Origin of the sequence: Modestobacter versicolor (assembly GCF_014195485.1) — a bacterium.
GTDB lineage: Bacteria > Actinomycetota > Actinomycetes > Mycobacteriales > Geodermatophilaceae > Modestobacter > Modestobacter versicolor.
Genome location: NZ_JACIBU010000001.1, coordinates 2,141,688 through 2,197,011 on the forward strand (window position 1 = coordinate 2,141,688; position 55,324 = coordinate 2,197,011).

General features: G+C 75.6%; 62 protein-coding genes (2 of these 62 only partly in view). 27 read left to right on the forward strand and 35 right to left on the reverse strand.

Annotated features, from left to right (window positions below; all coding sequences use genetic code 11):
* Together FHX36_RS10450 and sigE are read right to left on the reverse strand one after the other, a co-directional pair.
* Positions 1-13, reverse strand: the beginning of a protein-coding gene (locus tag FHX36_RS10450; RefSeq protein WP_110551674.1) for an anti-sigma factor family protein. Its footprint begins 584 nt before the window's first position; the window shows 13 of its 597 coding nt (coding positions 1-13); its start codon is at positions 11-13; the stop codon falls past the left edge of the window.
* Positions 10-615 carry an RNA polymerase sigma factor SigE gene (sigE, locus tag FHX36_RS10455; RefSeq protein ID WP_220035885.1) on the reverse strand — a complete coding sequence of 202 codons (606 nt, stop codon included), beginning with the start codon at positions 613-615 and terminating at the stop codon, positions 10-12. Before sigE ends, FHX36_RS10450 begins: the two co-directional genes overlap by 4 nt.
* 223 nt (positions 616-838) lie before the next feature.
* Between sigE and FHX36_RS10460 the strand changes: the two genes are divergently transcribed.
* Positions 839-1,516, forward strand: coding sequence for an O-methyltransferase (locus FHX36_RS10460; protein WP_110551676.1), 678 nt, complete (start codon positions 839-841; stop codon positions 1,514-1,516).
* Positions 1,517-1,521: 5 nt separating this feature from the next.
* On the forward strand, positions 1,522-1,959 hold the full coding sequence (locus tag FHX36_RS10465; protein WP_181428716.1) for a cupin domain-containing protein: 438 nt from the start codon (positions 1,522-1,524) through the stop codon (positions 1,957-1,959).
* Position 1,960: 1 nt separating this feature from the next.
* Here the strand turns inward: FHX36_RS10465 and FHX36_RS10470 are convergent, their stop codons facing one another.
* On the reverse strand, positions 1,961-2,461 hold the full coding sequence (locus tag FHX36_RS10470; protein ID WP_110551677.1) for a 2'-5' RNA ligase family protein: 501 nt from the start codon (positions 2,459-2,461) through the stop codon (positions 1,961-1,963).
* Between the two features lie 6 nt (positions 2,462-2,467).
* Positions 2,468-3,688: a glucose-1-phosphate adenylyltransferase gene (gene glgC, locus FHX36_RS10475; RefSeq protein WP_110551678.1), complete on the reverse strand. Its 1,221-nt coding sequence runs from the start codon at positions 3,686-3,688 to the stop codon at positions 2,468-2,470.
* 70 nt (positions 3,689-3,758) lie between these two features.
* Between glgC and glgA the strand changes: the two genes are divergently transcribed.
* Complete coding sequence (gene glgA, locus FHX36_RS10480; protein WP_110551679.1) at positions 3,759-4,931, forward strand: glycogen synthase; 1,173 nt, start codon at positions 3,759-3,761, stop codon at positions 4,929-4,931.
* Between the two features lie 6 nt (positions 4,932-4,937).
* Here glgA and FHX36_RS10485 read toward each other — a convergent pair whose 3' ends face one another.
* The 7 genes from FHX36_RS10485 to FHX36_RS10515 all read right to left on the reverse strand — a co-directional run bounded on the left by FHX36_RS10485 (position 4,938) and on the right by FHX36_RS10515 (position 9,592).
* Entirely contained in the window at positions 4,938-5,948 is a 1,011-nt protein-coding gene (locus FHX36_RS10485) for a GGDEF domain-containing protein (protein ID WP_110551680.1), read from the reverse strand.
* A gap of 200 nt (positions 5,949-6,148) precedes the next feature.
* The gene (locus FHX36_RS10490; protein ID WP_110551681.1) at positions 6,149-7,336 is read right to left on the reverse strand and encodes a zinc-dependent alcohol dehydrogenase; all 1,188 of its coding nucleotides are present in this window, start codon (positions 7,334-7,336) and stop codon (positions 6,149-6,151) included.
* 111 nt (positions 7,337-7,447) lie between these two features.
* Positions 7,448-8,038, reverse strand: a complete 591-nt coding sequence (locus FHX36_RS10495; protein WP_183513714.1) for a nitrile hydratase subunit alpha — start codon at positions 8,036-8,038, stop codon at positions 7,448-7,450.
* Entirely contained in the window at positions 8,035-8,325 is a 291-nt protein-coding gene (locus tag FHX36_RS10500; protein ID WP_183513715.1) for an SH3-like domain-containing protein, read from the reverse strand. Before FHX36_RS10500 ends, FHX36_RS10495 begins: the two co-directional genes overlap by 4 nt.
* Positions 8,309-8,605, reverse strand: coding sequence for an SH3-like domain-containing protein (locus FHX36_RS10505; protein ID WP_110553556.1), 297 nt, complete (start codon positions 8,603-8,605; stop codon positions 8,309-8,311). Before FHX36_RS10505 ends, FHX36_RS10500 begins: the two co-directional genes overlap by 17 nt.
* The gene (locus tag FHX36_RS10510) at positions 8,602-9,144 is read right to left on the reverse strand and encodes an NUDIX domain-containing protein (RefSeq protein ID WP_110553558.1); all 543 of its coding nucleotides are present in this window, start codon (positions 9,142-9,144) and stop codon (positions 8,602-8,604) included. Before FHX36_RS10510 ends, FHX36_RS10505 begins: the two co-directional genes overlap by 4 nt.
* A gap of 28 nt (positions 9,145-9,172) precedes the next feature.
* Entirely contained in the window at positions 9,173-9,592 is a 420-nt protein-coding gene (locus FHX36_RS10515) for a DUF350 domain-containing protein (protein WP_110553560.1), read from the reverse strand.
* A gap of 227 nt (positions 9,593-9,819) precedes the next feature.
* Here FHX36_RS10515 and FHX36_RS10520 point away from each other — a divergent pair, with 227 nt between their 5' ends.
* From FHX36_RS10520 to FHX36_RS10530, 3 genes are all read left to right on the forward strand, one after another.
* Entirely contained in the window at positions 9,820-10,932 is a 1,113-nt protein-coding gene (locus tag FHX36_RS10520) for a spore photoproduct lyase family protein (protein ID WP_110553561.1), read from the forward strand.
* Between the two features lie 108 nt (positions 10,933-11,040).
* Entirely contained in the window at positions 11,041-12,702 is a 1,662-nt protein-coding gene (locus FHX36_RS10525) for a SpoIIE family protein phosphatase (RefSeq protein WP_110553563.1), read from the forward strand.
* Entirely contained in the window at positions 12,696-13,727 is a 1,032-nt protein-coding gene (locus FHX36_RS10530) for an MsnO8 family LLM class oxidoreductase (RefSeq protein ID WP_258372959.1), read from the forward strand. Before FHX36_RS10525 ends, FHX36_RS10530 begins: the two co-directional genes overlap by 7 nt.
* Here FHX36_RS10530 and FHX36_RS10535 read toward each other — a convergent pair.
* Positions 13,676-14,647, reverse strand: a complete 972-nt coding sequence (locus FHX36_RS10535; RefSeq protein ID WP_183513716.1) for a phosphatase domain-containing protein — start codon at positions 14,645-14,647, stop codon at positions 13,676-13,678. The genes FHX36_RS10530 and FHX36_RS10535 overlap by 52 nt on opposite strands.
* Positions 14,648-14,762: 115 nt before the next feature.
* Here FHX36_RS10535 and FHX36_RS10540 point away from each other — a divergent pair, with 115 nt between their 5' ends.
* From FHX36_RS10540 to FHX36_RS10560, 5 genes are all read left to right on the forward strand, one after another.
* The gene (locus FHX36_RS10540; protein WP_110554364.1) at positions 14,763-15,677 is read left to right on the forward strand and encodes an ABC transporter ATP-binding protein; all 915 of its coding nucleotides are present in this window, start codon (positions 14,763-14,765) and stop codon (positions 15,675-15,677) included.
* Entirely contained in the window at positions 15,674-16,699 is a 1,026-nt protein-coding gene (locus tag FHX36_RS10545) for an ABC transporter permease subunit (protein ID WP_110554363.1), read from the forward strand. The genes FHX36_RS10540 and FHX36_RS10545 overlap by 4 nt, the downstream gene beginning before the upstream one ends.
* A gap of 101 nt (positions 16,700-16,800) precedes the next feature.
* Positions 16,801-18,294: a phytoene desaturase family protein gene (locus tag FHX36_RS10550; RefSeq protein ID WP_183513717.1), complete on the forward strand. Its 1,494-nt coding sequence runs from the start codon at positions 16,801-16,803 to the stop codon at positions 18,292-18,294.
* Between the two features lie 74 nt (positions 18,295-18,368).
* Entirely contained in the window at positions 18,369-20,495 is a 2,127-nt protein-coding gene (locus FHX36_RS10555; protein WP_110552645.1) for a glycoside hydrolase family 3 protein, read from the forward strand.
* Positions 20,492-21,118 (forward strand): TetR/AcrR family transcriptional regulator, encoded by a 627-nt coding sequence (locus FHX36_RS10560; protein WP_110552646.1) that lies wholly within the window; start codon positions 20,492-20,494, stop codon positions 21,116-21,118. The genes FHX36_RS10555 and FHX36_RS10560 overlap by 4 nt, the downstream gene beginning before the upstream one ends.
* Here the strand turns inward: FHX36_RS10560 and FHX36_RS23920 are convergent.
* Positions 21,018-21,848, reverse strand: a complete 831-nt coding sequence (locus tag FHX36_RS23920; RefSeq protein WP_146251621.1) for a CPBP family intramembrane glutamic endopeptidase — start codon at positions 21,846-21,848, stop codon at positions 21,018-21,020. The genes FHX36_RS10560 and FHX36_RS23920 overlap by 101 nt on opposite strands.
* Before the next feature lie 68 nt (positions 21,849-21,916).
* Between FHX36_RS23920 and FHX36_RS10570 the strand changes: the two genes are divergently transcribed.
* Positions 21,917-22,417, forward strand: a complete 501-nt coding sequence (locus FHX36_RS10570) for a DinB family protein (protein ID WP_110552648.1) — start codon at positions 21,917-21,919, stop codon at positions 22,415-22,417.
* A gap of 130 nt (positions 22,418-22,547) precedes the next feature.
* On the opposite strand, the gene FHX36_RS10575 is transcribed toward FHX36_RS10570, so the two are convergent.
* On the reverse strand, positions 22,548-23,369 hold the full coding sequence (locus tag FHX36_RS10575) for an ABC-2 transporter permease (RefSeq protein WP_110552649.1): 822 nt from the start codon (positions 23,367-23,369) through the stop codon (positions 22,548-22,550).
* Positions 23,366-24,295, reverse strand: coding sequence for an ABC transporter ATP-binding protein (locus FHX36_RS10580; protein WP_110552652.1), 930 nt, complete (start codon positions 24,293-24,295; stop codon positions 23,366-23,368). Before FHX36_RS10580 ends, FHX36_RS10575 begins: the two co-directional genes overlap by 4 nt.
* Positions 24,296-24,494: 199 nt before the next feature.
* Between FHX36_RS10580 and FHX36_RS10585 the strand changes: the two genes are divergently transcribed.
* From FHX36_RS10585 to FHX36_RS10595, 3 genes are all read left to right on the forward strand, one after another.
* A complete protein-coding gene (locus FHX36_RS10585; protein ID WP_110552653.1) occupies positions 24,495-24,944 on the forward strand; it encodes a helix-turn-helix transcriptional regulator in 450 nt (149 codons plus the stop codon).
* A 5-nt stretch (positions 24,945-24,949) separates the two neighbouring features.
* The gene (locus FHX36_RS10590; RefSeq protein WP_181428802.1) at positions 24,950-25,360 is read left to right on the forward strand and encodes a VOC family protein; all 411 of its coding nucleotides are present in this window, start codon (positions 24,950-24,952) and stop codon (positions 25,358-25,360) included.
* Between the two features lie 67 nt (positions 25,361-25,427).
* Entirely contained in the window at positions 25,428-27,821 is a 2,394-nt protein-coding gene (locus FHX36_RS10595) for an ATP-binding cassette domain-containing protein (RefSeq protein ID WP_110552651.1), read from the forward strand.
* A gap of 58 nt (positions 27,822-27,879) precedes the next feature.
* Here the strand turns inward: FHX36_RS10595 and FHX36_RS10600 are convergent, their stop codons facing one another.
* The 5 genes from FHX36_RS10600 to FHX36_RS10620 form a co-directional block, all read right to left on the reverse strand.
* Entirely contained in the window at positions 27,880-29,340 is a 1,461-nt protein-coding gene (locus tag FHX36_RS10600; RefSeq protein WP_183513718.1) for a hypothetical protein, read from the reverse strand.
* A 74-nt stretch (positions 29,341-29,414) separates the two neighbouring features.
* Positions 29,415-29,570 (reverse strand): antitoxin, encoded by a 156-nt coding sequence (locus FHX36_RS10605; RefSeq protein ID WP_221202850.1) that lies wholly within the window; start codon positions 29,568-29,570, stop codon positions 29,415-29,417.
* 89 nt (positions 29,571-29,659) lie between these two features.
* On the reverse strand, positions 29,660-31,141 hold the full coding sequence (locus FHX36_RS10610) for a leucyl aminopeptidase family protein (protein ID WP_343056592.1): 1,482 nt from the start codon (positions 31,139-31,141) through the stop codon (positions 29,660-29,662).
* Between the two features lie 140 nt (positions 31,142-31,281).
* Positions 31,282-31,449: a DUF3117 domain-containing protein gene (locus FHX36_RS10615; RefSeq protein WP_081807929.1), complete on the reverse strand. Its 168-nt coding sequence runs from the start codon at positions 31,447-31,449 to the stop codon at positions 31,282-31,284.
* A 115-nt stretch (positions 31,450-31,564) separates the two neighbouring features.
* On the reverse strand, positions 31,565-32,140 hold the full coding sequence (locus FHX36_RS10620; protein ID WP_110554098.1) for a DNA-3-methyladenine glycosylase I: 576 nt from the start codon (positions 32,138-32,140) through the stop codon (positions 31,565-31,567).
* 26 nt (positions 32,141-32,166) lie between these two features.
* Between FHX36_RS10620 and FHX36_RS10625 the strand changes: the two genes are divergently transcribed.
* Entirely contained in the window at positions 32,167-33,225 is a 1,059-nt protein-coding gene (locus FHX36_RS10625) for an NAD-dependent epimerase/dehydratase family protein (RefSeq protein ID WP_110554097.1), read from the forward strand.
* A gap of 75 nt (positions 33,226-33,300) precedes the next feature.
* On the opposite strand, the gene FHX36_RS10630 is transcribed toward FHX36_RS10625, so the two are convergent.
* On the reverse strand, positions 33,301-34,209 hold the full coding sequence (locus tag FHX36_RS10630) for a DMT family transporter (RefSeq protein WP_110554096.1): 909 nt from the start codon (positions 34,207-34,209) through the stop codon (positions 33,301-33,303).
* A gap of 86 nt (positions 34,210-34,295) precedes the next feature.
* Complete coding sequence (locus FHX36_RS10635) at positions 34,296-35,663, reverse strand: hypothetical protein (RefSeq protein ID WP_183513719.1); 1,368 nt, start codon at positions 35,661-35,663, stop codon at positions 34,296-34,298.
* 156 nt (positions 35,664-35,819) lie between these two features.
* On the opposite strand from FHX36_RS10635, the gene FHX36_RS10640 reads away from it, so the two are divergent.
* The 5 genes from FHX36_RS10640 to FHX36_RS10660 all read left to right on the forward strand — a co-directional run bounded on the left by FHX36_RS10640 (position 35,820) and on the right by FHX36_RS10660 (position 40,103).
* Positions 35,820-36,770 (forward strand): DUF808 domain-containing protein, encoded by a 951-nt coding sequence (locus tag FHX36_RS10640; protein WP_110553696.1) that lies wholly within the window; start codon positions 35,820-35,822, stop codon positions 36,768-36,770.
* A gap of 156 nt (positions 36,771-36,926) precedes the next feature.
* Complete coding sequence (locus FHX36_RS10645) at positions 36,927-37,580, forward strand: glycosyltransferase family 2 protein (RefSeq protein WP_343056593.1); 654 nt, start codon at positions 36,927-36,929, stop codon at positions 37,578-37,580.
* 53 nt (positions 37,581-37,633) lie between these two features.
* Positions 37,634-38,311, forward strand: a complete 678-nt coding sequence (locus tag FHX36_RS10650) for a TIGR04282 family arsenosugar biosynthesis glycosyltransferase (RefSeq protein ID WP_110553693.1) — start codon at positions 37,634-37,636, stop codon at positions 38,309-38,311.
* Complete coding sequence (locus FHX36_RS10655) at positions 38,308-39,570, forward strand: molybdopterin-dependent oxidoreductase (RefSeq protein ID WP_258372983.1); 1,263 nt, start codon at positions 38,308-38,310, stop codon at positions 39,568-39,570. The genes FHX36_RS10650 and FHX36_RS10655 overlap by 4 nt, the downstream gene beginning before the upstream one ends.
* Positions 39,567-40,103, forward strand: a complete 537-nt coding sequence (locus FHX36_RS10660; protein WP_110553691.1) for a hypothetical protein — start codon at positions 39,567-39,569, stop codon at positions 40,101-40,103. The genes FHX36_RS10655 and FHX36_RS10660 overlap by 4 nt, the downstream gene beginning before the upstream one ends.
* Here the strand turns inward: FHX36_RS10660 and FHX36_RS10665 are convergent.
* Both FHX36_RS10665 and FHX36_RS10670 read right to left on the reverse strand, forming a co-directional pair.
* The gene (locus FHX36_RS10665; RefSeq protein ID WP_183513721.1) at positions 40,100-41,410 is read right to left on the reverse strand and encodes a hypothetical protein; all 1,311 of its coding nucleotides are present in this window, start codon (positions 41,408-41,410) and stop codon (positions 40,100-40,102) included. The genes FHX36_RS10660 and FHX36_RS10665 overlap by 4 nt on opposite strands.
* The gene (locus FHX36_RS10670) at positions 41,407-42,111 is read right to left on the reverse strand and encodes an ABC transporter ATP-binding protein (RefSeq protein ID WP_110554404.1); all 705 of its coding nucleotides are present in this window, start codon (positions 42,109-42,111) and stop codon (positions 41,407-41,409) included. The genes FHX36_RS10665 and FHX36_RS10670 overlap by 4 nt, the downstream gene beginning before the upstream one ends.
* Positions 42,112-42,238: 127 nt before the next feature.
* Between FHX36_RS10670 and FHX36_RS10675 the strand changes: the two genes are divergently transcribed.
* Together FHX36_RS10675 and FHX36_RS10680 are read left to right on the forward strand one after the other, a co-directional pair.
* Complete coding sequence (locus FHX36_RS10675) at positions 42,239-42,691, forward strand: DUF2243 domain-containing protein (RefSeq protein WP_110554403.1); 453 nt, start codon at positions 42,239-42,241, stop codon at positions 42,689-42,691.
* Complete coding sequence (locus tag FHX36_RS10680; RefSeq protein ID WP_183513723.1) at positions 42,688-43,410, forward strand: cytochrome c oxidase assembly protein; 723 nt, start codon at positions 42,688-42,690, stop codon at positions 43,408-43,410. Before FHX36_RS10675 ends, FHX36_RS10680 begins: the two co-directional genes overlap by 4 nt.
* 69 nt (positions 43,411-43,479) lie before the next feature.
* Here FHX36_RS10680 and FHX36_RS10685 read toward each other — a convergent pair whose 3' ends face one another.
* The 4 genes from FHX36_RS10685 to dapE form a co-directional block, all read right to left on the reverse strand.
* The gene (locus FHX36_RS10685; RefSeq protein WP_110553672.1) at positions 43,480-43,953 is read right to left on the reverse strand and encodes an SRPBCC family protein; all 474 of its coding nucleotides are present in this window, start codon (positions 43,951-43,953) and stop codon (positions 43,480-43,482) included.
* Entirely contained in the window at positions 43,946-44,350 is a 405-nt protein-coding gene (locus tag FHX36_RS10690) for a DivIVA domain-containing protein (RefSeq protein ID WP_110553671.1), read from the reverse strand. Before FHX36_RS10690 ends, FHX36_RS10685 begins: the two co-directional genes overlap by 8 nt.
* 2 nt (positions 44,351-44,352) lie before the next feature.
* Complete coding sequence (locus FHX36_RS10695; protein ID WP_110553669.1) at positions 44,353-45,177, reverse strand: LOG family protein; 825 nt, start codon at positions 45,175-45,177, stop codon at positions 44,353-44,355.
* A gap of 82 nt (positions 45,178-45,259) precedes the next feature.
* Positions 45,260-46,381: a succinyl-diaminopimelate desuccinylase gene (dapE, locus tag FHX36_RS10700; protein ID WP_110553667.1), complete on the reverse strand. Its 1,122-nt coding sequence runs from the start codon at positions 46,379-46,381 to the stop codon at positions 45,260-45,262.
* A 51-nt stretch (positions 46,382-46,432) separates the two neighbouring features.
* Here dapE and dapD point away from each other — a divergent pair, with 51 nt between their 5' ends.
* Positions 46,433-47,419, forward strand: coding sequence for a 2,3,4,5-tetrahydropyridine-2,6-dicarboxylate N-succinyltransferase (dapD, locus tag FHX36_RS10705; RefSeq protein WP_110553674.1), 987 nt, complete (start codon positions 46,433-46,435; stop codon positions 47,417-47,419).
* A gap of 33 nt (positions 47,420-47,452) precedes the next feature.
* On the opposite strand, the gene FHX36_RS10710 is transcribed toward dapD, so the two are convergent.
* The gene (locus FHX36_RS10710) at positions 47,453-48,583 is read right to left on the reverse strand and encodes an alpha/beta hydrolase (RefSeq protein ID WP_110553666.1); all 1,131 of its coding nucleotides are present in this window, start codon (positions 48,581-48,583) and stop codon (positions 47,453-47,455) included.
* Between the two features lie 120 nt (positions 48,584-48,703).
* On the opposite strand from FHX36_RS10710, the gene FHX36_RS10715 reads away from it, so the two are divergent.
* Positions 48,704-49,582, forward strand: coding sequence for a hypothetical protein (locus tag FHX36_RS10715; protein ID WP_183513724.1), 879 nt, complete (start codon positions 48,704-48,706; stop codon positions 49,580-49,582).
* Positions 49,583-49,586: 4 nt separating this feature from the next.
* Here FHX36_RS10715 and FHX36_RS10720 read toward each other — a convergent pair whose 3' ends face one another.
* Together FHX36_RS10720 and FHX36_RS10725 are read right to left on the reverse strand one after the other, a co-directional pair.
* Positions 49,587-50,051, reverse strand: coding sequence for an anthrone oxygenase family protein (locus FHX36_RS10720; protein ID WP_220036081.1), 465 nt, complete (start codon positions 50,049-50,051; stop codon positions 49,587-49,589).
* Complete coding sequence (locus FHX36_RS10725; protein ID WP_181428937.1) at positions 50,048-50,878, reverse strand: NmrA family NAD(P)-binding protein; 831 nt, start codon at positions 50,876-50,878, stop codon at positions 50,048-50,050. The genes FHX36_RS10720 and FHX36_RS10725 overlap by 4 nt, the downstream gene beginning before the upstream one ends.
* Before the next feature lie 81 nt (positions 50,879-50,959).
* Between FHX36_RS10725 and FHX36_RS10730 the strand changes: the two genes are divergently transcribed.
* Positions 50,960-51,889, forward strand: coding sequence for an AraC family transcriptional regulator (locus FHX36_RS10730; protein ID WP_110554082.1), 930 nt, complete (start codon positions 50,960-50,962; stop codon positions 51,887-51,889).
* On the opposite strand, the gene dapC is transcribed toward FHX36_RS10730, so the two are convergent.
* On the reverse strand, positions 51,879-52,979 hold the full coding sequence (dapC, locus tag FHX36_RS10735; protein ID WP_221203534.1) for a succinyldiaminopimelate transaminase: 1,101 nt from the start codon (positions 52,977-52,979) through the stop codon (positions 51,879-51,881). The two genes, FHX36_RS10730 and dapC, sit on opposite strands and share 11 nt — an antisense overlap.
* Positions 52,976-53,302 carry a ferredoxin gene (gene fdxA / locus FHX36_RS22435; RefSeq protein ID WP_091988389.1) on the reverse strand — a complete coding sequence of 109 codons (327 nt, stop codon included), beginning with the start codon at positions 53,300-53,302 and terminating at the stop codon, positions 52,976-52,978. The genes dapC and fdxA overlap by 4 nt, the downstream gene beginning before the upstream one ends.
* A gap of 159 nt (positions 53,303-53,461) precedes the next feature.
* On the opposite strand from fdxA, the gene FHX36_RS10740 reads away from it, so the two are divergent.
* Positions 53,462-54,214 (forward strand): GNAT family N-acetyltransferase, encoded by a 753-nt coding sequence (locus FHX36_RS10740; protein ID WP_110551047.1) that lies wholly within the window; start codon positions 53,462-53,464, stop codon positions 54,212-54,214.
* Here the strand turns inward: FHX36_RS10740 and FHX36_RS10745 are convergent.
* Both FHX36_RS10745 and mshB read right to left on the reverse strand, forming a co-directional pair.
* On the reverse strand, positions 54,171-54,587 hold the full coding sequence (locus FHX36_RS10745; RefSeq protein WP_110551046.1) for a hypothetical protein: 417 nt from the start codon (positions 54,585-54,587) through the stop codon (positions 54,171-54,173). The two genes, FHX36_RS10740 and FHX36_RS10745, sit on opposite strands and share 44 nt — an antisense overlap.
* Positions 54,584-55,324: the 3' portion of an N-acetyl-1-D-myo-inositol-2-amino-2-deoxy-alpha-D-glucopyranoside deacetylase gene (gene mshB / locus FHX36_RS10750; protein ID WP_110551045.1), read on the reverse strand. 156 nt of this gene lie beyond the right edge of the window; 741 of the gene's 897 nt are visible here — the last part of the coding sequence; its start codon lies beyond the right edge, outside the window; it ends in the stop codon at positions 54,584-54,586. Before mshB ends, FHX36_RS10745 begins: the two co-directional genes overlap by 4 nt.

Genomic DNA, 55,324 nt, shown 5'->3' on the forward strand with positions numbered 1-55,324 from the left:
GCGGGGTGTTCACCGTGCCCCCTCCGCCATCGGCACCCGGCCGGGGGCCAGGTGGGCCAGCGCCTCGCGGAGCTGGACGCGGCCGCGGTGGATCCGGCTGCGGACGGTGCCCAGCTTGATCCCCAGCGTCGCGGAGATCTCCTCGTAGGTGAGGCCCTCGATGTCGCACAGGACGACGGCCACCCGGAACTCCGGGGACAGCGCGTCCAGCGCGGCCTGGACCTGCGGGTCGAGGTGGGTGTCGGCGTAGACCTGCTCCGGCGACGGCGACGTGCCGGGCAGCCGCTCGGTGTCCTCGGGCAGCGCGTCGAAGCGGATCCGCTGCCGGCGCCGGACCATGTCCAGGAACAGGTTCGTGGTGATCCGGTGCAGCCAGCCCTCGAAGGTGCCGGGCGAGAAGTCCGCGAGCGACCGGAAGACCCGGACGAACGTCTCCTGGGTGAGGTCCTCGGCGTCCTGCTGGTTGCCGGAGAGGCGGTAGGCGAGCCGGTAGACCCGGGCGGAGTGGTCGCGGACGACCTGCTCCCAGGTCGGCGCGACCCAGCCCTCGGCCGCGTCGGCGGCCGGCTCGGGCTGCGCCGGGCCTGCAGGCCCGGTCGCGCTGGGTGCGCTCACGACCTCAGGATCGCAGACGGCCGTCGGCGGCACCTCCCCAGCGGGGGTGGTCCGCTCCGGGGAGCGCTGGCTGGTGGCACGCGGTAGACGCACGTCCGGTCCAACGGGCGGGGGCGGAGGTGGTGTTCCCGCTGACCCCGGACCCACAGGGAGTTCCCAGGCAGCGGGGCCGGCGCCCGACCCGCTGGGGCACCCACCGGCCCGGCGCCACTACCCTCGCCCGGTGACCAGCGCTGCCGGACCGCCTCCGCCCGGAGGGTCCCCGACCGGCGCCGCCGCGTACGCCGACAGCTTCGCCAGCGAGAGCCCCGCCCAGCTCGCGGCGCGCAACCGCGCCCTCACGTCGGCCACCGCGTTCGGCACGCCGCTCCCCGTCGAGCCCGCCGTCGGCGCGACGCTGGCCGTGCTCGCGGCCAGCTCCGACGCCCGTTCGGTGGTGTCGATCGGCAGCGGCGGCGGCGTCGCCGGCCTGTGGCTGCTGCAGGGCATGCGCCCCGACGGCGTCCTCACCGCGCTGGACGGCGACCCGGCCGAGCTGCGGGCCGCCCGGCGCGCGTTCACCGAGGCCGGGATGCCCTCCGGCCGGACCCGGCTGATCTTCGGCACCCCCGGCGAGGTGCTGCCCCGGCTCTCCCCCGGCGCCTACGACCTGGTGTTCTGCGACGGCCCGCCGGTGGAGTACTCCGGGCAGCTGCCCGGCCTGCTCGGGCTGATCCGGCACGGCGGGTCGCTGGTCTGCCACGGGCTGCTGGCCGACGGGAAGATCGCCGACCGCTCCGCCCGCGACCCGCAGAGCGTCGCCTGGCGGGAGATCGCCCGGACCCTCCGCGAGGACGAGACGCTCGCCTGCGCGGTGCTGCCGATCGGCACCGGCCTGCTGGTCGCGACCAAGCACTCCTGACGTCGGTGGCGCGCCCGGTGGTGGTCCGCGCGGCGGACGGCGAGCTCATCGACGCCGCGGGGGTCGCCCACCTGTTCAAGCTCACCGGTGGCCGGCTGGGCCTGGAGCGCTTCGAGGTCCCGCCGCTCACCGTCGGCGCCGGCCCGCACGTGCACGGCTCGCACGACGAGTACTTCTACGTCCTCGCCGGGGCCCTGACGCTGACCACCGACGACGGCGAGGTGACCCTCGGCGCCGGCGACCTGGCCGCGGCTCCCCGCGGCTCGCTGCACGGCTACCGGAACGCCTCGGCCGACACCACCGCGACGGCGCTGTGCCTGTACACGCCGCCCGGCTACGAGCAGTACTTCCGCGACGTGCACGCGGCGGCCGCCGAGGGGGCCGAGGTGACCCCGGAGCTGCTGGCCGAGCTGCGCAGCCGGTACGACACCGAGAGCCGCTGACTCAGCGGAAGGCGAACTCCGCCTCGAGGTCCCACGGCCCGCCACGGTAGTGCCACAGGCCCAGCCCGCGGCCGGTCACCGTCTCCGGCACGAAGGCGGCAGCGAGGTCGGCGTGCAGCGCCCGGGCGACGTCCGGCTCGACCTTGTTCTGCACGGTGACGTGCGGCCGCGACCACTGCCGGTCCTGCCGGGTCAGCCACGGGTCGAAGGACGCGGCCAGCGACCGGCGCAGCGCCGTCAGCTCGGGGGCGTCCAGGTCCAGCGCCACGCCGCGGCCGAGGGAGCGCACCCCGGTCACCGCGACGTCGAACGGGGACCGGTCGGCGACGCCCGCCAGCTCCTCGCGGACCACGGCCAGCTGCTCACCGGGCAGGGCGTGGAACAGCGTCACGTGCGCCTGCAGGTGGTTGCGCTCCACCGGGAAGTGCGCGGCCCGCAGCCGGTCGAACCGCTGCTGGGCGGCGTCGTCCAGCAGCAGGGTCACGATCAGCGGATCGGGCACCGGCCGCTACACGATGGCGCGGGCGCCCTTGCCGAGCACGGTCACCCCGCCGGCGCTGACGTGGTAGCGCTCCCGGTCCCGGTCCAGGTCGACGCCGATGTGCGCGCCCGGCGGGACGACGACGTTCTTGTCCAGGATCGCCCGGCGCACGATCGCGCCCTCGCCGATGTGCACGCCGTCCATCAGGACGCTGCCCTCGACCCGGGAACCGCGCTCCAGGCGCACGTTGGGCGAGACGACCGAGCCGTGCACCGAGCCACCGTCGATGATCACCCCGGCGCTCACCATCGACTCCTCCGCGCGGCCACCGAGGACGAACTTCGCCGGCGGCAGCATCGGCGGGAGGGTGTAGATCGGCCAGCGCTCGTTGTAGAGGTTGAACACCGGTGAGACCGACACCAGGTCCATGTGCGAGTCGTAGTAGGCGTCGAGGGTCCCGACGTCGCGCCAGTAGCCGTGGTCGCGCTCGCTCTCGCCGGGCACGTTGTTGCTGCTGAAGTCGTAGACGTAGGCGTCGCCGGCCTCGGCCATCATCGGCATGATCGAGCCGCCCATGTCGTGCACCGAGCTCTCGTCGGCGGCGTCGACCCGGAGCGCCTCGAGCAGCGCGTCGGTGGTGAAGACGTAGTTGCCCATCGAGGCGAACGTCTCGTCCGGGTTGTCCGGCAGGCCGGGCGGGTCGGACGGCTTCTCCAGGAACTGGACGACCTTGCCGTCGGCGTCGGAGTCGATGACGCCGAAGGCGGTCGCCTCCTTGCGCGGCACCCGCAGGCCGGCGACGGTGACGCCGGCGCCGGTGGCCAGGTGCTGGTCGATCATCTGCGCCGGGTCCATCCGGTACACGTGGTCGGCACCGAAGACGACGACGATCTCCGGGCGGTCGTCGTAGATCAGGTTCAGGCTCTGGTAGATCGCGTCGGCGCTGCCGGTGTACCAGCGCGGGCCGAGCCGCTGCTGCGCCGGCACGGGCGTGATGTAGCTGCCCAGCAGGGTCGACATCCGCCAGACCGTGGTGATGTGCCGGTCCAGCGAGTGGCTCTTGTACTGGGTGAGCACGGCGATCCGGCGGATGTCGGCGTTCACCAGGTTGGAGAGCACGAAGTCGATGAGCCGGTAGTTGCCGCCGAAGGGCACCGCGGGCTTGGCCCGGTCCTGGGTCAGGGGGGCGAGGCGCTTCCCCTCACCACCTGCCAGCACGATGCCGAGAACTCGAGGACCGCCACGCATGGACGCAACGTAACGGGTGCCGTGCACCTTCGCCCCATCTGTCCCGCCGTTCACCACCTAGGGTGATCCCGTGCGCGTGGGGATCGTGACCAGGGAGTGGCCGCCGGACGTCTACGGAGGGGCCGGTGTGCACGTCGAGCACCTGGTCGCCGCGATGCGCGGCCTGGACGGCGGACCGGAGATCGACGTGCACGCCTTCGGCGGCCCGCGCGAGGACGCCACCGGGTACGGCGTGCCCCCGGGCCTGCAGTCCGCCAACGGCGCGCTGCAGGCGGTCGGCGTCGACGTCGAGATCGCCGCGGCGCTCGGCGGCGTCGACCTGGTCCACTCCCACACCTGGTACGCCAACCACGCCGGCCACCTGGCCAAGCTGGTGCACGGCGCCGCGCACGTGGTGACGGCGCACTCCCTCGAGCCGCGCCGGCCGTGGAAGGCCGACCAGCTCGGCGGCGGCTACCGGCTCTCCTCGTGGGTGGAGCTCACCGCGTACCAGGACGCCGACGCGGTGATCGCGGTCAGCCGCGGGATGCGCGCCGACGTGCTCGACGTCTACCCCGACCTGGACCCGGCGAAGGTGTTCGTGGTCGGCAACGGCGTGGACGCCAAGGCCTACCGCCCGGTCGACGCCCCCGACGTCGTCCGCGACCTGGGCGTGGACCCCGACCGGCCCTACGCCCTGTTCGTCGGCCGGATCACCCGGCAGAAGGGGCTCATGCACCTGCTGGCCGCCGCCGAGCAGCTGCCGGCCGAGGCCGGGCTGGTGCTGTGCGCCGGCGCCGCGGACACCCCCGCCGAGCGGAAGCAGGTGGCCGACGCCGTCGCCGAGCTGCAGACCCGCCGCACCGGCGTGGTCTGGATCGAGCAGATGCTGCCCCGCGAGCAGCTGGTGCCGCTGATCACCGGCGCGACGGTGTTCGTCGTGCCGTCGGTCTACGAGCCGCTGGGCATCGTCAACCTCGAGGCGGCCGCGTGCGGGACGGCGGTGGTGGCCAGCGCCGTCGGCGGCATCCCGGAGGTCGTGGACGACGGCCGCACCGGGCTGCTGGTGCCCTACGACGCCGACCGGCCGGCCGAGTTCGCCGCGGGCCTGGCGGCACGGATGAGCGAGCTGCTCGCCGACCCCGCGCGGGCAGCCGCGATGGGTGCCGCCGGGCGCGAGCGGGTGCTCGCGGAGTTCGGCTGGCCGGCGATCGCCCAGCAGACCGTGCAGACCTACGAGACGGTGCTCGCCGCCCGCAGCTGACCGGGGTCAGGCCCGGCGGGTCCGGGGCGCTGCGGGCAGGTCCTCGTGCAGGACGCAGCGGCCGCGGCCGTCGGCCTTGGCGCGGTAGAGCGCGGCGTCCGCGCGCCGCATGAGCTGCGAGGCGTCCTCGCCCGGCAGGTGCTGGGCCACCCCGGCGGACAGCGGCACCTGCAGGCAGGCCAGCCGCAGCCGCTCCACCACGCGCAGCGCCGCCGGGCCCGGGCTCGACGGCAGCAGCAGGGCGAACTCGTCGCCGCCGTGCCGGGCGAGCAGCGCGCCGCGCGGCGCCCGCGGCGTCCACTCCCGGGCGACCGTGCGGAGCAGCTCGTCGCCGGCCGCGTGCCCGTCCTGGTCGTTCGTGGACTTGAAGTGGTCGACGTCGACCAGGGCGACCGAGAACGGGGTGCCGGTGCGCGCCGCCGTCCGCATCGCCTCGCCGAGCGCGTCGTCGAAGCCGCGGCGGTTGGCCAGGCCGGTGAGCCCGTCCAGGCTGGCGCTCGAGGCCCGCTGCACGAGCGTGGCCACGACCAGCCCGATGGTGGCGGTCACGACGGCCAGCGCGACCACCGGCCCGGCCGGCACCGAGCGCCAGGACAGCACGGCGGTGCACGCGGCGATGGCGGTGACCAGGTAGGCCAGCGCGAGCGGCGGTGCGAAGAGGAAGAAGGCGGCGACGGCCACGAAGGAGTAGATGCCGGCCATCGCCATGGCCGCGGTGACGCCGGGCGCGGCGGCCACCACCCAGGTGATCAGCGCCGTGCCGACCACCACGAGCGCGTGCAGCGCCGGCCGGGGCAGCCGGTGGCCCCAGCGGACGATGCCCGCACCGGTGAGCACCGCCAGCGGGCCGACCAGGGTGAGCACGAGGGAGGACCGGGGCGCCGCGGACGGCAGGACGACGACGGCCACGACCGCCAGCCCGCCGAGCAGGTAGAGCGCTCCGATGACCGGCCCGATGACCCGGGCGGTGGCGACCTCGGGGGCGCTGCGCCGCCACCACGCCGGATCCGGGGTCACCGTCCTCGCTTCCTGCCTGACCGCCAGCCGGCGGGGTGCGGCGGTCCCGGCTCTCCCGGACGACCAGCCTCGTTGTGCGCAATCTAGCGACCGGCCTGCAGACGTCCGGGTTCCGGCACCGACCCGTTCCCCCTGGCGGGTCAGCCGGCCCGGCCGCGGCCGACGGGTGGCCGACTCTGGTGCCGGCCGCCCGCCCGCTGTCACAGCTCCGGCTTGAGCTGCACCTTCACGTAGCCGTCGGACTTCTCCTGGAACGCCTTGTAGGCCGCCGGCGCCTCGGACAGCGGCAGCCGGTGGGTGGCGAACGTGTCCACGCCCAGCGGGTCGGCGTCGGTGAGCAGCGGCATGATCTCCGGGATCCAGCGCTTGATGTTCGCCTGCCCCATCCGCAGCTGGAGCTGCTTGTCGAACAGGGTGACCATCGGCATCGGGTCGGCCGCACCGCCGTAGACGCCGGAGATGGAGATGGTGCCGCCGCGTCGGACGATGTCGATGGCGGAGTACAGCGCGTTGAGCCGGTCGACCCCTGCCTCCTTCATCACCGGGGCGGCGATCGCCCGCGGCAGCAGCCCGGCGGCCTTCTGCACGAACCCGGTCGCCGGCGAGCCGTGGGCCTCCATGCCGACGGCGTCGAGCACCGAGTCCGGCCCGCGCCCGTCGGTCATGTCCCGGATGGCGTCCCCGAGGTCGTCCTCGTGGTCGCGCAGGTCGACGACCTCGACGCCGCGGGCCGCGACCCGGGCCAGCCGCTCGGGCACCAGGTCCACCCCGATCACCCGGTACCCCTTGTGCTGGGCGATCCGGCAGGCGAAGTCGCCGATCGGGCCCAGCCCCAGCACGACGAGCGTGCCGCCGTCGGGGACGCCGGCGTACTCCACGCCCTGCCACGCGGTGGGGAGGATGTCCGAGAGGTAGGCGAAGCGGTCGTCCGACGGCCCGTCGGGCAGTTTGACGTGGGTGAACTGCGCCTGCGGCACCCGCAGGTACTCCGCCTGCCCGCCGGGGACCTCGCCGTAGAGCTTGGAGAAGCCGAACAGCGCCGCACCCGTCCCCTGCTCGCGCACCTGGGTCGTCTCGCACTGCGTGTACAGGTGCTGACGGCACATCCAGCAGTGCCCGCAGGAGATCTGGAACGGGATGGAGACCCGGTCGCCGACCCGCAGGTCACCGACCTCGGAGCCCACCTCGACGACCTGGCCCATCGCCTCGTGACCGAGCACGTCGCCCACGCCCATGAACGGCGCCAGCGGGTCGTAGAGGTGCAGGTCCGAGCCGCAGATGTTCGTCGTCGTCACCCGGATGACCGCGTCCGTGGGCTCCTGGACGAACGGGTCGTCCACGGTGTCCACCCGGACGTCCTGCTTGCCGTGCCAGGTCACTGCCTTCATGGGGCTCCACTCGTCGGGACGACGCCCGAACGTGCCGCCCTCCCTGCCGTGCCCACTCCTGACCGGAACGAACGGCGGCTTCCACGGGGTGGGAGCGGCACGGCGCCCTGGTCAGACGGCGGCGGTGCCGATCAGCCCCTTGCGGGTCACGAGCGCGGCGAGGTCGTCCTCCGCCAGTTCCGCGGTGCCGGCCGGCCGGCGGGGCAGCACCATGTACCGCGACTCCGCGCTGGCGTCCCACACCGCGACGGCGGTGCCCGCCGGCAGCTCGAGCCCGAACTCGGCCAGCACCCCGCGCGGATCGCGGACCACCCGCGAGCGGTAGGCCTCGCTCTTGTACCAACCCGGCGAGGGTCCCAGCAGCGCGATCGGGTAGCAGGAGCACAGCGTGCAGACGACGACGTTGTGCTCCCGCTCGGTGTTGGCCACCACCTTGAGCCGCTGCTCCTGCAGGCCGCCGGCCATCGAGAGCCCGACCTCGCGGACGGCGCTGTTCGCGTCGGTCAGCAGCCGCTCGGCGAAGCCGGGGTCGACCCACGCCCGGGCCACGATCCGGGCGCCGTTGGCGGGGGTGCCGCCGGCGAGGAACTCGTCGATGCGGGTGTCGACCTCCCCGGCGTCCAGCAGGCCGCGGGACTCCAGCAGCGCCTCGACGTGCCGGACCTGCGCTGCGATGGTCGAACTGGCGTGGTCGTCGCTCACCGGGGCTCCTCGGCAGGGGTCAGGTAGTCGTCCCACAGCTCGACGGTGACCGTGTGGTCGCCGGCGCCGAACAGGTCGGCGGCGGCGAACCGCACGTGCCAGACCGGCTGCGCGTCGCCGGCCACACCGCGGGCGCGGTCGTCGGCCAGCGGGTGCCGCCCGGCGCGCTCGACCACGACGCCGACCGCCCCGCGGGCGTAGCGCGGCAGCCGGGTGTGCCCGGCGGGGTCGGTGGCCCGGGTGCGCACCCGGTCGCCCGGGGCGAACCGGTCAGTGCCCGTGCTCATCGCCGGCCAGCTCCTCCGGCGTCGCCACGCCCTTCTCCGCCAGCAGCGTGGTGATCGCGGCGAACCACCGCTCGTAGTAGGAGGCGGCCAGGTACTGCTGCACCGGCAGTCGCTCCTGGGCGTCGCGGAACTCGTCGAGGTCGTAGACGCCCCGCTTGATGAGCGCGCCGTTGAGAGCGAAGACGTGCGCCTCCCAGTCGGCGTGGAACGGCGGCTCGTCGGGCTCCTCGACGACCGGCGGGAACCCGGCCATGCCACCCACGTCGTTGATCCGGCTCATCGTCCCGCCCCCGTCGCCTCGGTGACCAGCAGCAGCGCGTAGGCCGCGACCGTCGTGGCGTCGTCCACCGCCCCGCTGCGGACCAGCTCGGCGAGCTCGGCCCTCGGCACCAGCCGGTGCACCATGTCGGCCTCGGTCGGCTCCCGGTCGGTCGGGCCGGCGGTGAGCTCCTCGGCGAGGAAGACGTCGAAGCCCTGGCTGGAGAAGCCGTTGGCGGTCGACAGGTGCCCCAGCCGGGTCAGCCGGCCGGCGCGCAGGCCGGTCTCCTCGCGCAGCTCGGCCCGGGCCAGGTCGGCCAGCGGGCCGCTGCGCCCGGCGGGCCAGCCGCCCATCGGGAACTCCAGCGTGCGGCGGCCCACCGGGTAGCGGTGCTGCTCGACCATCCAGAAGCCGTCGCCGTCCCGGGGCACCACGACGGCGAAGTCGGGCTTGTCGACCACCGCGTAGACACCGGACCGGCCGTCGGCCAGCTCGACCTCGTCCTCGCGGAGGGTCAGCCAGGCGTTGGAGTAGACGGTCCGGCTGGAGAGCTGGCGCACCCCTGGAGCATGCCCCACGGGCCGGGGGTCAGGGCCAGATGGAGGCGATGATGATCGCCGAGACCGCCAGCGTCGACGCCGCGCTCACCAGGCTGGCGGGGTGGAACGGCACCTGCACCAGCATGTGGCCGAGCTTGCCCGGGGTGAGCACGTCGAGCACCAGGAACGCGACCACCTGCAGCGCGATCCCGACGAGGCCGAAGACGACGGTGTCGGCCAGAGCGTCGCCGAACCCGCTCGTGCCGTTGGTCCAGATGGTGGTGAAGGCGATCGCGCCCTGGCCGAGGAAGACCGCCGCGAGGGCGATGCCGGCGTTGACCGACCGCTCCTCGTAGATGTGCTTGGCCAGGTGGCCGGGGGTGAGCAGGTCGAGGACGACGGCGCCCACGATCAGGAGCAGGATGCCGATGCCGGTGTAGGCGACGGCGTATCCGATGCTGGCCAGCACAGAGGACCTCCGGGGTCGGGACGGCGGAGCGCGCCCCGGGAGCCTAGGGGCAGCACCCGCCCGACGTCTCAGCCCTGCCCCGGCGACGCGCCCCCGACCTGTGGCGGGAGCCGCTCGACCCCCGGTCCGGACAGCTCCGGGAGCACCTGCCGGCGCCCGGTCGCACGAGGGGCGAGCGCCACGCCCCGCACCGGAACACCGCCGCGCCCTCCCGCGCTGCACCTGCCGTGACCGACGCACTCACCCTCTTCGACGACGTCGTCCCGGCCGAGGTCCCCGTCGACAGCCGGCTGCTGCAGGTGCGCACCGTCTACGCCGAGCCCGCGGCGGCCGCCTCACCGCGCGGTCGGCAGGTGCTGGCCCGCTTCCCCGGCGCCGAGCTGGTCGAGGTGCCCTCGCACTGGCAGATCCCCGACCTGCACGGCAACGAGGGCAACGTCGAGCGCTGGGTGCGGGTCAAGACCGAGACGCTGGTGCTCGGGGTGAAGAAGTCGGTGTCGGTGCGGCCCAACGGGCGCTCGGCGGACTTCATCGCACCGTCCACCGCGAACGGCTGCGCGATGGCCTGCGCCTACTGCTACGTGCCCCGGCGCAAGGGCTACGCCAACCCGATCACCGTCTTCACCAACATCGAGCAGATCACCGGGGCCGTGCGCCGCCACGTGGCCCGCCAGGGCGTCAAGCCCGAGCCGAACGAGTGCGACCCGGCCAGCTGGGTCTACGACCTCGGCGAGAACAGCGACTGCTCGGTCGACGCGCTGGTCAGCGACAACATCGCCGACCTCGTCGCCACCTTCCGCGAGCTGCCGACCGCCAAGGCGTCCTTCGCCACCAAGTTCGTCAACCGCCAGCTGCTCGACCTCGACCCGCAGGGCCGCACCCGGGTGCGCTTCTCGCTGATGCCCGACGCCGACGCCAAGCTGCTCGACGTGCGCACCAGCCGGGTCGACGAGCGGATCGCCGCGGTCGACGACTTCGTCGCGGCCGGCTACGAGGTGCACCTCAACTTCTCCCCGGTGGTGCTGCGCGACGGCTGGGAGGCCGACTGGACGGCGCTGCTCCAGCAGCTGGACGACGAGCTGTCCGACGCCGCGAAGGCCCAGGCGGCCACCGAGGTGATCATGCTGACCCACAACGAGCAGCTGCACGAGGTCAACCTGGGCTGGCACCCGCAGGCCGAGGAGCTGCTGTGGCGGCCGGAGCTGCAGCAGCCGAAGGTCAGCCAGAACGGCATGCGCAACGTGCGCTACCGCAACGACGTCAAGCGGGCCGGGGTCGACCGGCTGCAGCAGCTGATCGGGCAGCACGCCCCGTGGCTGCGGGTCCGGTACGCGTTTTGATCCAGAACCAGAACCGAACGGTCTCGCATCCCACGGCCGGCGGTCGGGTGTGGGATCGTGGCCAGCCAGAGGCCGGCCGGACCTGCCTCGTTCCCGTGGGGAGGGGCAGTGCGGTCTGAGTGGAGCGCCGTCCTGGCCGCCCCCGCGCTGCTGGAGGCGCTGCCGGACACCGTCGTGGTCGCCGACCGCGAGGGTCGCGTCGCGTACGTGAACCCCGCGGTCACGACCCTGCTGGGCCACCGACCGGCGGACCTGCTCGGTCGGCCGCTGACGGTGCTGATGCCGGAGCGTCTCCAGCGCGGCCACGGGGCCGGTTTCGCCCGGTACCGGGAGACCGGTCGCGGCGAGCTGGTCGGGGCCACCACGCGGGTGCCGGCCCAGCACGCCGACGGGCACGAGGTGCCGATCGACCTGACGCTGGCCCGGCTGGCCCCGGACGGCCAGGACGCGGACGGCGCCCTGGTCGTGGCCGTCCTGCGCGACGCCAGCGCGACGATCCTGCTCGAGCGGCAGTTCCAGGTGAGCCGCTACCTGGCCGCCATCCAGCGGGTCACCGCGGCGCTGACCGAGGCGCCCGACGCCGACGCCGCCTTCCAGCAGCTGCTGCCGACGCTGTGCACCGAGCTCGACTGGGACGCAGCGACGATCTGGCAGCCCGACGAGCTCGCGGGCCGTCTCCGGTACGCCGGGGTCTGGACCGCACCCGGGGCCGAGGTGCAGGCGCTGCACGCCGAGGCGCTGCTGCTCTCGTTCCGCCGCGGCGAGGGGCTCCCCGGGACGACGTGGCAGCGGCGCGAGCCGGTCGTCTTCGAGGACCTGTGGTCCGAACCGCGCTTCCTGCGCCGGGCGAGCGCACGGGCCGACGGCGTGCGCACCGGCCTGGCCTTCCCGGTGCTCCACGGGGACGCCCTGCTCGGCGTCTGCGAGCTGTTCTCCCGGGCACTGCGACCCGTGCCCGAGGAGCTGCTCGACGTGCTGGCGACGGCCGGCCGGCAGATCGGGCAGTTCCTGAGCCGCCTGCGTGCGGAGTCGCAGGTCCGCTCGCTCGCCGACACCCTGCAGCGCAGCCTGCTGCCACCCACCCTCCCGGCGGTGCCGGGCGTGCAGCTGGCGGCCCGTTACGTGCCCGGCGGCCAGGGGCTGCTGGTCGGCGGCGACACCTACGACGTGCTGCCGCTGCCTGACGGCCGGTGGCTGGTCCTCATCGCCGACGTCTGCGGCAAGGGCGCCGAGGCGGCGGGCACGGCGGCCCTCGCGCGGCACACGGCCCGGGCCGCCGCGACCACCGGGTCGGGCCCGGCCGACGTGCTCGGGGCGGTGAACTCGGCGCTGATCCGGGAGGCCGTCCGGGGCCCGCTCCGGTTCGTCACGGCCTGCTGCCTGCTGCTCCGCCCGCACGAGGGAGGCGTCTCCGCTCGGCTGAGCATCGCCGGCCACCCCCGCCCGGTGCTGCGTTCGGCCAGCGGGCCGTGCACCGAGGTCGGCACCCCGGGACGCCCGCTCGGGGTGGCCGCCGAGACGCAGTACGCCGAGAGCGACCTCGAGCTGCCCGCTGGCAGCACCCTCGTGCTCTACACCGACGGCGTGACCGAGGCCCGGGATGCCGACGGCGCGCAGTTCGACGAGGCCGGCCTGCTCGCCGTGCTGGCGGGCGGTCCGGGGCACTCGGCGGAGGAGACGGTGGAGGCGGTGCAGGCCGCCGTCGACCGGCACCGGCAGCGCTCCCCCCACGAGCGGGACGACCTTGCCGTGCTCGCCCTCCGGTGCTGACCCCTCGCCTCTCGCTGCTCGACCGGGCGCGCACCCGCTCCGGCGAGCCCGACCCCGACGCCCTGGCCGGCACCGTCGAGCGCGCGGTCGCCGCCGAGCGGCTGGGCTACGCGCGCTTCTGGGTGGCCGAGCACCACGGCGTGCCCGGCATCGCCGGGTCCGCGCCCGCGGTGCTGCTGGCCGCGGTCGCCGGCCGGACGACGACCGTCCGGCTCGGCTCGGCCGGCGTGATGCTCCCGCACCACCAGCCGCTGGTGGTCGCCGAGCAGTTCGCGACGGTGTCGGCGTTCGCCCCGGGCCGGGTCGATCTCGGGCTGGGCCGCTCCCCCGGCTTCACCCCGCCGGTGCGCCGGGCCCTCCGGGAGACCGAGCGGGACTTCGCCGCCGACCTGGCCGAGCTGCGCGCCTACCTCACCGGGACGGCGGAGGTCACCCTGCACCCGCAGCCCGCCGGCCCGGTGCCGATGCACGTGCTGGCCACCGGCTCGGGGCTGGCGGTCGCCGCGGAGCTGGGCCTCCCGGTCATCGTCGGCGGCCCGCTGCTCGGCGTGGCCGGCGACCCCGAGCCCGGGCTGGCCGCGCTGGCCGGCTACCGGCGGGCGTTCCGGCCCTCCGCGCAGCAGCCCGAGCCCCGGGTGTCGGTCAGCCTGGACGTCCTGGTGGCCGACACCGCCGCCGAGGCCGCCGAGCTGCTGCTGCCCGAGGCGTGGGCGATGGCCCGGGCGCGCACCGAGGGCGCCTTCCCCGCGCTGGAGCCGGTCGCCGCCGTCCGGGCGCGCTCGATGACGGCGCGGCAGGAGCAGTACGTGGAGCAGACGCTCGCCGCGGCGATCGCCGGGACGCCGGCGCAGGTGGAGAGCCGGCTGGCCGAGCTGCTCGACCGCACCGGGGCAGCCGAGCTGGTCGCCTCCAGCAGCACCTTCGACCGCGCGGCGCTGGCCGCCTCCGACGCCTCGCTCGCCGAGCTGTTCGATCAGCCCACCGTCGGCAGGGCACCGGCGATGGCGTCGCCGTCCCGGCCGTAGACCACCGGCACCTCGCCGAACCGCTCCAGCGCCGCCTCCGCGCGGGAGACGTCGCGCAGCAGCACCGCGCGCACGTGCTCCGGCCGCGCGCGGGCGAACTCCTCGTACAGCGCGGGGTCGTGCTCGGTGGTGTCGCCGACCAGCGTCCAGCGCACGCCGGGCAGGTCCTCGGTCAGCCGCCGCAGCGCGGCCCGCTTGTGCGCCTGCCCGTCGCGGAACCACCGGGTCGGCGTCGGGCCCCAGTCGGTGAGCAGCAGGGCCCCCGGCGGGTAGCCGCTGGACTCCAGGAACCGGCCGAGCGGCCCGGCCAGGTTCCACGGCCCGTTGCTCAGGTAGACGACCGGCACGTGCGGCGCCCCCGAGGTGAGCTCGCGCAGCAGCCCGACCATGCCGGGCACCGCCTGCCGCCGGGTCATCGGCTGCACGAACGTGCGCCAGGCCGCGCGCAGCGGGGTGGCGATCCCGGTGACCAGCACGGTGTCGTCGATGTCGCAGACCACCCCGCGGGCGGCGTCCGGCGAGGCGAGGTGGACGGTGCCGGTGGCCGACCGCTCCCCCGCCGCCAGCCGCACCGGGAGCGCCCCGGCGTCGGGCAGGTCGACCTCGAGCGTGGCGTCGACCAGGCCGTCGTCGTCGCTGCGGACGACGGTGCGCTGCCCGGCGACCTCGACCACCACCTCCGCGCCCGGGCTCTCCAGGGTCAGGAAGCGCTGCCAGCCGGGCACCGCGGCCCGCCGCTCCTCCGGGTGCGCACCGGGCGGGGCGAGCAGCACCCGGCCGAGCACCCGCACCCGCCCGCCGCTGCCGTAGCCGGGATGGGCGAGCACCGCCGGTGTCCACCCCGCGCGGCGGGCCAGCCGGGAGGCGAGGTCGCGGAGGGCGCCGTCCGCGCGGCGGGCCAGGGCGGGGAACGTGGGCACCCGGGCAGCCTGCCACCGGCCGGACACGCGTGCCGATGTGGTTCCGCTCGGGGGCGGCCTGTGCCACGGTCGCCGCTCGGAGCACGTCCGCCCACCCGCCAACCTGGAGGCCCCGGTGCCGGCCGTCGAGATGCACGCGGTGAGCAAGAGCTACCGGCGGCGGGGCAAGCCACCGCAGAAGGCGCTCGACGACCTGCACCTGCTCGTGGAGTCCGGTGGCGTGCACGGCTTCCTCGGCCCCAACGGATCGGGCAAGACGACGACGATCCGGGTGCTGCTCGGCCTGGTGCGCGCCGACTCCGGCGACGTCCGGCTGCTCGACCGCCCCGTGCCGGCCGGCCTGCCGCAGGTGGTCGGGAGCGTCGGCGCCCTGGTGGAGACGCCGCTCTTCTTCCCGGGCTTCTCCGGCCGGCGCAACCTCCGGCTGCTCGCCGAGACCGCGGGGCTGCCCGGCACCCGGGTCGAGGAGGCGCTGGAGGTCGTCGACCTGCGGGAGCGGGCCGACGACCGGTTCAAGGGCTACTCGCTCGGCATGAAGCAGCGGCTGGGCATCGCCGCCGCGCTGCTGAAGCACCCCCGGCTGCTGGTGCTCGACGAGCCGAGCAACGGCCTGGACCCCGCCGGCATCAAGGACGTCCGCGAGCTGATCCGCCGGCTCGGCGCCGACGGCTCGACCACCGTGCTGCTCAGCTCCCACCTGCTGGCCGAGATCGAGCAGGTCGCCGACCACGTCTCGATCATGGCGCGGGGGCGCTGCATCGCCTCCGGGCCGGTCCGCGAGGTGCTGGCCGGGCGCTCCTCCGGCGACGTCCGGGTGCGGGTGCCCGACCGCGCCGCGGCCGCCGCGGTGCTCACCGCGGCCGGCTTCCGGGTCAGCTCGACCGACGACGGCCTGCTGGTCGCCGCCGGTGGCGCCCCGGGCCGGGTGACCCGGGTGCTCGCCGAGCACGGCCACTACCTGGAGGAGCTGACGCCGGTGGCGGCGGACCTGGAGAGCGCGTTCCTGGCCCTGACGGCGGACCCGGCATGAGCGCCGCGCTGGCCCCCACCGTCCCGGCGGGGCGGTTCACCGGCCTGCTCCGGGCCGAGGCGCACCGCTTCCTGGCCCGGCGGTTCCTCCGGGTGCTGCTGCTGCTCACCCTGCTCGGCTGGGCTGGCGCCCTGGTGATCGGGCTGCTGGCCTTCCAGTCCCCCACGCCGGAGGCGCTGGCCGCCGCGCAGGCCCAGCAGCAGGAGTCGATCGAGAGCAGCAACGCCTACCGGCAGCAGTGCGTGGCCGACCCCGGCCGGCCCAGCGACGTCCCCGTCGACGAGTACTGCGGCGAGCCGGCCGACGAGCAGAACACCCCGGTGTCGATCTTCCTGCAGCCGGCGCCGTACTCGTTCGTCTCCGACACCGACGACGGCGTGGTCTCGGTCGCGGCGGTCGGGGCGGCGCTGGCCTTCCTGGTGGGCGCCACGTTCGTGGGCGCGGAGTGGTCGACCCGGTCGATGGTCGCCCTGCTGTTCTGGGAGACCCGCCGCCCCCGCGTCATGGCCGCCAAGCTGGTGGTCACCGCGGTCGCCTCGGCGCTCGTGGGGCTGCTCCTGCAGGTGCTGTGGCTGGGCATGGCCGGGCTCCTGCAGGCGGTCGCCGGCGACGGCCTCGCCCCGCCCGGGGGCTTCTGGTCCGAGCTCGTGGCCGGCCAGGGCCGCGGGGTGCTGCTGACCGTGTTCGCCGGGCTGCTCGGGTTCGGGCTGACCAACCTGCTGCGCAACACCGGCGCCGCGACCGGCGTCGCCTTCGTCTACGTGGTGATCGTCGAGACCGCCGTGCGGGGGCTCCGGCCTGCCTGGCAGCCCTGGCTGCTCACCAACAACGCGGCCGCCCTGGTGCTCCCCGACGGGCTGGAGCTGAGCTGGACCGACGAGCGGGTGCCGCCGGGGGGCTCGCCCACCGGCGTGGTCGAGTACCTGCTGGGCCACGGGCAGGCGGCGGTGTACCTGACCGTGGTCACCGCCGCGGTCGTCGGGCTCGGGGTGCTGCTGTTCAGCCGGCGCGACCTGCACTGACCGCCGCCGCCTCTGTGCGCTGATCGCGGTGACCCCGGCCGGGACACCGCGATCGGCGCACACCGGCGGACGCGCGGCGCCCGGTGGTTACCGTGGGCGGCGTGGCCCGGGTCGTCGTCGTCGGCGCCGGCCTCGGTGGGCTGGCGGCCGCTGCCCGGCTGGCCGCCGCCGGGCACGCGGTCACCGTGCTCGAGCAGGCCCCGCAGGTCGGCGGCAAGCTCGGCTGGTACGCCCGCGACGGCCACGGCTTCGACACCGGCCCGAGCCTGGTGACCCTGCCGCAGGTCTTCGAGGACCTCTTCGCCGCGACCGGCGACCCGCTGCACGCGGTGCTGGACCTGCAGCGGCTGGACCCGGCGGTCGCCTACCGGTTCGCCGACGGGACGACGACGGCGCTGCCGGGCCGGCTCGACGCCATCCCGGCCACGCTGGACGACGACCTGGGCGCCGGCACCGGTGCGCAGTGGTCGGCGCTGCTCGGCCGGGCCGAGGCGATGTGGCGGGCCACCGAGCAGCCGTTCCTCCGCTCGCCGCTGGCCGGGGTGGCCACCCTCGCCCGGCTGGCCCGGCAGACCGCCGACCTGCGCACGATCGCCCCGGGCCGGACGCTGCGCGGGCTGGGCAGCCAGTACCTGACCGACCCGCGGCTGCGGGTGCTGCTGGACCGCTACGCCACCTACTCCGGCTCCGACCCGCGCCGCGCGCCCGCCGCCCTGCTGACCGTGCCGTGGGTCGAGCAGGCGTTCGGCTCCTGGTACGTGCGCGGCGGGCTGCGCCGGCTGCCCGAGGCGGTGGCCGACCGGGCAGCCGAGCGCGGCGCGGTGCTCCGGTGCGGCACCGCGGTGACCGAGGTGCTGGTGGAGGGCGGCCGGGCGACCGGCGTGCGGCTGGCCGACGGCGAGACCGTGCGCGCCGACGTCGTGGTCTGCAACGCCGACGCCGCGGCGCTCTACGGCCGGCTGCTCCCCCGGCACGCGCCGGTGCGCCGGGTGCGTGCCGCCCTGCGCCGGGTCACGCCGTCGTCGTCCGGGCTGGTGCTGCTGCTGGCGCTGACCGGCCGCACGCCGGGCCTGGCCCACCACACGGTGCTCTTCCCCGCCGACTACGACGCCGAGTTCGACGCGCTGTTCGGGCGGCGGGGGCCGAAGCGGCCGGTGGCCGACCCCACCGTCTACGTCAGCGCCCCCGACGACCCGGCGACCCGGCCGGACGCGGGCAGCGAGTCCTGGTTCGTGCTGGTCAACGCGCCCCGGCACGAGCCGGACGGCGGGGTCGACTGGACCGCCCCCGGGCTGGCCGACGCCACCGCCGACCGGGTGCTCGCGACGCTGGCCGAGCGCGGGCTGGACGTGCGCGACCGGGTGCGCTGGCGGGTGGTGCGCACCCCCGCCGACCTGGAGCGGGAGACCGCGAGCCCGGGCGGCTCCATCTACGGCACCTCGAGCAACGGCGCCCGCGCGGCCTTCCTCCGCCCGGCGAACGCCTCGCCGCTCCCGGGGCTGTTCCTGGTCGGCGGCTCGGCGCACCCCGGCGGCGGGCTGCCCCTGGTCACCCTCTCGGCCGAGATCGTCGCCGGGCTCGTCGGCCCCGCCTGACGCCGACCGCCGGCGCTCGTTAGGGTCGCCGTTACCTACCGACCACTAGGTAGGCAGCGCACCGAGGGGGAACCGTGAGCAGCACGCCGTTCGACGACGCCGTCACCGCCGTCCGGGGTGGTGCCGACGTGCACCAGGAGGCCCGGCGGCTCTACGACCAGCTCACCCCCGAGGAACGGCTGGGCCTGCTGGACGGCGACACCCCGTTCTGGGAGGGCTTCCTGGCGATGCTCACCGGCGGCTACAACACCGAGCCGATCCCGCACGGCGCCGTCGAGCGGCTGGGCATCCCGGGGACCCGGTTCGTCGACGGCCCGCGCGGCTGCGTCTCCGGGAACGGCACGGCCTTCCCGGTGTCGATGGCCCGCGGCGCCACCTGGGACCCCGAGCTCGAGGAGCGGGTCGGCGAGGTCATCGGCCGCGAGGTGCGCGCGCAGGGCGGCAACTTCTTCGGCGGCGTCTGCATCAACCTGCTGCGCCACCCGGCCTGGGGCCGCGCGCAGGAGACCTACGGCGACGACCCGCACCACCTCGGCGAGATGGGCGCCGCCCTGGTGCGCGGCACCCAGCGGTACGTGATGGCCTGCGCCAAGCACTACGCGCTCAACTCGATGGAGAACGCCCGCTTCCGGGTCGACGTGGCCATCGACGAGGGCGCCCTGCACGACGTCTACCTGCCGCACTTCAAGCGCACCGTCGACGAGGGCGTGGCCGCTGTCATGTCGGCCTACAACTCGGTCAACGGCGAGTGGGCCGGGCAGAACCGGTACCTGCTCACCGAGGTGCTGCGCGACCAGTGGGGCTGGGACGGCATCACGGTCAGCGACTTCATCTGGGGCCTGCGCGACGGCGGTGCCGCCCTGGAGGCCGGACTGGACCTCGAGGAGCCCTTCCGCCAGCAGCGCGCCCGGTTCCTGGCCGGTCAGCTGGAGGACGGCACCGCCTCCTGGGCGTCGGTCGAGCGCTCCGGCCTGCGCATGATCGCCGTGCAGCTGCGCTCCTACGCCGCCCGCGCGCAGGGCCCGTTCGGGCCCGAGCTGATGGCCGACGACGAGGCGCGCGCCCTGGCGCGCACGGTGGCCGCCCGGGCGATGGTGCTGCTGTCCAACGACCCGGTCGACGGCGCGCCGGTGCTGCCGCTGGACCCCGCTGCGGTCACCTCGATCGCCGTCATCGGCCGGCTGGCGACGGCGGGCAACATGGGCGACCACGGCTCCTCCGACGTCCGGGCGCCGAGCAGCAGCACCCCGCTCGACGGGATCACCGCCGCGTTCCCCGGTGCCCGCGTCGTGCTGGTCACCGACGACGACCCCGCGGCGGCGGCCGAGGCGGCCGGGCAGGCCGACGTGGCGGTCGTGGTGGCCGGCTTCACCGCCGAGGACGAGGGCGAGTACGTCGGCGCGGACACCATGGAGGACCCGGCGCTGCTGGCCCTCTACCCGCCCCGGCCGGACGGCGTCCGCGCCACCGGCACCGACGTGGTGATGACCGCCGGCGAGGGCTTCGGCGGCGACCGCGCGTCGCTGCGGCTGCGGCCGGTCGACGAGGAGGTCATCCGGGCGACCGCGGCGGCCAACCCGCGCACCGTCGTCGCGGTGGTCGCCTCGGGCCCGGTCCTCACCGAGGCGTGGCGGCACGAGGTGCCCGCCGTCCTGCTGATGTGGTACGCCGGGATGGAGGGCGGCGCCGCGCTCGCCGACGTGCTCACCGGTGCCGCGGAGCCCGCCGGCCGGCTGCCGTTCTCCGTGCCGACCAGCGAGGAGCACCTGCCCGCCTTCGACCGCGACGCCACCGCGATCACCTACGACCGCTGGCACGGTCAGCGGCTGCTCGACCGGCTCGGCGTCGAGGCGGCGTACCCGCACGGCTTCGGGCTGTCCTACACGTCGTTCACCACCGGCGACGCGGCCTGGACCGGCGCGGGCGTGACCGCGACGGTGACCAACACCGGCGACCGGGACGGCCGGCACGTGGTGCAGGTCTACGGCCGGGCCGGCCAGGAGCAGGTGCTGGTCGGGTTCGCCCCGGTGGCCGTGCCCGCCGGCGCCGCGGTCGAGGTGACCGTGCCGGTCAGCCTGCTCGCACTCGCCCGCTGGGACGCTGACCGGCGGGAGCGGGTGCTGCCCGACGTCGCCGCCGTGGAGCTGGAGGTCGGCGCGCACGCCCACGACCCGCAGGCCGCCGTCCTGCGGCTCGGGTGACCGCGCTCCCCGGGGCGCGCACCCCCCGCCCCCGCGGACCGGGCAGCCGCCGCACCCCTGAGGAGCGGCGCCGGCAGATCCTCGACGAGGCCACCCGCATCGTCGGCCAGCGCGGCTTCTACGGGTTCAGCGTGCAGGCCGTGGCCGACGCCTGCGGGCTCACCGTCGCCGGGCTGCTGCACCACGTCGGCTCCAAGGACGGGCTGCTGGTCGCCCTGCTCCAGGACCGCGACCGGCGCGACGCCGCGGCGGTCGCCGGGGAGCTGGGCGCCGGGCTGGACGACCTCGACGGCTCCTCGGTCGAGGCGATGGTGGCGGTGCTGCACGCGGTGGTCGCCCGCAACACCACCCAGCCGGAGATCGTCCGGCTGTACTCGATGCTGCGCACCGAGTCGCTCTACGCCGGCCACCCGGCGCACGAGTACTTCCGCGAGCGCGACGCCCGGGTGCTGCAGACCTTCACCCGGCTCTGCACCGGCCACGTCGAGCACCCGGCGTCGACCGCGCGCCAGCTGCTCGCCGTCATGGGCGGTCTGGAGGAGCAGTGGCTGCGCGCGCCGGACGACGTCGACCTCGTGGCCGAGTGGGACCGGGCGGTGCAGCGGCTCCTCCCCCGACCGTGAGCCCCGGGCCACCCCGGCGGTCGAGCAGCCGGAGGAGCCACCAGCCGTAGGCCACCAGCAGCACGACGACCAGCACCTGGACGACGTCGGGCAGCGCGCCCGGGCTGTTGATGCTGGAGAAGTTCACCAGCGCGTGCAGCCCGGCCAGCGGCCAGATCGTGCCGACGTGCCAGCGCACCGCGGCCAGGCAGAAGCCGAACGCCGCGGTGTTCACCACCTGGAACGCGACGTCGTCGAGCGGGCGGCCGAACCACAGACCGCTGAGCAGGTGGCCGAGACCGAAGAGCACGCCGACGCCGACCGCGGCCCGGCCGGGTCCGACCGGGCTGAGCAGCCGCTGGACCAGGCCGCGGCTGAGCGACTCCTCGGCGACCCCGACGGCCAGCATGGTCACCGCCGCGCCGGCCAGCGCCGTCCGCGAGCCGGTGAGCCCGTCGACCAGGTGCAGCAGCCCCTCGGCCAGCAGCGGGAGCAGCAGCCACCAGGAGCGGTCGGGCCACCGCCAGGCGAGGGCCGCCTCGCGCCACCACCCCAGCCCGCCGATGACCGCCAGCGTCAGCGCCGCCAGCACGACGTTCACCACCGCGGCGCCCAGGTCGGGGAACCAGCCGGGGGCCAGCGGGGGCAGCAGGTCCTCGACGGCGAACAGCACCAGGTGCCAGAGCAGCGTGACGGCCACGGCGAGGGTCAGCGGGCGGCGTCCGGCCATCTCCAGCAGGCGGCTGCGCACGGCCGGGAGCATCTCGCGACGCGGACGCCGACGTCCAGACCGTCGGTGGGGCGCTGCACCATCACCGCATGCCGGTCTTCCCCGAGTCCACGCCCGACGAGGCCACCCAGCTGCTCCGCTTCCTCGACGTCCAGCGGCAGGGCCTGCGGGCCGCCGTGTCCGGGCTCACCGAGGAGCAGGCACGGAGTACGCCGACGGCCAGCAGCATGTCGCTGGCCGCGCTGCTCAAGCACGTGACCGCGGTGGAGCGCCGCTGGGTCGTCGCTGCGATCGCCGACCGGCCGGAGGGCCTCTGGCCGGTCGAGGACTGGGACGCGGAGTGGCAGCTGCAGCCCGGTGACACCGTCGAGGAGCTGCTGGCCGGCTTCGCGGCGGCGGCCGAGGAGACCGCGGAGGTGGTCGCGGGCGTCCCCGACCTCGGCGCCCCGTGCCGGCAGCCGGACAGCGCGGAGTTCTCCGTCCGCTGGGTGCTGCTGCACCTGGTCGAGGAGCACGCCCGGCATGCCGGCCACGCCGACGTGATCCGCGAGCAGATCGACGGCCGGACAGCCGACCAGCTCGGCGGTTGAAGGACCCGCCGAGCCGCAGAAGGACCCCCCTGCCCCCCACCACTCGCGAGCTCGGGGCGGGACCCGGGAGGGGGCCACGAGAGACCGGTCCGGCGACCCTGGTCGCCGGACCGGTCTGCGGTGACGTCGTTCAGGCGTCGCGGCGGCGGAAGGTGACGTAGGCGGCACCCAGCACGACGACCGTCTCGGCGGTGAAGACCGCGAAGCCGGTCCACGGGGTGAACCCGCTGCCCTCGAACGGGACGATCTGCGCCACCGTCCCGCCGGCGTTGCCCGGCATCAGCTTGGCCACCCACTCGCCCCAGGTGCCGGGCAGCGCGTAGGCCAGGTTGCCGAGGACCAGGACCAGGGCCATCCCGATGGTGATCGCCGCGGCGGTGTGCCGGATGAGCAGCCCCAGCCCGAGGGCGAAGAGCCCGAGGCCGGCCAGGTACAGCCCGTTGCCGAGCAGCGCCCGCAGGACGCCGTCGTCCGACAGCGCCACCCCGACGCCCTCGTTCTCGAGGAACAGGTTGCCGCCCAGGTAGCCGGCGACCGCGGTGACGACGCCGGCCACGAACAGCACCCCGCCGAGCACGACCGCCTTGTCCAGCAGCACGCTGCCGCGGCGGGGCACGGCCGCCAGCGTCGCCCGGATCATCCCGGTGCCGTACTCGCTGGTGACCACCAGCGTGCCGAGCGCGAGCGCGGTCAGCTGGGAGAACAGCAGCCCCCAGGTCAGGAAGGAGGCGGGTGACTCGCCGGTCTCGCCCGTGGCGATGTCGCCGACGGCGGCCCAGCAGATCAGCGTGGTCAGGCCGGCGCCGAGCAGGAACAGCAGCCCGAGCGACCAGCGGGTGGAGCGGACGGTCCAGAACTTGATCCACTCGGCGTGCAGCGTGGCGCCGAAGCGGGGGTGCTCGCGGACGCGGGGCACGTTCCGGTTCGGGTCGAGGACGACGGTGTCGATCATCGGGCTGCCTGCGCTTCCTGGGCGACCGGGTGCGCGGAGTACTCCACGCTGTCGGCGGTGAGGGTCATGAAGGCGTCCTCGAGCGAGGACCGGACGAGGCTGAGCTCGTGCAGGTGGAGCCCGGCGCCGCCGAGCAGGTCGCCGATGCCGGCGCTGTCGAGCCCCTGCACCCGCAGCTCGCTGCCCTGCCGGTCGACGTCCAGACCGCGGCTGCGCAGCAGCGCCTCCACCTCGGCGGTGCGCGGGGCGCGGACCCGGACGTAGGAGGCCGCGTGGTCGGCGATGAACTGGGCCATCGAGCAGTCGGCGAGCATCCGGCCGCGGCCGACCACGATCAGGTGGTCCGCGGTCAGCGCCATCTCCGACATCAGGTGGCTGGAGACGAGCACCGTGCGGCCCTGCGAGGCCAGCTCGCGGGCCAGCGTGCGCACCCAGCGGATGCCCTCGGGGTCCAGCCCGTTGACCGGCTCGTCCAGGACGACGACCGGCGGGTCGCCGAGCAGCGCGACGGCGATGCCCAGCCGCTGCCCCATGCCCAGGGAGAACCGGCCGACCCGCTGGTCGGCGACGTCGGTGAGCCCGACCAGGTCGAGCACCTCGTCGACCCGGCGGACCGGGATGCCGTTGCTGGCCGCCAGCCAGCGCAGGTGGTTGCGGGCACTGCGCCCCGGGTGCAGCGCCCGGGCCTCGAGCAGCGCGCCGACGGTGCGCAGCGGTGCCGCGGAGTCGGCGTAGCTGCGGCCGTTGATCGTGACCGTGCCGGCGGTGGGCCGGTCCAGGCCGACCATCATCCGCATCGTCGTCGACTTGCCGGCGCCGTTCGGGCCGAGGAAGCCGGTGACCCGGCCGGGCTCGACGGTGAAGCTCAGGCCGTCGACGGCGACCTTCGGGCCGTAGGTCTTGGTGAGCCCGCGGGCGACGATCATCGCGTCCACCGGGCCTGCTGGGGAGGTGTGGTGTCCATGCCGAGGAGCCTGTCGACGACGGTTGCCCGGCACATCGGGGAGCGCCCTGAACCCGACCCTGAGCGGTCTCTGGGGGCATCCCCTCAGCGACCCCTGAGCGGTCCCCGAGGGACGCACGGAACGGCCGTCGATGTCGGTGGGCCGTGGCACGATCGCGCAGGTGACCAGCAGACCCGTCGAGGAGCAGCGGCTGCGCGACCTCGTCCGGCTGCGCCGCGTCCGCGACCGGATCGACCGGGAGTACGCCCAGCCGCTGGACGTCGAGGCGCTGGCCCGCGGTGCGCACATGTCGGCCGGGCACCTGAGCCGGGAGTTCCGGGCGGCCTTCGGCGAGTCGCCGTACTCCTACCTGATGACCCGGCGGATCGAGCGGGCGATGGCGCTGCTGCGCCGGGGCGACCTCAGCGTCACCGAGGTCTGCTTCGCGGTCGGCTGCCAGTCGCTGGGCACCTTCAGCACCCGCTTCACCGAGCTGGTCGGGATGCCGCCGAGCGTCTACCGCCGCGAGCAGGGCCGGGCGACGGCGGGGATGCCCTCGTGCGTCGCGAAGCAGGTCACCCGACCGGTCAGGAATCGAGAAGCGCCGGCCCCCGCGCCGTCCCTAGCGTGATCGCCATGGACATCACCATCCACTCCAGCTTCCTCCCGCACACCGACCCCGAGGCCTCCCTGGCGTTCTACCGCGACACCCTCGGCTTCGAGGTCCGCCTCGACGTCGGCTACGAGGGGATGCGCTGGATCACCGTCGGCCCGCCCGCCCAGCCGGACACGGCCATCGTGCTGCACCCGCCGACCGCCAGCCCCGGCCTCACCGAGGAGGAGCAGCGCACCATCCTCGAGCTGATGGCCAAGGGCAGCTTCTTCGGCGTCAACCTGGCCACCCGCGACCTCGACGCCACCTTCGGCAAGCTGCAGGCCGGCGACGCCGAGGTCGTCCAGGAGCCCACCGAGCAGCCCTACGGCGTCCGCGACTGCGCCTTCCGCGACCCGGCGGGCAACATGATCCGGCTGCAGGAGCTGCGCTGACCCGCTGACCCGTCGGTGACCACCCGGTGACCGGACCCACCACCCGCCCCCGGAGGACAGAGACCCGATGAGCACGGCCACGCGGACCGACACCCCGGCAGCCGAGCGGCACGCCGCCGACAGCCACGACCTGATCCGCGTGCTCGGCGCGCGCGAGAACAACCTCAAGGACGTCAGCGTCGAGATCCCCAAGCGGCGGCTGACCGTGTTCACCGGGGTCTCCGGGTCGGGCAAGAGCTCGCTGGTCTTCGACACGATCGCCGCCGAGTCGCAGCGGATGATCAACGAGACCTACAGCGCGTTCGTGCAGGGCTTCATGCCGACGCTGGCCCGGCCCGACGTCGACCTGCTCGAGGGCCTGACGACGGCGATCCTGGTCGACCAGGAGCGGATGGGCGCCAACCCGCGGTCCACCGTGGGCACGGCCACCGACGCGAACGCGATGCTGCGCATCCTGTTCAGCCGGCTCGGCACGCCGCACATCGGCCCGCCGACGGCGTTCTCCTTCAACGTCCCGACGCGCAAGGCGAGCGGGGTGATGAGCACCGAGAAGGCCGGCGGCCGGGTCGACAAGGCCGTGGTGCGCGACGTCGTCTACATGGGCGGCATGTGCCCGCGCTGCGAGGGCATGGGCGCGGTCTCCGACTTCGACCTCACCGCGCTGTACGACGAGGAGAAGTCGCTGGCCGAAGGGGCGCTGAGCGTCCCGGGCTACAGCATGGACGGCTGGTACGGCCGGATCTTCAGCGGCGCCGGCTTCGACATGGACAAGCCGATCAAGGCCTACAGCAAGAAGGAGCTGGACGACCTCCTCTACAAGGAACCGACGAAGATCAAGGTGGAGGGCATCAACCTCACCTACGAGGGCGTCATCCCCAAGATCCAGAAGTCGATGCTCTCCAAGGACGTCGACGCGATGCAGCCGCACATCCGCGCCTTCGTGGAGCGGGTGATCACCTTCCAGACCTGCCCGGAGTGCGCGGGCACCCGGCTCACCGCCGAGGCGCGGTCGTCGCGGATCGGGGGGCAGAACATCGCCGACCTCTGCGCCATGCAGATCAGCGACCTCGCCGGCTGGGTCCGCACGATCGACGAGCCGTCGGTGGCCCCGCTGCTCACCGGGCTGCGGCACCTGCTCGACTCGTTCACCAGCATCGGGCTGGGCTACCTCTCGCTCGACCGGCCGGCCGGCACGCTGTCCGGTGGCGAGGCCCAGCGCACGAAGATGATCCGGCACCTGGGGTCCTCGCTCACCGACGTCACCTACGTCTTCGACGAGCCGACCATCGGCCTGCACCCGCACGACATCGAGCGGATGAACGACCTGCTCCTGCAGCTGCGGGACAAGGGCAACACCGTGCTCGTCGTGGAGCACAAGCCGGAGACGATCGCCATCGCCGACCACGTGGTCGACCTCGGCCCCGGCGCGGGCACCGGCGGCGGCGAGGTCGTCTACCAGGGCACCGTCGAGGGCCTGCGGGCCAGCGGCACGCTCACCGGGCGCCACCTCGACCACCGGGTGTCGCTCAAGCCCTCGGTGCGCACCTCCACCGGCGCCTTCGAGGTGCGCGGCGCCGACACCCACAACCTGCGCTCCGTCGACGTCGACATCCCGCTCGGCGTGCTGGTCGTCCTCACCGGGGTGGCCGGGTCGGGGAAGAGCTCGCTGGTGCACGGCTCGGTCGCGTCCCGGGAGGGCGTGGTGGTGGTCGACCAGGGCGCGATCCGCGGCTCGCGGCGGAGCAACCCGGCGACCTACACCGGTCTGCTGGACCCGATCCGCAAGGCGTTCGCCAAGGCCAACGGCGTGAAGCCGGCGCTGTTCAGCTCCAACTCCGAGGGCGCCTGCCCCACCTGCAACGGCGCCGGCGTCATCTACACCGAGCTCGGCGTCATGGCCACCGTCGAGTCACCCTGCGAGGAGTGCGGCGGCAAGCGGTTCCAGGCCTCGGTGCTGGAGTACACGCTGGGCGGCCGCGACATCGCCGAGGTGCTCGCGATGCCGGTCACCGAGGCCGAGGACTTCTTCGGCAGCGGGGAGGCGAAGACGCCCGCCGCGCACGCCGTCCTGGCCCGGCTCGCCGACGTCGGCCTCGGCTACCTGGCCATCGGGCAGCCGCTCACCACGCTGTCCGGCGGCGAGCGGCAGCGGCTGAAGCTGGCCACCCGGATGGCGGACAAGGGCGGGGTCTACGTGCTCGACGAGCCGACCACCGGCCTGCACCTGGCCGACGTGGAGAACCTGCTCGGCCTGCTCGACCGGCTCGTCGAGTCCGGCAAGTCGGTCATCGTGATCGAGCACCACCAGGCCGTCATGGCGCACGCCGACTGGATCATCGACCTGGGCCCTGGTGCCGGCCACGACGGCGGCCGGATCGTCTTCGAGGGCACGCCGGCCGACCTCGTCGCCGCGCGCTCCACGCTGACCGGTCAGCACCTCGCGGACTACGTCGGCGCCTGACCGCGCCCCGGGGACCCCGGCACCTGGTGCCGGGGTCCCCGTCCGCGGGGTCGCACGGTCAGCCGCGCGCGGCACCCAGCCCGAGCACGGCGGCCAGCCCGAGGGCGCTGCGCGGGGCGTAGGGCGTGCGCCAGAGACCGCCGTGGGCAGCCGCGTACGCCTCGTCCTGCCACGGGTGCGGGTGCGCCGGCCCGCCGCCGGTGTGCAGGTCGTGCACCAGCAGCGCGGCCATCAGCACGTTCGACGTCGCCGGCTCGAACACCTCGACGCCGAACCGGTGCGCGCCGGCGTAGGCCGCGGCCAGCGCGCGGTTCTTCACCACCGAGCGGGTGCGGGTGGGCGGCGCGACGTTCATCGAGACCGTCGTGCCGGCGGCCCGGGCGACCGCCGCCCGCCAGCGCTGCAGCCGCTTGGCCAGGGCGTAGTTCGGGCCCTGCTGCGGCACCAGGCTGTCGTTGATCCCCGGGTCGGAGCCGGGCACGTACGCCCGGCGCAGCAGCCGCCCGCCGGAGAGGGTGCGCAGCGGGCGGCCGAGCAGCTTGGCCGCGGCCGAGCGCTGGGCGTAGGCGGCCACCGAGAAGTCGACGGCCTCGCCCGGGACGACGAACACGTCGGTCGGGGTGGCCAGGAAGCCCAGCGCCAGCTCCGGGCGCGCCGCGGCGACCCGGAGGGTGAGCGCGTCGACCGCGACCGAGACCCGCACGTTGGTGGCGCCGTCGGCGTAGACGTAGTTGCCGAGGGTCAGGGCGCCCGGCAGCCCGGTCAGCCAGTCGGCGACCTCGGGCACCTCGGCGACCAGGTCTGCGCCCTCCTGCTCGTCGGCGGCCACCGGGACCAGCAGCGTGCCCGCGCCGCGGCGGGCGGTGTCGCGCACCCGCTGCCACAGCGCCGGCCGCGGCAGGTCGACGGCGGCGACCCGGGCGCCCCAGCGCAGCAGCGCGGTCAGCGGCCCCATCTCCGCGCCGGCACCGAGCACGGCGACCGTGCGGTCGGGCAGGGCCAGCCACTCGGGGTGGTCGGCGACGGTGCGCACCGCGTCGGCGCAGCTCGGCTCGACCACCCCGGCGTCGACCCAGGCGACCAGCCGGCGGTGCAGCGCGTCACCGCGCAGCCGCTGCCCCCGGTAGGGCACCGACAGCTCCCGCTCGGGTTCGGCCTCGCCGGCGAGCTCGACGGTGCGCAGCGCCCGGGCGGCGGGGCGGGTGCGGAGGACGTCCAGGGGCGCGTCGGCGTCCGGCCCGGCCACCCGCATGCGGGAGTGCAGCGAGTCCAGCCCGGCTCCGGCGACCTGCAGCGCCGCCTCGCGGGAGGCCAGGCCGGCCTCGACCGTGCGGCGCACGTGCGCCAGGTACCCGGTGCGCCAGTTGGTCTCCTGCTCGGCGGCGAGAGCGCCGGGCCGGTCGACCGGCCGCAGCGCATCGGCGACCACCGCCCGCCCGACCGCCGCGGTGCTGCGCCGCCCGTCCGGACCCGCCGGGAAGACGACGCCGCGCTGCTCGTTCTCGCCCTGGTCACTCACCCGGTCGATCCTGCCCGACCGGGGTGGCGCAGGCGGCTGAGGTCCCCCGCACCCTCAGCCGCCGGAACGGTCGGTTACTCGCTGCCGAGCTTGCCGTCGGCCAGGTCGCGGCCCTTGTCGATCTGGGCGTCGTGGTCGCCGCCGGTCTTCTTGTCGGCCAGCTGCTCGCCCTTGTCGAGCACCTTGTCGCTGGTCTGCTCGTTGCCCATGGCGTCCTTGGCCTTGTCCATCAGTCCCACGTCGTTCCCCCTCGGTACGGCCGCTCCGGGCTGGCGCGGCACCTCCCCCTCCCTGCCCAGGACGCGCCGCACCGAACCGGTCAGTCTCGGATGACCGGTCCCGGCAGCTCGACCGGCGCCCCGGCCTCGAGCCAGCGCAGCAGCGTGCGGGCGGCGAACCCGGTGCCGCCCTTGACCAGGTCGGCGTCGTCGCTGCCGGCCCGGGCGGGGCCGGCGATGTCCAGGTGCGCCCACGGCAGGCCGCCGGTGAACGGCTGCAGGAACAGCGCGGCGGTGGTCGACCCGGGGTTGCCCGGCGCGTTGTTGGCGTCGGCGACGGGCGAGTCGAGCTGGGCGCGCAGGTGCCCGACGTGCGCGTCGGTCAGCGGCATCCGCCAGAACGGCTCGCCGGCGTGCCCGGCGGCGGTGAGCAGCGCGTCGGCCAGCCCGTCGGCGCTGGCGTACAGGCCCGCGGTGCGCGCCCCGAGCGCGGTCTTCATCGCACCGGTGAGGGTGGCGACGTCGACCAGCGCGGTGGCCCCCAGCTCGCGGCGGGCGTGGGCGAGGCCGTCGGCCAGCACCAGCCGGCCCTCGGCGTCGGTGTTGCGCACCTCGGTGGTGCGCCCGCCGACGTGCCGGACGACGTCGCCGGGCCGGTAGCTCGTGCCGGAGGGCGAGTTCTCCGCGGCCGCGACGAGGGCGGTCACCGCGACCGGCAGCTGCAGCCGCGCGGCGGCGTCCACGGCGGCGAGCACGGCGGCCCCACCGGCCATGTCGGTCTTCATCTCGCGCATGCCGGCGTTGGTCTTGATCGAGATGCCGCCGGTGTCGAAGGTGATGCCCTTCCCGACGAGCACGGGGTGCGCCGGGCCCGCGGACGGCGGCCGGTAGCTCGCCACGACGACGCGCGGGGGCGAGGCGGACCCGCCGCCCACGGCCAGCACGCCGCCGAAGCCACCGGCGGCCAGCTCGGCCGGGCCGAGCACGGTGACCGTGACGCCGGCCAGGCCGCGGAGCCGGTCGACGACCTGGGCGGCCAGCCAGCCGGGGTCCTTGGTGTCGCTGGGGGTGTTGACCAGGTCGCGGGCCCAGGCCACCGACGCTGCGGTCAGCCGGCCGGCCCGGGCGGCGGCGACCACGGCGGGGTCTCCGGCGTCGGCGGCCACCACGGTGACCTCCGCGAGGCGGACCGGGTGCGGCGTCGAGGTCTGCCGGAAGCGGTAGCCGGCCAGCAGCGCGGTCTCCACGGCGGCGCGCACCTCGTCGGCGCCGGCCGGGGCCACCCCGGTGTCCAGCGGTAGCACCAGCCGGCGCGCCCCGTGCTCGGCCAGCGTCTGGGCGCGGCGGACCGCGACGGCGACGTAGGAGCGCAGGTCGGGCAGCGTCGCGTCCCCGACGCCGACGGCGACCACGCTGCGCGGCCGGCGCCCGGGCACCGGGACGTTGGTGATCCCACCGGGCTTGCCGCCGTTGCCGGTGTCGGCCAGCGCACCGGCGAGGAAGCCCGGGTCGACCGGCGGCTCCGCGGCGGCGGTCAGCCACTCCGGCAGGGCACCCTTCGCGCCGACCGGGACGGCGAGCACGTCGTCCTCCCCCAGGGCCGGCAGGGCGGCGACGACCTCGACCCGCGGGAACGGCGCGGCCCCGGTCGCCGGCGTGCTGCCGGCGGCCGGGGCCGAGTCGTCGATCGCGGGGCTGCCGGACGGCAGGCTCGCGCCGGTGGTCAGCTGGTCGCGCCCTTCAGGGCCTCGGAGAGGGCGGTCGCCTCGTCGGGGGACAGCTCGACGACCAGCCGGCCGCCACCCTCCAGCGGGACGCGCATGACCAGGCCGCGGCCCTCCTTGGTGACCTCGAGGGGACCTTCACCCGTGCGCGGCTTCATGGCCGCCATGCGTGCCTCCTTCACCGGCCACCCACGCACCTGTTGGCCGTGGTGTGGCGACTGTTCCTGCTTCAGCTCTGCACCCATGATCCCGTATCAACGGCGAACGACCAACCGGGACCCCTCAGTCCCGGTTCTCCGGCGCCTGCTCCGGGTGCGGCTCCGCGGCCCGGAAGCACGTGGCGACGTGGTCGTCGACCATCCCGGTGGCCTGCATCAGGGCGTAGGCGGTGGTCGGCCCGACGAAGGCGAAGCCCCGCCGTTTCAGCTCCTCGGCCATCGCGACGGACTCCGGGCTGGTGGCCGGGACCTCGGCGAGGGTCTGCGGCCGGGGGCGCGGCGCGGTCGGCGCGAACGACCACAGCAAGGCCGAGAGCCCCTCCGGCAGCTGCTGCGCCGCCCGGGCGTTGCGCACCGCCGCGGTGACCTTCGCGCGGTTGCGCACGATGCCGGCGTCGGCCATCAGCCGCTCCACGTCGTCCGGCGTGAACTCGGCGACCGCGTCGATCCGGAAGCCCGCGAAGGCGGCCCGGAACGCCGGGCGCTTGCGCAGGATCGTGATCCAGGACAGCCCGGACTGGAACGCCTCCAGGCAGACCCGCTCGAACAGCGCGTCGTCACCGGTGAGCGGCCGGCCCCACTCCTCGTCGTGGTACGCCACGTACTCCGGTGCACTCGTCGCCCAGCCACAGCGGTCCACGGCTGTCGAAGCTAGCGTCTCGACCCGTGCACATCCTGATCACCGGAGGGGCGGGCTTCATCGGCTCGCATGTCGTCGCCGCCGCCCGCGGGGCCGGGCACGAGGTGCGGGTGCTCGACGCCCTGCTCCCCGCCGTCCACCCCGGCTACCCCGACGGCGTGCCCGGCCTCGACGGCGTCGACCTGGTGGTCGGTGACGTCCGGGACGCGGGCACCGTCGACCGCGCCCTGGACGGCGTGGACGCGGTCTGCCACCAGGCGGCGATGGTCGGCCTGGGGGTCGACGTGCAGGACATGCCGGAGTACGCCGGGATCAACGACCTGGGGACGGCGGTGCTGCTGGCCGCGATGGCCCGGGCGGACGTCGGCCGGCTGGTGCTGGCCAGCTCGATGGTCGTGTACGGCGAGGGCCGCTACGAGTGCCCGGAGCACGGCGTCGTCCCGGCGGCCCCCCGCCGGCGGGCCGACCTGGACGACGGCCGGTTCGACCCGCCGTGCCCGGTGTGCGGGCGGCAGCTGAGCTGGGGCGAGGTGGGCGAGGACACCCCGGCCGACCCGCGCAACACCTACGCCGCCACGAAGCTGGCCCAGGAGCACCTGGCCGCGGCGTGGGCCCGGTCGACCGGCGGCGGCGCGATCGCGCTGAGGTACCACAACGTCTACGGGCCGCACATGCCGCGGGACACCCCCTACGCCGGGGTGGCGTCGATCTTCCGCAGCGCGCTGGAGTCCGGCCGGGCGCCCCGGGTGTTCGAGGACGGCGGGCAGCAGCGGGACTTCGTGCACGTCACCGACGTGGCGCAGGCGAACCTCGGGTCGCTGGAGGCCGCTCCCCCGGACTCGGCGCTGCGGGCCTACAACGTGGCGTCGGGGGTGCCGCACACGGTCGGGGACATGGCCGGTGCGCTGGCCGAGGCGTTCGGCGGTCCCGCGCCCGAGGTGACCGGTGAGTACCGGATCGGCGACGTGCGGCACGTCGTCGCCTCCCCCGCCCGGGCCGAGGCGGAGCTGGGCTTCCGGGCCCGGGTGACCTTTGCCGACGGGATGCGCGAGTTCGCCACCGCCCCGCTGCGCCCCGCCCCCTGACCCCTGCTCCCCGAAGATGGCCATCTCCGGGGTCCGCGGCGCCCCGGAGATGGCCATCTCCGGGGTCGAGGGCGGTCAGGGGACGGCGGCGTCCACGTCTGCCAGCTCGGAGGACGACGTGCGGGCCGGGCTGCGCCGGGTGGCGAGCACGCAGCCGACCAGCACCAGCGGCAGCCCGATGGCCAGCCCCAGGGTGAACGGCTCGTCGAGCAGCAGCACGCCGAGCAGGACGGCGACCGCCGGGTTCACGAACGTGATCACCAGCGCGCGCTGCGGACCGACCTCGCGGATGAGGGCGAAGAACAGCGCCATGGCGAGCGCGGTGCAGACCACGCCGAGCGCGGCGACCGAGAGCCAGGCGTCGGCGGGCGCCCCGGCCGCCTCGCCGAGCTGCGGCACGGCGAACGGCGCGTAGACCACGGCGGTGACGACCAGGGCGAAGGCGCTGGCGGTCACCCCGGGGACGTCGGGCAGCTTGCGGCTGATCACCATCGGCGCGGTGGCGTAGCCGATGACCACCAGCACGACGGCGCCGATCGCCGTCCACTGCCCGCCGCCGATGTCCAGGCCGAGCAGCACGGCGATCCCGACGACGCCGATGAGCATCCCGGTGACCCGCACCGGGGAGAGCCGGTCGTCCTCGCCCGCCAGCCGCGCGGTCAGCGCTGCGACGAACGGCACCCCGGCCACCAGCAGCCCGGTGAGCGAGGACGAGAGGTCCTGCTCGGCCCAGGAGAGCAGCAGCCACGGGCCGGTCATCTCCAGCACGGTGAACACCAGCAGCGCCCGCCAGTGCCGGCGCAGCGCCGGGCCGATCGAGCCGCGCGCCAGGGTCCAGGGCACCAGCAGCGCCGCACCGATGACGCAGCGCAGGAACACCACGACCACCGGGGAGAACTCGCCCACCGCGACCTTGATCAGCAGGTAGGGCACGCCCCAGATCAGCGACATCGCCACGAACAGGGCCCAGCCGCGGCGGCTCACCGCGGCCCTCCGGTCGTCGTCACCGGCACATCATGGCCGCCGGGTACGACACCCCGGCACCCACTTCCCCGCGGGAGGTGGGGAGCTCACCACTCGGTGCGGACGACGACCTCGATCCCGATGGCGAGCACCACCGACAGCAGCAGCCAGAGGTGCCGCTGCCAGCGCGGCAGGAAGGCGGTCGCCGCGAGCACCCAGACGTAGAACGGCAGCCAGATCCGCTCGGTCTCCCCGCGCACCAGGCCGGAGACGTCGCTGACCAGGATCCCGGCCAGCGCGGCCAGCGGCAGCAGCGCCAGCCGGCTGCGCCGCAGCGAGGCCAGCCCCGCGACGGCGGCCGGCCCCAGCGCGAGCGCGGCGGCGGCGAGGTTGGAGAAGACGAAGAACCCCAGCGGCCGGTCGGCGTAGGAGGGCCCGGTGCGCACCCGGTCACCGGCCGCGGCGAACCCCTCCACCCACCAGTAGCCGCCGATCGCGAAGACGGCGACCACCACCAGCACGCCGACCGCGCCGACGGCGAGCACCCGGGCCACGCCGCCCCGGCCCAGCTCGCGGCGGTGCACCAGCACGACGGCGAGCGCCACCAGGCCGAGCGCGGTCAGCCCGAAGGACAGGAAGAGCGCCAGCCCCAGCACCAGCCCACCGGCCAGCGCCCGGAGGTCGGCGCCGCGGCCCGGTGCGCGGGCGGCCGCCGTCGCCAGCAGCGCGATGCCCCACGCGGCGACCCCGGCGAACAGCGCGTCGGCGCTGGTCGCCACCCACAGCGCCACCGGTGCCAGCACCAGGAACGGCGCGACGGTGCGGGCCGGCTCCTCCCCCGCGACCGCCCGCACGGTGACCAGCACGGCGGGCACCGCCAGGGCACCCCCGGCGATGCACAGCGCCGCGGCCCAGCCCAGCCCGGTCAGCCCGACCCGGTCCAGCAGCACGAACGCCAGCAGCGCGCCCGGCGGGTGCCCGGACACGTGCGTCGTCCAGGGGTCGGCGGAGTCGGCCGGCACCGAGTCGACGAAGCCGGCGAGGAAGGCCCCGATCGAGCCGACCCGCGGCACGTCGTGCGGGTACTCGTAGACCGAGTCCAGCGGCGCCCGGAGCCGGTCCTCCCCCGAGGTGCGCGCCAGCGCCACGGCCCAGCCGGCGGCGGTCAGCGCCGAGGCCGGGAGCAGCAGCCGCCAGGGCACCCGGGCGGCCAGGGCGGGCCCGAGCAGCACCCCGGCCAGGCCGACGACCACCGGCAGCCACACCCGCGGGGTCCAGACGACGTCGAACTGGCCGCGGAGCACCCAGCCGCCCTGCAGGTGCAGGACGACGCCGTCCAGCGTCAGCTGCCGCCCGATCCGACCCACCACCAGCACGAACCCGACCACCAGCGGCACGGCCAGGAACGGCGGCCACCACCGCGAGCGGCCGCCCGGGTCCGCCTGCGCCGGCGGGTCGGACACGGCGGTGCTCACGGGAGGCGAGCGTAGGTGGGTGCCCGCGGCCCGGCCATCGAGGGACGATGATCACGCGGTGCGGGGTGTCGCCGGATGGTTGCAAGGCGCAGCGCGGCTCGACCGACCACCATCATGCGACAGCGCACTCGTGCTGACCGACTTGGAGGACGTCCTGTGGCTGGTGGACTCGTAGCGCTGCTGGACGACGTGGCGGTGCTGGCCCGTGCGGCCGCCGCCTCGATCGACGACATCGGGGCCGCCGCCGGGCGGGCCAGCGTGAAGGCCGCCGGGGTCGTCGTCGACGACACCGCCGTCACGCCGCAGTACGTGCACGGCCTGAACGCCGACCGCGAGCTGCCGATCATCCGGCGGATCGCCCTCGGCTCGCTGCGCAACAAGCTGCTGATCATCCTGCCGGCGATCCTGCTGCTCAGCGAGTTCCTGGACTTCCTGCTCACCCCGATCCTCATGGTCGGTGGTGCCTACCTCTGCTACGAGGGCGCGGAGAAGATCTGGCACCGGGTGAAGCCGCACGCGGAGACCCACGCCGAGGTGGAGGACGCGCTCCCGGACGAGAAGACCATCGTCACCGGGGCGGTGCGCACCGACTTCATCCTCTCCGCCGAGATCATGGTCATCTCGCTCAACGAGGTGGTCGACCAGGGCTTCTGGTCCCGGGCGGTCATCCTGGCGATCGTCGCCATCGGCATCACCGTGCTCGTCTACGGCGTCGTCGGCCTGATCGTGAAGATGGACGACGTCGGGCTGCACCTGTCCCAGCGGTCCAGCAAGGGCGTCGCCAAGGTCGGCCGCGGGCTGGTCAAGGGGATGCCGAAGCTGCTGAGCGCGCTCACCGTGATCGGCACCGCCGCGATGCTGTGGGTCGGCGGCCACATCCTGCTGGTGGGCACCGACGACCTCGGCTGGCACGGGCTCTACGACGTGGTGCACCACCTCGAGGAGGCCGCGCACGACGCCACCGGCGCGCTCGGCGGGCTGGTCGGCTGGCTGGTGAACACGTTCGCCAGCGCGCTGCTCGGGCTGGTCGTCGGCGCCCTGGTGGTGCTGGTCATGACCTTCACCGTGCACCGGCGCAAGCAGGAGAAGGGCGCAGCGGCGCACTAGCCGCCGGTCAGCAGCCCCGGCAGCCGGGCGAACTCGGCGGCGAGCAGCCCGGGTGCTGAGGTCGGTCGGCGAGGAGCTCGCCGCGGGGTGACATCCGCGGAGGGCCCCCGCACCGAAGACCAGGCGATGACCGAGGACCGCAGCTACCGTCCGTCCGTGCCGGACGTCGTCTTCCCCTGCCTCGACGAGGCCGGGGCGCTCCCCCAGGTCCTGACCCGGCTGCCCGCGGGCTACCGCGCGATCGTGGCCGACAACGGCTCCACCGACGGCTCGGCGCAGATCGCCGCCGACCACGGGGCGACCGTGGTCACGGTCCCGCAGCGCGGCTTCGGCGCCGCGGCCCACGCCGGGCTGGAGGCCGCCACCGCCGACGTCGTCTGCTTCTGCGACGCCGACGCCTCGATGGACCCCGCCCAGCTGCCGCGGGTCGCCGGCCCGGTGCTCGCCGGGGAGGCCGACCTGGTGCTCGGCCGGCGCCGGCCCACCGCCCGGGGCGCCTGGCCGCTGCACGCCCGGGTGGCCAACACCGCGCTGGGCGTCATGCTCCGCCGCCGCACCGGCCGCTCGCTGCACGACCTCGGCCCGATGCGCGCCGGGCGCCGCGAGGCCCTGCTGGCCCTGGGCATCACCGATCGCCGGTTCGGCTACCCGTTGGAGATGGTCACCCGGGCGGCCGACGCCGGCTGGCGGATCGTCGAGGTGGACGTCGACTACGCCCCGCGCGCCGAGGGCACCAAGTCCAAGGTCACCGGCACGGTGCGGGGCACCCTGCGGACCATCAACGACATGCGCAAGGTGCTGGCCCGTTGAGCGGACAGCATCGTGAGCATCGCAGCGAGCGCCAGCGAGCGAGGAGCGGAGCGATGCGCGGGAGCGACGATGGGGTGACCCAGCTGCTGGTGATCACCAAGGCGCCGGTGCCGGGCCGGAGCAAGACCCGGCTCAGCCCGCCGTGCACCCCCGACCAGGCGGCCGCGATCGCCGCCGCGGCGGTCGGCGACACCCTGGACGCCGTCCGGGCCACGCCGGTGCAGCGCCGGGTGGTCGCCCTGGACGGCGCACCGCGGGACCTCGACCTGTCCGGCTGCGTCGTCGTCCCGCAGGTCGAGGGCGACCTCGGCACCCGGCTGGCGCACGCCTTCGCCGACGCCATGGCCGCACCGGACGGCGAGCTGCCCACCCTGCTCATCGGGATGGACACCCCGCAGGTGACGCCGGAGCTGCTCGCCGACGCGCTGGACCAGCTGGTGGCGGCCGGCCCCGGGACGGCGGTGCTCGGCGTCGCCCCGGACGGCGGCTGGTGGGCGCTGGGCCTGCACTCCCCCGCCGCAGCTCTCGTCCTGCCCGACGTCCCGATGTCGCGCGGCGACACCGCCGTGCTCACCCGCGCCGCCCTGGAGCAGGCCGGGCTGACCGTGCTGGACCTGCCGGAGCTGACCGACATCGACCACTTCCCCGACGCCGTGGCGGTGGCCGCGTTGTGCCCCGAGGGCAGCCGCACCCGCCGGGTCGTCGACGACGTCGCCGCGTCGCTGACGTGACCCCCACCGTGACCGGCGCCCTGGACCGGGTGCTCGGCGCCCGGCTGCCGGCCCCGCCGGAGCAGCTGCGCCGCGGCCCGTTCCGGCGCGGCGCGTTCGCCAGCCCGCTGCACTCCGAGCGGCGGGCGGCCCGCACCGGCGCCTTCCTCGGCATCGCCTTCACCGTCTGCTTCCTCACCGGGCTGATCAGCCACTGGGTGCAGCAGCCGCCCGGCTGGTTCAGCTGGCCCGCCTCGCCGTCCTGGCTCTATCGGGTCACCCAGGGCACCCACGTGGCGACCGGCCTGGCCTCGATCCCGCTGCTGCTGGTGAAGCTCTGGACCGTCTACCCGAAGCTGTTCGAGTGGCCGCCCGCCGGCTCGCCCAGCCGCGCGGTCAGCCGGCTGGCCGTGCTGGTGCTGGTCGGCACCAGCGTCATGCAGCTGCTCACCGGGCTGATCAACATCGCCGAGTGGTACCCCTTCGGCTTCTTCTTCACGACGACGCACTACTGGACCGGCTGGATCGCGATCGGCGCCGTCCTCGTGCACGTCGGCGCCAAGGCCCCGGAGATCCGCCGCGGGCTGGCCCGGCGCGGGTCGCCGGCCGCGACCGCCGGGCTGGACGACGAGCAGGCCGCCGAGCTCACCGCCGTCGACGACGAGGCCGAGACCGGCGGCGTCCCCCGCCGGGCGTTCGTGCTCGCCGCCGGGCTCGCCGTCGGCGCGGTCACCCTCACCACCGTCGGGCAGTCGTTCACCCCGCTGGCCCGGGTCTCCGTGCTCGGGCCGCGCATCGCCGGCGTCGGGCCCCAGGGCCTGCCCGTCCGGCAGACCGCGGAGAAGGCCGGCACCACCGACGTGGGCGCGGACTACCGGCTGGTCGTCGAGGGCCCGCAGCGGCTGGAGCTGTCGCTGGCCGACCTGCAGGCGTTCCCGCAGCGCACCGAGCGGCTGCCGATCAGCTGCGTGGAGGGGTGGAGCGCGAACGCCACCTGGACCGGCGTCCGGCTGGCCGACCTGCTCGAGGCGGCCGGGCTGCCGCCGGGCACCGAGGTCACCGTCGAGTCGCTGCAGACCGGCGGGCTCTACCGGGTGTCCACCGTCTCCGCGCCGCACGCCCGCAGCCCGCGCACCCTGCTGGCGCTGCGGCTCAACGGCGAGGAGCTCGCCCCCGACCACGGCTACCCGGTGCGGCTGATCGCGCCGAACCGGCCCGGCGTGATGCAGACCAAGTGGGTCACCAGGGTCGCTCCCGGCACGGGCGGGATCGGCGGGTGAGCCTCGCCGACGAGGCCGGCCGCGCCACCGACCCGCGCGCTGCGGACCGGGTGCCTGCCGACCCCTACGCCTCCGACCCGCGCCGGCCGGCGACCAGCGCGCTCACGCCCTGGTGGCGCTGGCTGTTCCTGCTGCCCGGGCTGGCCGCGGTGCTGTACGGCGTCCGGGGACTGCTGACCGCGGGCGGCCGGGTGCCGCTGGACTCCTGGCTGACCTGGTTCATCGGCAGCGCGCTGCTCAGCGACCTGGTGATCGCCCCGCTGTGGATCGGGCTGGGCTGGCTGTCCGCCCGGCTGCTGCCCCGGGCCGCCCGCCCGGCGGCGGTGGTGGGCGCCGCGGTGAGCGGGGTGCTGGCCCTCGTCGCGCTGCCGTTCGTGCTGGGGAAGGGCTACGACCCGGCCAACCCCTCGTTCCTGCCCCGCGACTACGGGCAGACCCTGCTGGTGCTGGTCGTCGTCGTGCTGGCCGCCAGCGCGGTGTGGGCGGCGGTCGCCGTGCTGCGCGACCGCCGCCGCACCGGCTCCCCGGCCTAGACCGCCGCGGCCCGCTCCACCATCCGCCGGCTGGCCGCGGTGCCGGCCAGCACCAGGCTGCAGCCGACGGCCGCCGAGCCGAGGAAGAGCAGCACGCCGACCGGCTCCCGGGCCAGCTGCGCGGCGAACGGCGTGATCAGCACCAGCGCGGTCAGCGCCGCACCGCCGACGCAGACCGCCAGCGGGATCCAGGTCTCCCGCATCCGCGCGGCGTGCAGGACGGCGACCTCGGTGCCGGCCAGGTGCAGCGTGCGGTACTCGGGCGCCTGGTCCAGCACCCGGCCGGCCTGGGTCACCCCGGTGGAGACCGCGGCGATGAGGGCGGCGATCACCAGGGTCACCGCCGTCCCGGTGGCGAGGTCGACCCCGAGGTGGTCCTCGCCGTCAGCACTCGCGCCGAGCCCGGGGCTGACGCTGAGCACCCCGGCGACGAAGGTGACCAGCGCGACCCCGCCGACGCTGCGCCAGGCGGCCTTCGGGTCGTCGGCCATCCGGCGCCCGGCCAGCAGGGTGGGCACCGTGCCCGCGCGGCGGGCGACGACCCGGCCGAGCACGCCGATCAGCCAGGGGCCGACCAGGTTGAACACCCACATCGCCCCGCTCAGCGTCCCGACGAGGAAGGCGATGAGCACCAGGTCGCCGACCCGGAGGAACCCGTTGGCGCCGAGCAGGAAGAGCCCGACCAGCCCACCCAGCGGCAGCAGCCGGGCCGCCGACAGGGCGCTGACCCGGGTCCGGCGGGCGACGCCGAGCGGGGTGATCGCCACCCGCCGCAACCCGGCCAGCGCCGACGCCAGCGCGACCAGCGGCACCGCCGGCAGGGCGACGACGCCCCACCAGCCGACCCACAGCTCGCCCACCGCGAAGGCCCGGCCCTGGAACTGCAGCAGCGCCACCAGCGGCAGGGTCGCGCCGTACAGCGCCGCGCCGGCGAGCGCACCGGCCACCGCCTGGACCAGCGCGTCGGCGAGCGCCATGCCGGTGACCTGCCCGGTGGTCGCACCGGCCAGCCGGAGCGCCGCCAGCCGGGCGTTGCGGCGGGCGACGGCCAACCGGGCCGCCGCGCCCCCGAGGGTGACCAGCGGGACCAGGATGAGCGCGGCCGCGGTCATCGCCAGCACGACGTAGAAGTCGGCATCGTCGTCGGCGGAGCCCGCGGCCCGGTCGACGAACGCGCGGACCCCGCCGAGGGTGGTCAGCAGCGCCCAGGTGACGGCGGAGAAGGCGACCACCGCCAGCCCGGTGGTCAGCCGGTCCGGCCCCTGCCGGCGGGCGAGCGACCACCACAGCCGCAGCGCCGCGCTCACCGGGCGACCCCGCCCGGGACGGTCCGCCGGTCCTCGACGAGCCGGCCGTCGCCCATGGTCACCACCCGGCCGCACCAGGCGGCCACCCCGGGGTCGTGGGTGACGACGACCAGCGCGGCGCCGGCGGCCGAGGTGGAGCTGACCAGCACGCTCATCACCTCCTGACCGGTCGCGGCGTCCAGCGCGCCGGTCGGCTCGTCGGCGAAGACGACGCCCGGCGAGGTGACCAGCGCCCGGGCGATCGCCACCCGCTGCCCCTGCCCACCGGAGAGCTCTCCGGGACGGCGCTGCTCCAGCCCGGCCAGCCCCAGGTGGGCCAGCCAGCCGGCCGCGCGCTCGGTCGCGGTGCGCCGGTCGACGCCGGCCAGCAGCAGCGGCAGGGCGGCGTTCTCCACCGCCGGCAGCTCGGGCAGCAGCTGCCCGGACTGGAAGACGAAGCCGAAGTCCGACCGGCGCAGCACCGTCCGGCGGGCGTCGGGGAGCTGGGCCAGGTCCTGGCCGCGCCAGCTCACCGAGCCGGAGGTGGGCCGCACGATGCCGGCCAGGCAGTGCAGCAGCGTCGTCTTGCCCGACCCCGAGGGGCCCATCACCGCCAGCGACTCGGCGGCCAGGTCGAGGTCGACACCGGCCAGCGCGTGCGCGGCGGCTGACCCGTTGCCGTAGGTCATCCGGAGGGCCCGGGCGGAGAGGATGGTGGTCATGCCGAGCAGCGTCGGTCCTGGCGGCCCGCGGGCGCGTCGGCCCGCGGGCTGATCTCCGGCGGCCGGGTCCACCGCCGGTCGTACGACCCGCGGGTTTCACCCTCCGCTCCGCGGGCAGCCTGCCGCGGTGAGCGCACCGACCGACGCCCCTGCCGGCCGCCGCCGGGTGCTGCTCTCCGGGCTGCTGCTGGGGCTGGGCGCCGCCGGCGCGATCGACGAGATCGTCTTCCACCAGCTGCTGCACTGGCACCACTTCTACGACCGGGCCAGCGGCGCCGCCGGGCTGGTCTCCGACGGGCTGCTGCACGCCGGCACCTGGTCGGCCACCGTCGCCGGGCTGGCGCTGCTCGCCGACGTCCGCCGGCGCCGCGGCTTCGCCCCGGCCACCTGGTGGGGCGCGGTGCTGCTGGGCGCCGGTGCCTTCCAGGTCTGGGACGGCGTCGTCCACCACAAGGTGCTGCGGCTGCACCAGGTGCGCTACGGCGTCGACCTCACCGGCTACGACCTGCTGTGGACCGGCGCCGGGGTCGCCGTCCTGCTGGCCGGGGTGCTGCTCCTGCTGCGCGGCCGCCGCACGTGACCGCCGCGGTCTGGGCGGTCGCCGCGGCCGCCGGGTGGCTGTACCTGGCGGCGGCCGCCGGGCGCTCCTGGCCCGCGGGCCGGACGGTGAGCTGGCTCGCCGGGCTGGGCTGCGCCGTCGCCGGGCTGACCGGGCCGCTGGCCGCCGCGCACACCGACCTGCACGCGCACATGGCCGCCCACCTGCTGCTGGGCATGGTGGCGCCGCTGCTCCTGGCGCTGGCCCGGCCGGTGACGCTGCTGCTGCGCGCGCTGCCGGTCGGGTCGGCGCGCCGGGTGAGCCGGGTGCTGCGGACCGCCCCGGTGCGGGTGCTCACCGACCCGCTCGTCGCGACCGCGGTGAACGCGGCCGGGCTGTGGCTGCTGTACGGCACCGGGCTGCTCGGCACGATGCTGCGCTCAGCGCCGGTGCACCTGCTCGTCTCGGTGCACGTGCTGCTCACCGGGTGGCTGGCGACCGCCGCCGTCCTGTCGCTCGAGCCGACGCCGCACCGCCGCGGCGTGGGCACCCGGGCGGCGGCCCTGGCCGCCGGCATGGCCGCCCACGACGTGCTGGCCAAGACGCTCTACGCCCACCCGCCCGCCGGGGTCACCGGCGCCGAGGCGGGTGCCCAGCTGATGTACGACGGCGGCACGGTGGTGCACCTGGCGGTCGCCGGCCTGCTCTGGCGGCAGTGGTACCGCTCGCGGGCGTCGGTGCGCGCCGCCGCCCTCGCCTGACCTGTGGTTCGGCACAGTTGTGCTCTGCTCCCTCCCCGGGAGCAGAGCACAACTGTGCCGAGAGGTGACTCAGCCGGGGTGGCGCTCGGCGAACGCGGCGAACCGGCGCAGCGAGTACCGGACGCCGGCGGCCATCACCGGGCGCACCAGCGGCCAGCCGGCCCGGCCGAGCGCCCCGAGCGGCAGGTCCAGCCCCTCGGACCAGACGAACGTCGACCCGCCGTCCGTCCGCGGCCGCACCTCGAAGGTGCCGGTACCGCGCACCACCCGGCCGGTGTGCCGGACGTCGACCCGGCGCGGGAACTGCCAGTCGGTGATCAGCATGGTGTCCAGCACCCCCAGCCGCCGGCCGCGCAGCAGCCCGCGGGGCAGCTTCACCCCGGTCACCGCCGCCAGCCGGCCGCCCACGCCCTGCCCGTCGCCGTCGACCGCGCGCACGTCGGTCAGCAGCATCCACTCGCCCTGCCGGTCCCAGTCGACCAGCGCCGCCCAGACCTGCTCCGGCGGCGCGTCGACGTCGACCTGCTCGGTCAGCTCAGGCACCGGTGCTCTCCTCGGTCTCGGTGACCACGGGGGTGCCCTCGGGGTCGGTGTCCTCCGCGTCGGCGCGGCCGGCCGGCCGGTCGGCGGCGTGCGCGCCGACCCGGGCCGGGACCGCGGCCCGCAGCTCGGCGATCTCGGCGTCCCGCTCGTCGAGGGTCTGGGCGAACTGGTCCAGCAGCCAGTCCACCTCGGTCATCCGGTAGCCGCGGAGGGCGACCGAGATGCGCAGCGCGCGCACGTCGTCGCCGACCACGGCCCGGTCGTCGGGCAGCTCGACCGGCGACCGACCGAACTCCGCCGGGGGCTGGGTCTCCCCCCGGCCCAGCAGCAGCGAGCCGCCGAGGAAGAGCAGGCCACCGACCACCAGCAGGCCGATGACGAAGACGACGCCGGCCACGGTCAGTCGTCGACCGGGGCCGGTGCGGGCACCGGGTCGCCGGGCGGCGGCTCGGCCGCGGCCTGGGCGCGCGAGGCGTCGGCGGCCTGGATCAGCGCGACCGCCTCGTCGACGTCGTCGGTGACGTGCAGCAGCTCCAGGTCGGCCTCGCTCACCGTGCCCTGGGCCAGCATCGACGTGCGCACCCAGTCGACCAGCCCGGACCAGTACTCGCTGCCGAAGAGGATCACCGGGAACCGGGTCACCTTGCGGGTCTGGACCAGGGTCAGGGCCTCGAACAGCTCGTCGAGGGTGCCGAAGCCGCCGGGCAGGATGACGAAGGCCTGGGCGTACTTGACGAACATCGTCTTCCGCACGAAGAAGTAGCGGAACAGGATGCCGACGTCGACCCACTCGTTGAGCTCCTGCTCGAACGGCAGCTCGATGCCCAGCCCGACCGACATGCCCCCGGCGTCGCAGGCGCCCTTGTTGGCCGCCTCCATCGCGCCGGGGCCGCCGCCGGTGATGACGGCGTAGCCGGCGTCGGCCAGCGCGGCGCCCAGCCGCACGCCGGCGGCGTAGTACTCGGAGTCGCGCGGGGTGCGGGCGCTGCCGAAGACGCTGACCGCCCGGGGCAGCTCGGCCAGCAGCCCGAATCCCTCGACGAACTCGGCCTGGATGCGGAGGACGCGCCACGGGTCGGTGTGCACCCAGTCGCTGCCGTTGCGCCGGTCGAGCAGCCGCTGGTCGGTCGTCGTCCCGTCCATCGCCGGGTCGGGCTCGCCGCCGCGCAGGGTGATCCCGCCGCGGTGCCGGATCGGGCGTCGTCGGCGGTCGTCGTCACTCATCGCTTGCCTCCGCACTCGTTACGCTCCTCGCTCGTTCCTCGCTGCGATGCTCGCTCGCGCGTCGGCTGCGCCAGGGTCTCGCTCATGCGTCACTCCCGCTGAGGTAGGCGATCAGGGCGTCCTCGGCCGGCTGTAGCCGGTCCACGCGGACGTGTTCGTCGACGGTGTGGGCCAGGTTCGGGTCGCCCGGGCCGTAGTTGAGCGCCGGGATGCCGAAGGCGGCGAACCGGGCGACGTCGGTCCAGCCCAGCTTCGCCCGGGCCGGCTGCCCCACGGCGGCCAGGAACGCCGCGGCGGCCGGCTCGCCCAGCCCGGGCAGCGCCCCGCCCGAGGAGTCGGTGAGCTCCAGGGTGACCCCGGCGTCCAGCGCCCCGGCGAACACCTCGCGGACGTGCGCGAGCGCCTCGTCCTCGTCGCGGTCGGGGGCGAACCGGAAGTTCACCGTCACCCGGCACTCGTCGGGGACGACGTTGCCGGCCACCCCGCCCTCGATCCGCACCGCGTTGAGCCCCTCGCGGTAGGTGAGGCCGTCGATCTCCACCTCGCGCGCCCGGTACGCGGCGAGGGTGGCCAGCACCCCGGCCGCGCCGTGCACCGCGTTCACGCCCAGCCACGACCGGGCGCTGTGCGCGCGCGTGCCGGGCACGGTCAGCACGACGCGCAGGGTGCCCTGGCAGCCGCCCTCGATGACGCCGTCCGTGGGCTCGAGCAGGATCGCCAGGTCGCCGTAGAGCCAGCCGCGCCGTTCCCTGGCCACCCGGCCGAGGCCGTTGCGCACCGCCTCGACCTCCTCGTTGTCGTAGAAGACGAACGTGACGTCGCGGGCCGGCTGCGCCCCGGGGACGCCGAAGCGGGCGGCCAGCCGGAGCATCACCGCGTCCCCGGCCTTCATGTCGCTGGTACCGCAGCCGTAGAGCCGCTCCTCGCCGTCCACCATGTCCAGCCGGCTGGGCAGGTTGTCCGCGATGGGCACGGTGTCCAGGTGCCCGGCCAGCACGATCCGGGTGTCCCGGTCGAGGTTGGTGCGGGCGAGCACGGCGTCACCCACGCGCTCGACCTCCAGGCCGCCCAGCCCGCGCAGCGAGGCCTCGACGGCGTCGGCCAGCGCCTGCTCGGACCCGGACACCGAGGGGGCGTCGACGAGCCGGCGGGTGAGGGTGAGGACGTCGGCGGTCAGGTCGAGCTCGGGCAGCGGGTCGCTCACGCCCCCGAGCGTAGTGAGAGGCCCCAGCCGCGCCTCGGTAGCGTGGGCGCCGTGACGAGCGCAGAGCAGACCACCGGCGCGAACGGCGTCGGGCTGGCCACCCTGACCGCCGACGGGACCGTGCTGGACACCTGGTACCCCGCCCCTGCGCTGAGCAGCGCCGACCAGGGCGAGACCGGCACCCAGCTGATCGGCGTCCTGGAGCTCGAGGGCCTGCTCGGTCCGGACTTCTCCGGCCTGGTCCGCACCGACGACGCCCGCGGGGTGCAGGTGGTCGCCGTCGTCACCACCATCGCCGACCTCTCCGCGCCCCCGGTCGACGCGCACGACGTCTACCTGCGGCTGCACCTGCTCTCGCACCGGCTGGTGCGGCCGCACGGGGTCAACCTCGACGGCCAGTTCGGGCTGCTGGCCAACGTCGCCTGGACCAGCGCCGGCCCGGTGCTCGGCACCGAGCTGGACGCCGCGCGCGCCCGGCTGCGGGTCGCCGGCGGCGGGCACCTGACCGTCTTCGGCGTGGACAAGTTCCCGCGGATGGTCGACTACGTGCTCCCCACCGGCGTCCGGATCGCCGACGCCGACCGGGTGCGACTCGGCGCCCACCTCGCCGAGGGCACCACGGTCATGCACGAGGGCTTCGTCAACTTCAACGCCGGCACGCTCGGGCCCTCGATGGTCGAGGGCCGGATCAGCGCCGGCGTCGTCGTCGACGCCGACTCCGACATCGGCGGCGGGGCCTCGATCATGGGCACCCTGTCCGGCGGCGGGAAGCAGGTCATCTCGATCGGCAAGGGCTGCCTGCTGGGCGCCAACGCCGGCATCGGCATCTCCCTCGGCGACGGCTGCGTCGTGGAGGCCGGCTGCTACGTCACCGCCGGCTCCAAGGTGACGCTGCCCGACGGCACGACGATCAAGGCCGGCGAGCTCTCCGGCCGCGACGGCCTGCTGTTCCGCCGCAACTCGGTCAGCGGCGCGCTCGAGGCCCTGCCGCGCAACGGCGACTGGGGCGCCCTCAACGCCGCCCTGCACGCGAACTGACGCAGCTCTCGGCGCCGAGAGCTGGCCGTTCCCTCAGCCCAGGTCGTCCGGGCCCGGGGTCTCGGGGGTGTTGGACGGCGCGAGGGCCGGGTGCGTGAGGTGCTCCAGCAGCGCCACGGTGAACTCCTGCGGGCGCTCGACGTGCGGTGAGTGGCCCACACCGGGCAGCAGCGCCTCGCGGTAGCGCCCGCCGCTGGCCGCGTACCGGTCGAGCACGGCGCGGGTCTGGGTGACCATCGGCTGGGGCGGGAAGACCGCCTCGCCCGGCCACCCGGGCACCGCGCCGACCGAGCCGAGGAAGGCCAGGTCGAAGGCGGAGGTGTCGGAGACGATCTGGTCGGCGTCGCCGCGCACCCAGAGCACCGGCGGCTTCACCGGCAGGTCGACGATCCCGGAGACGTCGAGCACCGTGGGCGCCATGGTGTTGAGCACGCCGCGCTCGCCCGGCGCCGTCCCCGGCCAGGCCTCGACCGCCGTGGCGTCGCCCGGGTAGTGGTCCGGGCCGGTGCGGGTGGTGAGCATCGAGGCGACGAACACGTCCTCCATCGCCGGGTCGAGCGGCAGCGAGCCGGGCGCCACGTAGAAGGCCCGCAGGATCGACCGCGGGCTGGTCGGGGCGTCGGCGGAGGTGTCGCCGGCGGCCAGCGCGGCCACGAAGTCCGGGTTCGCCGCGCCGCCGCCCGAGCCGGTGCCGTCGGGGTGCACGCGCTGGCCGTCGTGACCGGTGGTGCCGCCGAAGCCGTACGGCGACACCGGCGCCACCAGGACGACGGAGGAGATCCGCTGCGGGGCGTCGAGCAGGTGCTGCAGCACCACGCCGGCGCCCATGCTCCAGCCGACGAGGTGCACCCGGTCCAGGCCGAGCGCATCGATCAGCGCACCCAGGTCGTCGGCCCAGTCGCGCACCCCGCGCCGGGCGTCGACCGGCAGCGGGTCGGTGCTGCCGTACCCGCGCAGGTCGACGGCGAGCGCACGCCAGCGCGGGTCGAGGGCGAGCAGCTGCGGCTGCCAGAACGCCGCGGAGCTGACGTTGCCGTGCACGAACAGCACCGCCTCGCCCCCGCCGAACGGGTCGGTGCCCTCGGCGTGCAGCACCTGCTGGGTCAGCCGGGCGGTGGGCACGGGGGTGGCGGTGACGCCGGGGAGCAGCAGGTCAGCGGGCACGGGGCGGCTCCAGAGGTCCGGCCGGGTCGGCTCCCGGCGTCCCCGGCAGGCTAGTGGGACCGCGGCACGAGCACCGCGACTCCCGGCCCGGCGGCGCCGGCCCACCTACCATCGGGGGCGATGGCGAGCACCCGGGTCGGCAGCCGCCCGCCACCGGCCCGCTCGACGCGGCCGCCGGCCCGCCGGAAGCGCCGCCGCGGCCCCGCCCGTTCCCTCGTCCCGTTCGTCGTCGTCGCGGTGCTCGCCGCGGTCGTCGGCCTGCTCTGGGACCGCCGCGAGGAGGCACCCCCCTCGGTGACCAGCCAGTGCACCGTGCCCGGCACGGACGTCCAGCTCACCACCGAGCAGGGCGCCAACGCCGCCACCATCGCCGCCGTGGCCCGCTCGCGCGGGCTGCCCGCCCGGGCCACCGTGATCGCGCTCGCCACCGCCCAGCAGGAGTCGCGGCTGCGCAACCTCGACTACGGCGACCGCGACTCGCTCGGGCTCTTCCAGCAGCGCCCGTCGCAGGGCTGGGGCTCGCCCGAGCAGGTGCAGGACCCGGTCTACGCGGCGGGGAAGTTCTTCGACCGCCTGGTCGAGGTGCCCGGCTGGGAGGCCGGCCGGCTCACCGAGGTGGCCCAGGCGGTGCAGCGCAGCGGCTTCCCCGAGGCCTACCAGCAGTGGGAGCCGATGGCGAGCGCCGTGGCCGGGGCGCTGCTGGCCACCACCCCCGACGCGCTGCGCTGCTCCTTCTCCCCCACCGCCGCCGGCGGTGGCGACCGCACCGCGGTGCTCACCGAGGCGGTGCGCCGCGAGGCGGGGGCACCGACGGTCGGGTCCGACGGCGCCGTCTCGGTGGCCGGCGCCGGGTGGCCGGAGGCCAGCTGGGCGGTCGCGCACGCCGAGCGCCTCGGGGTCGGCGAGATCCTGATGGACGGCTGGCGGTGGACCCCGCTGACCGGCTGGGCGTCCTCGCCGAGCGCCTTCACCCTGCCGCTGCAGCTGCGGCTGTCCTGACCGCTCAGCCGGTACCGGCGAGCGCGACGACCAGCAGCGCCCCGGCGGCCAGCGAGGCGGCGGTGCGCACCGTGTTCCACGCCGTCCACCGGCGCAGGTAGTCGCCCCACTGCTGCACGGCCGACCCGTCGGCGCCGGCCAGCGCGTCGTTCAGCGGGACGTTCGCCGCCACGGTCACCCCGACGGCCCCGACCAGGTGGAGCGCCGCCCCGGCCAGCACCAGCGGACGGCGCTCGCCCGCCAGCTCCCAGCCGGCCAGCAGCAGGCAGAGCACCGCCGCGCCGAGGAACAGCGCCATGAACGGCGGCCGGACGGCGACCCGGTTGACCGACTGCATCGCGGCGATCCCGGCCGGGCCGGGCAGCGCGCCCAGCGCCGGCATCACCATCAGGCTGAACACCGCGAAGGCGCCCGCGACGAGCAGCGTGCCCAGCGCCGTCCCCAGCAGCAGGACGTCCCGGGCCGTCACGTCCAGCACCCCGCGGTGGCGGCGCGCCGCACGTGGTCGGCCAGCTCGCCCGCCGGGCGGCCCAGCACCTGCTGCACGCCGTCGGTGGGCCGGGAGTTGCGCCCGTCGAGGACCTCGGTGAACAGGTGCGCCAGCAGGTCCAGGACGTCGTCCGGCACGCCGTGCCCGGCCAGCTCGGCCCGGAACGCGGCGAGCGGCACCGACCGGAAGACGACCGGCCGGCCGCGGGCCGCGGAGATCTCCCGCACCACGTCGGCGAAGGAGAGGGCGCGCGGCCCGGTCAGCTCGTAGGTGCGGCCGGCGTGCCCGTCGTCCAGCAGCGCCAGCACCGCCGCGTCGGCGATGTCGTCGGCGTCCAGGAACGGCTCGACGACGTCGCCCACCGGCAGCGCGAGCTCCCCGGCGGCCACCGCCTCGGCGAACTGCCCCTCGCTGAAGTTCTGCGCGAACCAGCTGCAGCGCAGCACCGTGCACGCCAGGCCGGTGCCCCGGGCCACCTGCTGCACCGCCTGCTCGGCCCGCTGGGCGCCCGGCTCACCGCGGCCGGACAGCAGCACCACCCGCTGGACCCCGGCGGCCGCGGCCCGCCGGGTGAACGCCGCCACCGTCGCGTCGGCCCCGGGGACGGCGAGGTCCGGCGCGTAGGCCAGGTACACCCCGGTCACCCCCCGCAGGGCGGGGTCCCAGGTCGCCGGGTCCGCCCAGTCGAGCACGCACTCGCTGCTGCGGGACGCGACCCGCACCTGCTCGCCCCGTGCCTGCAGGCGCTGCACGATGCGGCTGCCGGTCGTCCCGGTGCCGCCTGTCACCAACTGGATCCGTGTCATGCCCCCAGTCCAGCGGCCGCGGGTGAGACGGGCCATCGCCGAGACACCCGAACGCATGCGCGAGCGTCTAGCGTGCCCCGCGTGGACGCCGTCGCCGCACTCCTCAACGGCCCGCGCGCCAGCGGGGCCTTCCTGCTCCGCTCGGTGCTGCGCGCGCCGTGGTCGATGCGGATCGCCGACCGGGCACCGCTCACCGTGCTGGCCGTGCTGCGCGGCTCCGCCTGGGTGCTGCTGGCCGACGGTCGCAGCGAGCAGCTCGGCACGGGTGCGGTGGCCCTGCTCCGCGGGCCGGAGCCGTACACGGTCGCCGACGACCCGGGCACGGCGCCGCAGGTGGCGATCGGTCCCGGCCAGGTGTGCACGCCGCTGGGCAGCCCGGCGATGGCCGGGCTGGGCACCCGGAGCTGGGGCAACGACCCGGACGGGGAGACCGTGCTGGTCACCGGCACCTACACCGCTCCCGGCGCCGTCGGCGAGCGCCTGGTGCGGGCACTGCCCCCGCTGGTGGTCGTGCCGCCCGACGACGGCGCCGGCGCGGTCACCGGCCTGCTGGCCACCGAGATGGGCCGGGACGCCCCGGGCCAGGAGGCGGTGCTGGACCGGCTGCTGGACGTGACCCTGGTCAGCGCGCTGCGCAGCTGGGCGGCGCGGCCCGGCGCCGGGGCGCCCGGGTGGTACCTCGCGCACGGCGACCCGGTCGTCGGCCCGGCGCTGCGGCTGGTGCACGAGCGCCCCGCCGAGCCCTGGACGGTCGGCTCGCTGGCGGACGCGGTCGGGGTGTCGCGGGCCACGCTCGCCCGGCGGTTCACCGAGCTGGTGGGCGAGCCGCCGATGAGCTACCTGACCGGCTGGCGGATCGCGCTCGCCGCCGACCTGCTCGCCGACCCGGCGCTCACCGTCTCCGGCATCGCCCGCCGGGTCGGCTACGCCAGCCCCTTCGCGCTGAGCACCGCCTTCAAGCGGGTCACCGGCGTCAGCCCGGCGACCCACCGCAGGTCGGTCAGCGCGTGAGGCGCCCCACGGCGGCGTCGATCCGCTCGTCGCTGGCGGTCAGCGCCATCCGCACGTGCCGGCTGCCCGCCGGGCCGTAGAAGGTGCCCGGTGCGGCCACGATGCCCAGGCCGGCGAGCCAGTCGATCGTCGTCCAGCAGTCCTCGTCGCGGCTGACCCACAGGTAGAGGCCGGCCTCGGAGTGGTCGATCCGCGCTCCCGCGGCCCGCACGGCGGCGGCCAGCCGGTCACGGCGCAGCCGGTAGCGCTCACGCTGCACGGCCACGTGGTCGTCGTCGGCGAGCGCCGCGGCCATCGCCGCCTGCACCGGGGTGGGCACCAGCAGCCCGAGGTGCCGGCGCACCTCCCACACCCGGCGGACCAGCGCGGGGTCGCCGGACAGCAGGCCGGCGCGGTAGCCGGCGGCCGTGGACTGCTTGGACAGCGAGTGCACCGCGAGCAGGCCGGTGTGGTCGGAGCCGGCGACGTCGGGGTGCAGCAGCGAGCGCGGGACGACGTCCCAGCCGAGCTCGACGTAGCACTCGTCGGCGACCACCGGGACACCGTGGGCGCGCCCCCAGGTGACCCAGGCCCGCAGCTCGGCGTCGGTGAGCACCCGGCCGTGCGGGTTGCCCGGGGAGTTCAGCCACACCAGGACGGCGTCGCCCGGGTCGGCCGGCGGGGTGTCGGTGCGCAGCACCCGCAGCCCGGCGACGACCGCCCCCACCTCGTAGGTCGGGTAGGCGACCTCCGGGATCAGCACCGTGCCCGAGCCGGACAGCCCCAGCAGCGTCGGCAGCAGCGCCACCAGCTCCTTGGAGCCGACGGTCGGGATCACCGACGGGTCGGCGCCGAACGGGTCGGCCAGCTGCACGCCGAGCCGGCGGGACAGCCAGCTCGCGGCCGCCCGCCGGACGTCGGCGGTGCCCAGCGCGGTGGGGTAGCCCGGGGCGTTGCCGGCCGCGGCCAGCGCCTCCCCGAGCAGCGCCGGCGTCGGGTCGACCGGGGTGCCGATCGAGAGGTCGACGACGCCGCCGGGGTGCTCAGCGGCGCGACCGCGCGCCGCGGACAGCGAGTCCCAGGGGAAGTCCGGCAGCCGGACCGTGCTCAGTGCCCCTCGCCCTGCGGCGGGAGGGCGGCGACCAGCGGGTGGTCCTTGTGGATCTTGCCGGTCTTGGCGGCGCCGCCGGGGCTGCCCAGGTCGGAGAAGAACTCCACGTTGGCGTTGTAGAAGTCCTTCCACTTGTCCGGGACGTCGTCCTCGTAGTAGATGGCCTCCACCGGGCAGACCGGCTCGCAGGCACCGCAGTCGACGCACTCGTCGGGGTGGATGTAGAGCATCCGGTCGCCCTCGTAGATGCAGTCCACCGGACACTCGTCGATGCACGCCTTGTCGAGGACGTCGACGCAGGCCTGGGTGATGACGTAGGTCACGGGGTTCCTCCGGGAGCGAGTTCCCTGGCTGGCCAGGGGTGCGTTCGATCTTCCCCAGTATCACCCGAGGCCCCGCCGGTCAGCGCGACGGGTGGGCGGGACACGACCCGATCGGGGGCCGGTGGTCGGCCGCCGGGGCCGCCGTCGCAGGATCGGTGCATGGGACAGAAGCGCTCGCCGCTGGGTGTCGAGGAGCTCGAGCGGGTGGCGGCCCGCGGCTGGCGGGCGCTGGAGGAGGGCGCGCTGGGCGACTGGCTGCTCCGGGCCGGGGGCGGTTTCACCGGCCGGGCCAACTCGGTGCTGGTGGTCGGCGACCCGGGGGTGCCGCTGCCGGCGGCCGTCGACGCCGTCACCCGGTGGTACACCGAGCGGGGCCTGCGGCCGTGCGCGCAGCTGCCCGGCGTGCAGTCCCGGGCCGCCGGCGCGGCGTTCGCCGCCGCCGGCTGGGCGCGCGACGAGGACGTGCTGGTGCTCACCGCGCCGCTGGCGACCGCGCCGGAGCCCGGGGTCCCGGTGGAGCTGGCCGCGGTCCCGGACGAGGCGTGGCTGACCGGCTACCGGTACCGCGGGGGTCCGCTGCCGCCGGTGGCCGAGCAGGTGCTCACCAGCGCCGAGGACGCCGTCTTCGCCTCCGTGCGGCTGGACCCCTCCCCCGCGCCGCTGGCAGCCGTGGCCCGGGGCGTGCTCACCGACGGCTGGCTGGGCGTCACCGCGGTCACCGTGGCCGAGGAGCACCGGCGCCGCGGCCTGGCCACCGCGGTGATGGCCGCGCTGCAGCGCTGGGCCGCCGAGCGCGGCGCGCACTCGGTGTACCTGCAGGTGGTGGCCGGCAACGCGCCGGCCCGGGCGCTCTACCGGCGGGCGGGCTTCATCGAGCACCACCGCTACCACTACCGGCGTCCGCCGGCCTGACCGTCGGGGTGCCCAGCGCCCGGCCGACGGCGAACGCCGCCGCGACCACGCCGAGCAGCAGGAACCCCAGGTTCAGCGTCGAGGTGACGGCGTCGCCACCGGGCAGCAGCAGGTCGCCCTCCGGACGGCGCATCGAGGCGGCCACCGCCACGACCACCCACACCACCGCGGGCAGCACGGCGACCGCCTTCGATCCGGACAGCCGCCGGGCCCACTCGACGAGCAGCACGTTGCCGACGACGGCGGTTAGCAGCGAGACCGGCACCGGCACGCCGCCCACCCGCCAGGGCACCCAGAACACCTCGACCAGCGCCAGCCAGGCGGCCACCAGCACGGTGAGCACCGCCCAGCCGGCCAGCTGCAGCGCCCTCACCCGGGGAGCCCGGCGAACAGGTCGTCCTCCCAGCCCTGCGGCCCGGCTCCGGCCGGCCCCCGGGTGCCGCGCACCAGGCGGTAGTACTCGGTGCCCAGCACCTCCTGGCCCAGGTTGTTCGACAGCGCGAAGAACGGGCCGTCGACGGTCATCTGGGTGGGGTGGGCGCGCATCGCGGCGTCCTTGGCGGCGGCGTACGGCCGGCCGTCGACCTCGGTGGTGATCACGTCGTCGGCGACGGCGAACGGGACGTCGTCCAGGTCGCCCAGCCCCTCGAACGGCGAGGCCTCGCCCAGCGCGGCCATCGCGTCGATGCCGGCCTGCAGGACCGACCGCGGCATCGCGCACCAGTAGACCTTCGCGACGTCCCAGGCGGCGCCGAGGTCGGGGCGGTGGCCGGGGTCGGCCGCGGCCTCGACGGCCGCCATGGCGACCCGGTGCGCCTGGATGTGGTCCGGGTGGCCGTAGCCGCCGAACTCGTCGTAGGTGACCAGCACCTGCGGCCGCACCTCGCGGACGACGGCGACCGCGTGCGCCACCGCCTCGGTGAGATCGGCCCGCCAGAAGGCACGCGGCTTGTCGTTGGCGGGGGTGTCCATCATCCCGGAGTCGCGATACCGGCCGGCCCCGCCGAGGAAGCGCCAGTCGGTGACCCCGAGGGCGCTCATCGCCGCGGCCAGCTCGCCGATCCGGTAGCCGCCGAGCTGGTCGGCCTGGTCGGCGGCGAGCTGGGCCAG

Coding starts and splice junctions, on each gene's coding strand:
- glgC (WP_110551678.1), bottom strand. CDS start 3,688: ATGCGTGGCGGTCCTCGAGTTCTCGGCATCGTGCTGGCAGGTGGTGAG.
- FHX36_RS10490 (WP_110551681.1), bottom strand. CDS start 7,336: ATGAAGGCAGTGACCTGGCACGGCAAGCAGGACGTCCGGGTGGACACC.
- FHX36_RS10500 (WP_183513715.1), bottom strand. CDS start 8,325: ATGAGCACGGGCACTGACCGGTTCGCCCCGGGCGACCGGGTGCGCACC.
- FHX36_RS10505 (WP_110553556.1), bottom strand. CDS start 8,605: ATGAGCCGGATCAACGACGTGGGTGGCATGGCCGGGTTCCCGCCGGTC.
- FHX36_RS10545 (WP_110554363.1), top strand. CDS start 15,674: ATGAGCGCCGCGCTGGCCCCCACCGTCCCGGCGGGGCGGTTCACCGGC.
- FHX36_RS10570 (WP_110552648.1), top strand. CDS start 21,917: ATGCCGGTCTTCCCCGAGTCCACGCCCGACGAGGCCACCCAGCTGCTC.
- FHX36_RS10575 (WP_110552649.1), bottom strand. CDS start 23,369: ATGATCGACACCGTCGTCCTCGACCCGAACCGGAACGTGCCCCGCGTC.
- FHX36_RS10580 (WP_110552652.1), bottom strand. CDS start 24,295: ATGATCGTCGCCCGCGGGCTCACCAAGACCTACGGCCCGAAGGTCGCC.
- FHX36_RS10590 (WP_181428802.1), top strand. CDS start 24,950: ATGGACATCACCATCCACTCCAGCTTCCTCCCGCACACCGACCCCGAG.
- FHX36_RS10595 (WP_110552651.1), top strand. CDS start 25,428: ATGAGCACGGCCACGCGGACCGACACCCCGGCAGCCGAGCGGCACGCC.
- FHX36_RS10605 (WP_221202850.1), bottom strand. CDS start 29,570: ATGGACAAGGCCAAGGACGCCATGGGCAACGAGCAGACCAGCGACAAG.
- FHX36_RS10615 (WP_081807929.1), bottom strand. CDS start 31,449: ATGGCGGCCATGAAGCCGCGCACGGGTGAAGGTCCCCTCGAGGTCACC.
- FHX36_RS10650 (WP_110553693.1), top strand. CDS start 37,634: ATGCGCGGGAGCGACGATGGGGTGACCCAGCTGCTGGTGATCACCAAG.
- FHX36_RS10670 (WP_110554404.1), bottom strand. CDS start 42,111: ATGACCACCATCCTCTCCGCCCGGGCCCTCCGGATGACCTACGGCAAC.
- FHX36_RS10695 (WP_110553669.1), bottom strand. CDS start 45,177: ATGAGTGACGACGACCGCCGACGACGCCCGATCCGGCACCGCGGCGGG.
- FHX36_RS10715 (WP_183513724.1), top strand. CDS start 48,704: ATGGCGAGCACCCGGGTCGGCAGCCGCCCGCCACCGGCCCGCTCGACG.
- FHX36_RS10725 (WP_181428937.1), bottom strand. CDS start 50,878: ATGACACGGATCCAGTTGGTGACAGGCGGCACCGGGACGACCGGCAGC.
- FHX36_RS10740 (WP_110551047.1), top strand. CDS start 53,462: ATGGGACAGAAGCGCTCGCCGCTGGGTGTCGAGGAGCTCGAGCGGGTG.